At 60.4% G+C, this 57671-nt stretch carries 45 protein-coding genes and 1 pseudogene (1 of these 46 running past the window's edge); 21 read left to right on the top strand and 25 right to left on the bottom strand.

The annotated features are described in order from the left end of the window. The 5 genes from aceK to ACU680_RS19705 all read left to right on the top strand — a co-directional run. On the top strand, positions 1 to 283 hold the 3' end of the coding sequence (gene aceK, locus ACU680_RS19725; RefSeq protein WP_367083700.1) for a bifunctional isocitrate dehydrogenase kinase/phosphatase. Its footprint begins 1439 nt before the window's first position; 283 of the gene's 1722 nt are visible here — the last part of the coding sequence; its start codon lies beyond the left edge, outside the window; its stop codon occupies positions 281 to 283. Between the two features lie 213 nt (positions 284 to 496). Continuing rightward, the gene (gene hrpA, locus ACU680_RS19720; RefSeq protein WP_448180311.1) at positions 497 to 4408 is read left to right on the top strand and encodes an ATP-dependent RNA helicase HrpA; all 3912 of its coding nucleotides are present in this window, start codon (positions 497 to 499) and stop codon (positions 4406 to 4408) included. A 331-nt stretch (positions 4409 to 4739) separates the two neighbouring features. Continuing rightward, positions 4740 to 5861 carry a beta-ketoacyl-ACP synthase III gene (locus ACU680_RS19715; protein ID WP_448180310.1) on the top strand — a complete coding sequence of 374 codons (1122 nt, stop codon included), beginning with the start codon at positions 4740 to 4742 and terminating at the stop codon, positions 5859 to 5861. A gap of 191 nt (positions 5862 to 6052) precedes the next feature. Then, positions 6053 to 6667 carry an RNA polymerase sigma factor gene (locus ACU680_RS19710; RefSeq protein ID WP_400759303.1) on the top strand — a complete coding sequence of 205 codons (615 nt, stop codon included), beginning with the start codon at positions 6053 to 6055 and terminating at the stop codon, positions 6665 to 6667. Continuing rightward, positions 6661 to 6900, top strand: a complete 240-nt coding sequence (locus tag ACU680_RS19705; RefSeq protein ID WP_448180309.1) for an anti-sigma factor family protein — start codon at positions 6661 to 6663, stop codon at positions 6898 to 6900. Before ACU680_RS19710 ends, ACU680_RS19705 begins: the two co-directional genes overlap by 7 nt. Before the next feature lie 170 nt (positions 6901 to 7070). On the opposite strand, the gene ACU680_RS19700 is transcribed toward ACU680_RS19705, so the two are convergent. Beyond that, entirely contained in the window at positions 7071 to 8393 is a 1323-nt protein-coding gene (locus tag ACU680_RS19700) for a putative porin (protein WP_007966005.1), read from the bottom strand. A 278-nt stretch (positions 8394 to 8671) separates the two neighbouring features. Between ACU680_RS19700 and ACU680_RS19695 the strand changes: the two genes are divergently transcribed. Beyond that, positions 8672 to 9796 (top strand): GNAT family N-acetyltransferase, encoded by a 1125-nt coding sequence (locus ACU680_RS19695; protein WP_448180308.1) that lies wholly within the window; start codon positions 8672 to 8674, stop codon positions 9794 to 9796. Between the two features lie 126 nt (positions 9797 to 9922). Here the strand turns inward: ACU680_RS19695 and aqpZ are convergent, their stop codons facing one another. From aqpZ to ACU680_RS19670, 5 genes are all read right to left on the bottom strand, one after another. Next, the gene (gene aqpZ / locus ACU680_RS19690) at positions 9923 to 10618 is read right to left on the bottom strand and encodes an aquaporin Z (RefSeq protein WP_448180307.1); all 696 of its coding nucleotides are present in this window, start codon (positions 10616 to 10618) and stop codon (positions 9923 to 9925) included. A 351-nt stretch (positions 10619 to 10969) separates the two neighbouring features. Next, positions 10970 to 12802 carry an ABC transporter ATP-binding protein gene (locus tag ACU680_RS19685; protein ID WP_007966002.1) on the bottom strand — a complete coding sequence of 611 codons (1833 nt, stop codon included), beginning with the start codon at positions 12800 to 12802 and terminating at the stop codon, positions 10970 to 10972. A gap of 88 nt (positions 12803 to 12890) precedes the next feature. Then, positions 12891 to 13454 carry a peptidylprolyl isomerase gene (locus ACU680_RS19680; RefSeq protein WP_448180306.1) on the bottom strand — a complete coding sequence of 188 codons (564 nt, stop codon included), beginning with the start codon at positions 13452 to 13454 and terminating at the stop codon, positions 12891 to 12893. Between the two features lie 3 nt (positions 13455 to 13457). Then, on the bottom strand, positions 13458 to 14261 hold the full coding sequence (locus ACU680_RS19675; RefSeq protein WP_448180305.1) for an alpha/beta fold hydrolase: 804 nt from the start codon (positions 14259 to 14261) through the stop codon (positions 13458 to 13460). A gap of 14 nt (positions 14262 to 14275) precedes the next feature. Next, a complete protein-coding gene (locus ACU680_RS19670; RefSeq protein WP_007965998.1) occupies positions 14276 to 15199 on the bottom strand; it encodes a PA3225 family LysR-type transcriptional regulator in 924 nt (307 codons plus the stop codon). A gap of 49 nt (positions 15200 to 15248) precedes the next feature. Between ACU680_RS19670 and ACU680_RS19665 the strand changes: the two genes are divergently transcribed. The 3 genes from ACU680_RS19665 (at position 15249) to ACU680_RS19655 (ending at position 17577) form a co-directional block, all read left to right on the top strand. Then, positions 15249 to 15563 carry a 3-phosphoglycerate kinase gene (locus ACU680_RS19665; RefSeq protein ID WP_367083715.1) on the top strand — a complete coding sequence of 105 codons (315 nt, stop codon included), beginning with the start codon at positions 15249 to 15251 and terminating at the stop codon, positions 15561 to 15563. A 232-nt stretch (positions 15564 to 15795) separates the two neighbouring features. Further along, positions 15796 to 16395 (top strand): FMN-dependent NADH-azoreductase, encoded by a 600-nt coding sequence (locus tag ACU680_RS19660; RefSeq protein ID WP_448180304.1) that lies wholly within the window; start codon positions 15796 to 15798, stop codon positions 16393 to 16395. Positions 16396 to 16719: 324 nt separating this feature from the next. Next, a complete protein-coding gene (locus ACU680_RS19655; protein WP_448180303.1) occupies positions 16720 to 17577 on the top strand; it encodes a carboxylate/amino acid/amine transporter in 858 nt (285 codons plus the stop codon). Positions 17578 to 17686: 109 nt separating this feature from the next. On the opposite strand, the gene ACU680_RS19650 is transcribed toward ACU680_RS19655, so the two are convergent. Next, on the bottom strand, positions 17687 to 18985 hold the full coding sequence (locus ACU680_RS19650) for a mechanosensitive ion channel family protein (RefSeq protein ID WP_448180302.1): 1299 nt from the start codon (positions 18983 to 18985) through the stop codon (positions 17687 to 17689). Positions 18986 to 19176: 191 nt separating this feature from the next. Here ACU680_RS19650 and ACU680_RS19645 point away from each other — a divergent pair, with 191 nt between their 5' ends. Next, on the top strand, positions 19177 to 20517 hold the full coding sequence (locus ACU680_RS19645) for a DEAD/DEAH box helicase (RefSeq protein ID WP_448180301.1): 1341 nt from the start codon (positions 19177 to 19179) through the stop codon (positions 20515 to 20517). Positions 20518 to 20580: 63 nt separating this feature from the next. Here the strand turns inward: ACU680_RS19645 and ACU680_RS19640 are convergent, their stop codons facing one another. The 4 genes from ACU680_RS19640 to ACU680_RS19625 form a co-directional block, all read right to left on the bottom strand. Continuing rightward, entirely contained in the window at positions 20581 to 21180 is a 600-nt protein-coding gene (locus ACU680_RS19640; protein ID WP_007962528.1) for a hypothetical protein, read from the bottom strand. A 12-nt stretch (positions 21181 to 21192) separates the two neighbouring features. Beyond that, positions 21193 to 21777, bottom strand: coding sequence for a papain-like cysteine protease family protein (locus tag ACU680_RS19635; RefSeq protein ID WP_448180300.1), 585 nt, complete (start codon positions 21775 to 21777; stop codon positions 21193 to 21195). A 262-nt stretch (positions 21778 to 22039) separates the two neighbouring features. Then, positions 22040 to 22315: a hypothetical protein gene (locus tag ACU680_RS19630; RefSeq protein ID WP_041070242.1), complete on the bottom strand. Its 276-nt coding sequence runs from the start codon at positions 22313 to 22315 to the stop codon at positions 22040 to 22042. Between the two features lie 106 nt (positions 22316 to 22421). Beyond that, positions 22422 to 23156, bottom strand: coding sequence for a DUF899 domain-containing protein (locus ACU680_RS19625; RefSeq protein WP_448180299.1), 735 nt, complete (start codon positions 23154 to 23156; stop codon positions 22422 to 22424). 176 nt (positions 23157 to 23332) lie between these two features. Here ACU680_RS19625 and ACU680_RS19620 point away from each other — a divergent pair, with 176 nt between their 5' ends. Beyond that, the gene (locus ACU680_RS19620) at positions 23333 to 23725 is read left to right on the top strand and encodes a hypothetical protein (protein WP_007962546.1); all 393 of its coding nucleotides are present in this window, start codon (positions 23333 to 23335) and stop codon (positions 23723 to 23725) included. A gap of 78 nt (positions 23726 to 23803) precedes the next feature. Here the strand turns inward: ACU680_RS19620 and ACU680_RS19615 are convergent, their stop codons facing one another. The 3 genes from ACU680_RS19615 to ACU680_RS19605 form a co-directional block, all read right to left on the bottom strand. Next, complete coding sequence (locus ACU680_RS19615) at positions 23804 to 24673, bottom strand: DUF6279 family lipoprotein (protein ID WP_448180298.1); 870 nt, start codon at positions 24671 to 24673, stop codon at positions 23804 to 23806. 71 nt (positions 24674 to 24744) lie between these two features. Beyond that, positions 24745 to 25461, bottom strand: a complete 717-nt coding sequence (locus ACU680_RS19610) for a TorF family putative porin (protein ID WP_448180297.1) — start codon at positions 25459 to 25461, stop codon at positions 24745 to 24747. Between the two features lie 206 nt (positions 25462 to 25667). Then, positions 25668 to 25856 carry a PFL_1563 family small protein gene (locus tag ACU680_RS19605; RefSeq protein WP_016985943.1) on the bottom strand — a complete coding sequence of 63 codons (189 nt, stop codon included), beginning with the start codon at positions 25854 to 25856 and terminating at the stop codon, positions 25668 to 25670. A gap of 351 nt (positions 25857 to 26207) precedes the next feature. On the opposite strand from ACU680_RS19605, the gene ACU680_RS19600 reads away from it, so the two are divergent. The 3 genes from ACU680_RS19600 (at position 26208) to ACU680_RS19590 (ending at position 28752) form a co-directional block, all read left to right on the top strand. Then, on the top strand, positions 26208 to 27044 hold the full coding sequence (locus tag ACU680_RS19600; RefSeq protein ID WP_448180296.1) for a CvfB family protein: 837 nt from the start codon (positions 26208 to 26210) through the stop codon (positions 27042 to 27044). Between the two features lie 102 nt (positions 27045 to 27146). Continuing rightward, entirely contained in the window at positions 27147 to 27551 is a 405-nt protein-coding gene (locus ACU680_RS19595) for a DUF2177 family protein (RefSeq protein WP_448180295.1), read from the top strand. A gap of 268 nt (positions 27552 to 27819) precedes the next feature. Then, positions 27820 to 28752 carry a DMT family transporter gene (locus ACU680_RS19590; protein WP_448180294.1) on the top strand — a complete coding sequence of 311 codons (933 nt, stop codon included), beginning with the start codon at positions 27820 to 27822 and terminating at the stop codon, positions 28750 to 28752. Here ACU680_RS19590 and ACU680_RS19585 read toward each other — a convergent pair. After that, the gene (locus tag ACU680_RS19585; RefSeq protein WP_448180293.1) at positions 28697 to 29878 is read right to left on the bottom strand and encodes an MFS transporter; all 1182 of its coding nucleotides are present in this window, start codon (positions 29876 to 29878) and stop codon (positions 28697 to 28699) included. The genes ACU680_RS19590 and ACU680_RS19585 overlap by 56 nt on opposite strands. Positions 29879 to 29982: 104 nt before the next feature. On the opposite strand from ACU680_RS19585, the gene ptrR reads away from it, so the two are divergent. Together ptrR and ACU680_RS19575 are read left to right on the top strand one after the other, a co-directional pair. Then, positions 29983 to 30876, top strand: coding sequence for a putrescine utilization regulator PtrR (gene ptrR, locus ACU680_RS19580; RefSeq protein ID WP_108589373.1), 894 nt, complete (start codon positions 29983 to 29985; stop codon positions 30874 to 30876). A 142-nt stretch (positions 30877 to 31018) separates the two neighbouring features. Beyond that, the gene (locus tag ACU680_RS19575) at positions 31019 to 31147 is read left to right on the top strand and encodes a PA1414 family protein (protein ID WP_007914492.1); all 129 of its coding nucleotides are present in this window, start codon (positions 31019 to 31021) and stop codon (positions 31145 to 31147) included. 202 nt (positions 31148 to 31349) lie between these two features. Here the strand turns inward: ACU680_RS19575 and ACU680_RS19570 are convergent, their stop codons facing one another. From ACU680_RS19570 to speB, 6 genes are all read right to left on the bottom strand, one after another. Beyond that, complete coding sequence (locus ACU680_RS19570) at positions 31350 to 31598, bottom strand: hypothetical protein (protein ID WP_007962561.1); 249 nt, start codon at positions 31596 to 31598, stop codon at positions 31350 to 31352. 42 nt (positions 31599 to 31640) lie between these two features. After that, entirely contained in the window at positions 31641 to 32366 is a 726-nt protein-coding gene (locus ACU680_RS19565; RefSeq protein WP_448180292.1) for an MBL fold metallo-hydrolase, read from the bottom strand. A gap of 86 nt (positions 32367 to 32452) precedes the next feature. Then, positions 32453 to 33832, bottom strand: coding sequence for a sodium:solute symporter family protein (locus ACU680_RS19560; protein WP_047598203.1), 1380 nt, complete (start codon positions 33830 to 33832; stop codon positions 32453 to 32455). A gap of 185 nt (positions 33833 to 34017) precedes the next feature. Next, the gene (locus ACU680_RS19555) at positions 34018 to 35529 is read right to left on the bottom strand and encodes a purine-cytosine permease family protein (RefSeq protein WP_448180291.1); all 1512 of its coding nucleotides are present in this window, start codon (positions 35527 to 35529) and stop codon (positions 34018 to 34020) included. Positions 35530 to 35584: 55 nt separating this feature from the next. Then, positions 35585 to 36007 carry a YybH family protein gene (locus ACU680_RS19550; protein ID WP_027614575.1) on the bottom strand — a complete coding sequence of 141 codons (423 nt, stop codon included), beginning with the start codon at positions 36005 to 36007 and terminating at the stop codon, positions 35585 to 35587. Between the two features lie 10 nt (positions 36008 to 36017). Next, positions 36018 to 36968 (bottom strand): agmatinase, encoded by a 951-nt coding sequence (gene speB, locus ACU680_RS19545; RefSeq protein WP_003222717.1) that lies wholly within the window; start codon positions 36966 to 36968, stop codon positions 36018 to 36020. Positions 36969 to 37351: 383 nt separating this feature from the next. Here speB and ACU680_RS19540 point away from each other — a divergent pair, with 383 nt between their 5' ends. Continuing rightward, on the top strand, positions 37352 to 38245 hold the full coding sequence (locus ACU680_RS19540) for a LysR family transcriptional regulator (protein WP_007956593.1): 894 nt from the start codon (positions 37352 to 37354) through the stop codon (positions 38243 to 38245). A 5-nt stretch (positions 38246 to 38250) separates the two neighbouring features. Beyond that, entirely contained in the window at positions 38251 to 38847 is a 597-nt protein-coding gene (locus ACU680_RS19535) for a tRNA-uridine aminocarboxypropyltransferase (RefSeq protein ID WP_448180290.1), read from the top strand. Between the two features lie 144 nt (positions 38848 to 38991). Here the strand turns inward: ACU680_RS19535 and ACU680_RS19530 are convergent, their stop codons facing one another. The 3 genes from ACU680_RS19530 to ACU680_RS19520 all read right to left on the bottom strand — a co-directional run bounded on the left by ACU680_RS19530 (position 38992) and on the right by ACU680_RS19520 (position 44206). Then, entirely contained in the window at positions 38992 to 40353 is a 1362-nt protein-coding gene (locus ACU680_RS19530; protein ID WP_367083744.1) for an HlyD family type I secretion periplasmic adaptor subunit, read from the bottom strand. Positions 40354 to 40526: 173 nt separating this feature from the next. Beyond that, positions 40527 to 42689: a type I secretion system permease/ATPase gene (locus ACU680_RS19525; protein ID WP_448180289.1), complete on the bottom strand. Its 2163-nt coding sequence runs from the start codon at positions 42687 to 42689 to the stop codon at positions 40527 to 40529. Positions 42690 to 42847: 158 nt separating this feature from the next. Then, positions 42848 to 44206 carry a TolC family outer membrane protein gene (locus ACU680_RS19520; protein ID WP_007962570.1) on the bottom strand — a complete coding sequence of 453 codons (1359 nt, stop codon included), beginning with the start codon at positions 44204 to 44206 and terminating at the stop codon, positions 42848 to 42850. A 532-nt stretch (positions 44207 to 44738) separates the two neighbouring features. On the opposite strand from ACU680_RS19520, the gene ACU680_RS19515 reads away from it, so the two are divergent. The 3 genes from ACU680_RS19515 to ACU680_RS19505 all read left to right on the top strand — a co-directional run bounded on the left by ACU680_RS19515 (position 44739) and on the right by ACU680_RS19505 (position 55700). Further along, on the top strand, positions 44739 to 54083 hold the full coding sequence (locus ACU680_RS19515) for a retention module-containing protein (RefSeq protein WP_448180288.1): 9345 nt from the start codon (positions 44739 to 44741) through the stop codon (positions 54081 to 54083). A 745-nt stretch (positions 54084 to 54828) separates the two neighbouring features. Beyond that, positions 54829 to 55200, top strand: coding sequence for a DUF6124 family protein (locus ACU680_RS19510; RefSeq protein WP_448180287.1), 372 nt, complete (start codon positions 54829 to 54831; stop codon positions 55198 to 55200). A gap of 140 nt (positions 55201 to 55340) precedes the next feature. Then, positions 55341 to 55700, top strand: a complete 360-nt coding sequence (locus ACU680_RS19505) for a DUF6124 family protein (protein WP_448180286.1) — start codon at positions 55341 to 55343, stop codon at positions 55698 to 55700. 225 nt (positions 55701 to 55925) lie between these two features. On the opposite strand, the pseudogene ACU680_RS19500 reads toward ACU680_RS19505, so the two are convergent. Beyond that, positions 55926 to 57671, bottom strand: a pseudogene (locus tag ACU680_RS19500) (hypothetical protein); the annotation flags it as partial.

Genomic DNA, 57671 nt, shown 5'->3' with positions numbered 1-57671 from the left:
GATCTGCTTCCTGACCGAAGCCAACTTCCGCCACATCCCCGCGCCGCGTACGCCCGAGGACGAAATGGCCTCCGAGCCGTGGTACTCGATCGGGCCGCTGGATGTGTTCCCCGAAGAGTTTCCGCCGTTCCTGTTCGCCGATGCCGGGCAGCGCAAACTGTTCGATCAACTGCATGGCGAGCTGTACAACGCTGATTACTGGAAGGGTTTGCAGGAGGCGATTCGCGCCGGCAAGGTCATCGACGTCTTCCCTTACCGCCGCAAAGGCCTCGACAACGAATAATCCCGGAGCATGACGAATTTGTGGCGAGGGAGCTTGCTCCCGCTGGGCTGCGAAGCGGCCCCGAAACCATCCGCCGCGTCCTGTCAGTGACCTCCCGACAACCGGATTACGATTGCTGCGCAACCGAGCGGGAGCAAGCTCCCTCGCCACAGTAGGAGGCAAATCTGCGACAATCGCCCCCCTGCATAAACAGACGACCGAATTGCGTACCCGATGACCGACGAATCGCCCTCCATCGACAAACTGCTGAAAAACCTCGATCACGCCATGCTCGCCGACCGTCACCGGCTGCGGCGGCAGTTGCTCGAGCTGCGCAAGAAACCCGACGAGGCCAAACTGGCCCAGTGGGTGGCGCGCATGCAGGCGTCCTGTGATCAGGTGCTGGCGCGCAAGGCCAGCCTGCCGGTGATTCGTTACGACGACAGCCTGCCGATTGCCGCCAAGCGCGACGAAATCAAGGCCGCGCTGGAGAAGCATCAGGTGCTGATCATCGCTGGCGAAACCGGCTCGGGTAAAACCACCCAGTTGCCGAAAATCTGCCTGGAAATCGGTCGCGGCCAGCATGGTTTGATCGGTCACACCCAGCCACGCCGAATCGCTGCGCGCAGTGTCGCCAGCCGGGTCGCCGAAGAACTCGGTACGCCGCTCGGTTCGCTGGTTGGCTATCAGGTGCGCTTCGAAGATCAGAGCGATGCCAACACCCTGATCAAGCTGATGACCGACGGCATCCTGCTGGCGGAAACCCAGAACGACCGCTACCTCGAACGCTACGACACGATCATCGTCGACGAAGCCCACGAACGCAGCCTGAACATCGACTTCTTGCTCGGTTACCTGAAAACCCTGCTGCCGCGTCGCCCGGATCTGAAGGTCATCATCACTTCGGCGACCATCGATCTGGAGCGCTTCTCCAAGCATTTCGATGATGCGCCGATCGTCGAGGTCTCCGGGCGGACTTTCCCGGTTGACACCTGGTATCGCCCGCTGACCCTGGAGCAAGACGAAGAGGGCAACCGTGTCGAAGACGACCTGACCGTGGATCAGGCGATACTCGCCACCCTCGATGAAATTGCCGCCTACGAGCGCAGCGAACGCCGCAGTCCCGGCGATGTGCTGGTGTTCCTGCCCGGCGAGCGCGAGATTCGCGATGCTGCCGACATGCTGCGCAAGGCCCAGCTCAAGCACACTGAAATCCTGCCGCTGTACGCGCGCCTGTCGCCGGCCGAACAGCAGCGGATTTTCCAGTCGCACCCGGGGCGCCGCGTGGTGCTGGCGACCAACGTTGCCGAGACCTCGCTGACCGTGCCGGGCATCCGTTACGTGATCGACAGCGGCACCGCGCGCATCAGCCGCTACAGCTACCGCGCCAAGGTTCAGCGCCTGCCGATCGAAGCGATTTCCCAGGCCAGCGCCAATCAGCGTAAAGGTCGCTGCGGCCGGGTCGAGCCGGGGATCTGTGTGCGCCTCTACAGCGAAGAGGATTTCCTCGGTCGCCCGGAATTCACCGATCCGGAAATTCTGCGCACCAACCTTGCCGCCGTGATCTTGCAGATGCTGCACCTGCGCCTCGGCGAAATCACTGCGTTCCCGTTCATCGAACCGCCGGACGGCAAGGCGATCAGCGACGGTTTCAATCTGCTGCAAGAACTCTCGGCGGTGGACCGCAATAGTCAGCTGACCCCGCTCGGGCGCCAGTTGGCGCGCTTGCCGGTCGACCCGCGCATGGGGCGCATGCTGCTCGAAGCGGCAAAACTCGGCAGCCTGCAGGAAGTACTGATCGTCGCCAGCGCCATGTCGATTCAGGACCCGCGCGAGCGTCCGCCGGAGCGTCAGCAAGCAGCCGATCAGGCCCACGCACAATGGAAAGACAGCGATTCGGACTTCGCCGGGCTGGTCAATCTGTGGCGTGGTTTTGAAGAGCAGCGCCAGGCACTGACTGCCAGTCCGCTGCGTAACTGGTGCCGGAAGAATTTCCTGAATTACCTGCGTCTGCGCGAGTGGCGTGACTCTCATCGCCAGTTGAGCCTGATCTGCCGCGACATGCAGTTGAGCCTCAATAAAGAGCCGGCGGATTATCCGAAACTGCACAAAGCGGTATTGGTCGGCCTGCTCAGCCAGATCGGCCAGAAAACCGAAGACGGCGATTACCTCGGCGCCCGTCAGCGGCGCTTCTGGATTCATCCGTCGTCGGGCATCGGCAAGAAACGTCCGCAGTGGCTGATGACCGCCGAACTGGTGGAAACCACCAAGCTCTATGCGCGCATGGTCGCCAAGATCGATGCCGACTGGATCGAGCCGCTGGCCGGGCACCTGATCAAGAAAAACCATTTCGAACCGCACTGGGAGAAGAAGCGCGGCCAGGTCGTGGCCTACGAGCAGATCACGCTGTTCGGGTTGATCGTGGTCGGTCGCCGTCCGGTGCATTACGGCCCGGTGGATCCGGTGGTTTCGCGTGAGCTGTTTATCCGTGAAGGGCTGGTGCGTGGCGAGATTCAGTCGAAAGCCAAGTGCCTGACCGCCAACAAGCAGTTGCTCGAGCAGCTCGACGAACTGGAAGCCAAGGCCCGGCGCCGCGACATTCTCGCCGACGAAGAAACCCTGTACGCGTTCTACGATGCGCGCTTGCCGGCGGAGATTCATCAGACCGCGACGTTCGACAGCTGGTATCGGGTCAACAGTCAGAAAGACTCGCAACTGCTGATCATGCGCGAAGAAGACGTGCTGGCCCGCGAGGCCAGTGAAGTCACCGCCCGGGATTACCCGGACACGCTGCACATTGGTGATCTGGAACTGGCGCTCAGTTATCACTTCGAACCCTATCACCCGCGCGACGGCGTGACCCTGCGCGTGCCCGCGCCGCTGCTGCCGATGCTGCCGCCGGAACGCCTGGAATGGCTGGTGCCGGGGCTGATCGAGGCCAAGTGCATTGCCCTGGTGCGCAATCTGCCGAAAGCCCTGCGCAAGAACTTCGTGCCGGTGCCGGACTTCATCAAGGCGGCGTTGCAGCGCATGATTTTCGCCGAGGGCTCGTTGCCGCAAGCACTCGGTCGCGAGTTGCTGCGCATGACCGGTGCGCGCGTCAGCGATGAAGCATGGGCGGAAGCGGCGCAGCAGGTCGAAAGCCATCTGCGGATGAATCTGGAAATTGTCGACGGCCAGGGCAAGTTCCTCGGCGAGGGCCGCGATCTGGCCGAGCTGACCGCGCGTTTTGCCGAAGCCAGTCAAGCGGCATTGGCCGTGCCGCAGAGTGCGAAAAGTCAGCAGCCGGTGGAGGCCAAGGTCTTCGCCCCGGTGGCGGAAAAGACCCAGCAGAAGATCGCCGGGCTATCGATGACGGTCTATCCGGCGCTGGTGGAAGAGGGCGGCACGGTCAAGGAAGGGCGGTTCTCGACCCCGGCCGAAGCCGAGTTCCAGCATCGCCGCGCCTTGCAGCGGCTGCTGCTGCAGCAACTGGCTGAGCCGGCGAAATTCCTGCGCAGCAAACTGCCGGGCATCACCGAGTTGGGTCTGTTGTATCGCGAGCTGGGCCGAGTGGATGCGCTGGTCGAAGACATTCTGCTGGCCAGCCTCGACAGCTGCATCCTTGAAGGTGAAGACCCGTTACCCCGTGACGGCGCCGGGCTCGCCGCATTAGCTGAACGCAAACGCGGCAGCTGGACCGAACACGCCGAACGCGTGGCGCGGCTGACGCTGGAGATCCTCAAGCTGTGGCACGGCCTGCAAAAACGCTTCAAGGGCAAGATTGATCTGGCGCAGGCTGTGGCGCTTAACGACATCAAGCAGCAGATCAGCAATCTGGTGTATCCGGGGTTCGTCCGGGAAACGCCGATGCAATGGCTCAAGGAACTGCCACGCTATCTGAAGGCGGTCGAGCAGCGTTTCGAGAAACTCGGCGCGCAGGTGCAGAAGGATCGGGTCTGGAGCGGTGAACTGGCCGGCCTCTGGGTGCAATACCAGACCCGTGCCGCCAAGCATGCCCAGGAAGGCAAACGCGATCCGCAGCTTGAGCTGTACCGCTGGTGGCTGGAAGAGTACCGGGTATCGCTGTTCGCCCAGCAATTGGGGACAAAAGTGCCGATCTCGGACAAACGGCTGAGCAAGCAGTGGAGTCAGGTCGAGGCCTGATCCCAACCCCGCATCCCCCTGTAGGAACTGCCGCAGGCTGGGATCTTTTGATTTTGCTTTTAAAAGATAAAGATCAAAAGATCGTCCGATCGCGGCCCGAGCCTGCGGCAGCTCCTACAGGGAGTGCGTTTTGCGGGAGAAGGCGCCAAAAGCCAAGGTTTATGGCAAACTTCGCGACCATAAACGCCGGTTTCGTGACCCAGAGCCTTCGGCCGGGTCACGTGGCGGATAAAGCGATGCCAGGTCAGCGTCCCCCGGACGGGAATAGACCCTTTGTGTGTTGGTACGTCGGTGCCAGCGCTTTCTGCCTGAACAGATTAGAGAAACGACCATGCATAACGTCGTCATCAGCGGCACCGGCCTGTACACCCCGGCCAACAGCATTTCCAACGAAGAGCTGGTGCAGTCTTTCAATACCTACGTCGCGCAGTTCAACGCCGACAACGCCGACGCCATCGCCAGCGGTGAAGTCCAGGCGCTGACCGAATCCAGTGCCGCCTTCATCGAAAAAGCCTCGGGCATCAAGAGCCGCTTTGTCATGGACAAGGACGGCATCCTCGATCCTGCACGCATGGCCCCGCGTCTGCCGGAGCGTTCCAACGACGAATGGTCGGTACTCTGCCAGATGGCCATCGGCGCCGCCGAACAGGCGCTGCAACGCGCCGGCAAGTCAGCCGCCGACATCGACGGCGTGATCGTTGCCTGCTCCAACCTGCAGCGCGCCTACCCGGCGATCGCCATCGAAGTCCAGGAAGCACTGGGCATTCAGGGCTTCGGTTTCGACATGAACGTCGCCTGCTCCTCGGCGACCTTCGGCATTCAGGCCGCGGCCAACAGCGTGCAACTGGGCCAGGCCCGGGCGATCCTGATGGTCAACCCGGAAGTCTGCACCGGTCACCTGAACTTCCGTGACCGCGACAGCCACTTCATCTTCGGTGACGCGGCGACGGCGGTGATCATCGAGCGTGCCGATCTGGCGACTTCCCCGTACCAGTTCGACGTGGTCAGCACCAAACTGCTGACCAAGTTCTCCAACAACATCCGCAACAACTTCGGCTTCCTCAACCGTGCTGCGGAAGAGGGCATCGGTGCCCGTGACAAGCTGTTCGTGCAGGAAGGCCGCAAGGTGTTCAAGGATGTCTGCCCGATGGTTGCCGAGCTGATCGGCGAGCACCTGGAGGAGAACAAACTCAACGTCGGCGACGTCAAGCGCTTCTGGCTGCACCAGGCCAACCTGAGCATGAACCACCTGATCGTGCGCAAGCTGCTGGGCCGCGAAGCCACCGAAGAAGAAGCACCGGTGATCCTCGACACCTACGCCAACACCAGCTCGGCGGGTTCGGTGATTGCCTTCCACAAATATCAGGACGATCTGGCCAGTGGTTCGCTGGCGGTATTGAGCTCGTTCGGCGCCGGTTACTCGATCGGCAGCGTGATCCTGCGCAAACGCTGAGGCACCCGCCCTTGTGGCGAGGGAGCTTGCTCCCGCTGGAGTGCGTAGCGCTCCCAAAACCGGCGATTGCGGTCTTGCTGAAGAACCGCAATCGCCGGTTTTGCGTCTGCTGCGCAGCCGAGCGCGAGCAAGCTCGCTCGCCACAGGGTCGAGTGCGTTAACGTTAATCGGTATTTGCAAACGAGGCGTGCATGGCCGCAATGGACGACACCCAACTGCTCGAACGTCTGCTCGCGGGTGAGCAAAAGGCTTTCAAGGAACTGGTCAGCACCTACCAGAGCGCCATGCGCGCGGTGGCTTACGCGATTGTTGGCCAGCGCCATGTCGAAGAAGTGGTGCAGGACGCCTGGCTCTCTGTGGTGCGCCATATCGCTAGCTTCGAGGGCCGTTCCAGTCTCAAGACCTGGCTGCTGACTATCACCGCCAACTCGGCCAAGAGCCGCTACAAACAAAATCGTCGCGAAGTGTTGATGGATGATCTGCCGTCACCCCACGGCACCATCGATGACGATCGCTTTTCGCCCGGTGACGGTCATTGGCTGGTGGCGCCGTTCGCCTGGCATCAGGACACCCCGGAAGCCTTGCTCACCGAAAGCGAATTGCGTGATTGCCTGGAGCACACCTTGCTCAGCCTGTCGGAACTGCAAAGCAGTGTTCTGCTGCTGCGCGAGCGTCAGGGCCTGGAGCTGGAAGAAATCTGTAATCTTCTGGAGATCTCGCTCTCCAATGTCCGGGTGCTGCTGCATCGGGCGCGGCTGAAAGTCTTCGCCACGGTGGAGCATTTTGAGGAGACCGGCGAATGCTGACCTGCAAGGAACAAGTGGCACGCTCCAGCGATTATCTCGATGGCCAGTTGAGCTTTCGCGAGAAACTGTTGGTGCGCCATCACCTGATGTTCTGCCCCAACTGTCGGCGCTTCATTCGTCAGATGCGTTTGATGCAGGCCACGTTGAAGGCGATGCCGGAGAGGCCCCAAGAGGGTGTTGACGCGTTGGCCGAACGCCTGGCCGAGCAACGCCGAAAAGATAATCTCCTGTAGGAGCTGCCGCAGGCTGCGATCTTTTGATCCTCAGAACAAGATCAAAAGATCGCAGCCTGCGGCAACTCCTACAGGTTTTTTTTTGCATCCTGCAGAAATAGCCCGGCGCGGACGACACGAACGGATGATGGGGATCGTCCCGCCCGCGTCAGGCTAGAGGGTGACGCGTTTTAGAACTTGGCTTCCGCATCCAGTTGCAGGGTATTGGTGTCTGCGTCGCGCTGGGTGCGGCTGGAGAAGTCGGCCTTGGTCAGGAAGTACGTGGCGCCGATGGCGAAGTTCTTGTCGATGTCGTAACCGACCTTGAACTTGTGCCCACGGGAACCGGTGGTGCCGTTGGCGAAGTCGGAGTCGGTAAACGCGCCGACCACGGCATCACGCTGTACGTCACGATAGTTGTAGTCCAGGTTCAGACCGAAGACTTTCGACTTGGCACCGACCAGCCACGCAGTGTCGGCGTCGGTCACGGCGTCGTTGTTCTTCACGTACTGACCGTAGAACGACAGTGGCATTGGCAGACCGCCGATGTCGATCTGGCTGAAACCTTCGTACAGGCGGAACTCGTTGTTCGCCGAGTTGCCGTTGACCGACAGCGCGCACGGTGTGGACGTCCCGGTGCAGCGGCTGTCTTCGTCGTTCTGGTAGGCGTAGACGCTGCCGCCCAGGGTCAGTTTCAGGTTGTCGGTGATCGCAAAACGGCTGCCCAACTGGCCAGCGGTCAGGCGCAGGTCGTGGCGAAATTGCACGCCTTCTCCGTCGACGTTGTCCTTGAGGGTGTAGTTACCCAGGCTGCCGAACAGTTCGGCGCTGCTGCCCAGTGGGTATTTGTAGGTAACGGCCAGACCTTCCGGGTTGATGTCGCTATCCCAGATCACGTCACCCATGCTGACCCACGGTTGCAGCATCTTGCCGCCGATCACGTGCAGGTTCTTGATCGCATCGGGGTGGTAGTCGATGTAGCCCAAGTCGAGCCAGATCTGCTTCTTGTCGAAGTAGTTGTCCATGTCCTGGTTGGTCGAGCGGGCATCGTCGCCGCCGCCGGTGGCGATACGAATACCGGTGTCCACTTGCGGGTTGATCTCGGTGTAGGCACCCAGACGTGCGCGGATACGCTGGCGATCCTTGTCACGGCCACCGTTGTTGGATTCGCCGTCGATCTTGACGGTCTCCTGACGAATACGCACGTCACCCTTGAACTGGGTCTTGGCGGCCCAGGCGAGTTTCTGGTCGAAGGAGCTCAGCTCGTTGGTTTTCTTCGCGGTCGCCGCGATCTGCTCGTTGGTCTCTTGCTGCGCCTGCTGCGCGATTTGCTGGGCCTTCTGATCCTTGGCCAGTTCAGTTTGCAGTTCGATGTACTGCGCCTGGGAAATGGAACCGTTGGCCTTGAGCATGTCGAGCAGTTTGGCGTCGACTGCAGCACTGGCCGGAACGCTCATGGCCAGCAACAGGCCACCGCACAAGGCCGCCGCAGTTTTCGTGGAAGCAAGACGCATAGCAATCTCCGAAGATGAGAGGGATGGCAGAACCATCCGGGGCACACCGACGCGCACGTCGGAAAACAGTGTCCAGGTAGAACCCGGCGCTCTAAAAACAGGAGCGAGTATCGCGATGGTTTATGACAGAGCAGTGGCTAAGTGATGTCATGTCGATGACGATACAAAGTTGCCCTGAACTATTGATCTAGAGCGCTGTCGTCCGATTGCTCGTGTGCAAAGGGCAGCGATAAGCGATACTCGCGGGGCTTTGAAGCCCGGAAGTGGAGAGTCAGTGGATGCCGTTGCAACGCCTGCAAAGCCTGTCAGAAATCGCCCCGGCGACATGGGACGCGTTGGTGCCCGAGAACCAGCCGTTTTTGCGCCATGCGTTCCTCAGTGCACTGGAAGACAGCGGCAGCGTCGGCCCGCATACGGGGTGGCAAGCCGAGCATCTGCTGCACGTCGAAGATGATCAGCTGATCGCGGCGCTGCCCAGTTATCGCAAGTGGCATTCCTACGGTGAGTACGTGTTCGATCACGGTTGGGCCGATGCCTGTGCCCGCGCCGGCATCGATTACTATCCCAAGCTGCTGACGGCGGTGCCGTTCAGCCCGGTCAGCGGCCCACGGCTGTTGGCGGCAAAGGTCGAGGACGGTTTCGAACTGCTCAAGAGCTTGCCGGGTTATCTGGAAATTGAAGAACTTTCCAGCGCGCACATCAACTTCACCGATCCGTTCACCGATGCCGCCATGGCCGAGCAGCCGGGCTGGCTGCAACGTATCGGCTGTCAGTATCACTGGCAGAATCGCGGTTATCGGGACTTCCAGGATTTTCTCGACGCGCTCAGTTCGCGCAAGCGCAAGCAAATGCGTAAAGAGCGCGAGCAAGTGGCGGGGCAGGGCTTCGAATTCGAATGGCTGGTGGGGCGTGAGCTGGATGAATCGCAATGGGATTTTGTCTACGCCTGCTATGCCAACACCTACGCCGTGCGCCGCCAGGCGCCGTACCTGACGCGCGAGTTTTTCAGTCTGCTGGCTGCGCGGATGCCGGAGGCGATTCGGGTGGTGCTGGCCAAACAGGGTTCACGTCCGGTGGCGATGGCCTTCAGTCTGGTCGGAGGCGACAGCTTCTACGGACGTTATTGGGGCTGTCTGGCCGAGTTTGATCGGCTGCATTTCGAGACATGTTTCTATCAGGGCATGGACTATGCGATTGCCCAAGGGTATCAGCGCTTTGATGCCGGTGCTCAGGGCGAGCACAAGCTTATTCGCGGTTTTGAGCCGGTGATCACCCACTCTTGGCACTACCTGCGCCATCCGGGCCTGAAGGCCGCCGTCAAAGACTTCCTGCAACAGGAACGCGCCGGCGTTCTTGCGTACGCCGAGGAAGCCAGAACAGCCTTGCCCTATCGCCAAACCTAGATCCCTGTAGGAGCTGCCGCAGGCTCGGGCCGCGATCGGACGATCTTTTGATGTTGTTTTTAAGATCAAAAGATCGTCCGATCGCGGCCCGAGCCTCCGGCAGCTCCTACAGGGGAGGTGGTGGTTTCAGGTTTCCTCTTTGCCCAGCCAGCGATAAATCGTCCCGCCCACTACCGCTCCCAGCAGCGGCGCGACCCAGAACATCCACAACTGCGCGATCGCCCAGCCGCCGACCATCAGCGCCGGCCCGGTGCTGCGTGCCGGGTTGACCGAGGTGTTGGTGACCGGAATCGAGATCAGGTGAATCAGCGTCAGGCCCAGGCCGATGGCAATCGGTGCGAGGCCCGCCGGGGCGCGTTTGTCGGTGGCGCCGAGGATGATGATCACGAACATCCCGGTCATCACCAGCTCGGTGACAAAGCCTGCCGCCATGGAGTATTTGCCCGGTGAATGCTCACCGTAACCGTTGGAGGCCAGGCCGGCGGCGATGTCGAAGCCTTCCTTGCCGCTGGCGATGTAATAGAGCAGCGCGGCGGCGAGTATCCCGCCGAGCACCTGGGCGATGACGTAGGCCGGTAGCTCCCTGGCCGGAAACCGCCCGCCAACCACCAAACCGACTGACACTGCGGGATTGAGGTGACAACCGCTGATGTGGCCAATGGCAAACGCCATGGTCAGCACCGTCAGACCAAACGCCAGGGCCACCCCCAGCACCCCAATGCCCAGCGGCGAAGACGCCGCAAGCACCGCACTGCCACAACCACCCAGAACCAGCCAGAACGTACCCAACAACTCAGTGACTGAACGTTTGAACAGAGACATGAGAGAGTCCTTGATAGGCGTGCTATCGAGACTGTGTTGCGTTGTGCTTCCTTGCCGATTTACGACAGGTTCCGCGCTGGAACCTTGGCTGAGTACAGCAGGCTTTGGATGGATTTCCAGCAGGCGCAAAAAAACCGCCAGAGCCTGTGTTTGGCGGGCTGGGGCGGTTTTCTGGCGGGCAGGCATTGTGTGGCGAGGGAGCTTGCTCCCGCTGGACAGCGAAGCTGTCCCAACACTATCTGCACCGGTAGTGTCAGACTCGCACAGTTGGCGGGCTTTGCGTCTGCTGCGCAGCCGAGCGGGAGCAAGCTCCCTCGCCACAAAAGTTCACAAAGTCAGACTTTTTTGTGATCAATCGATGCCGACAAACCCCCCGGTCTGATGCGCCCACAACCGCGCATACAATCCGCGATGCGCCAGCAGTTCGGCGTGGGTGCCGCTCTCGGCGATCTTGCCGTTTTCCAATACTACCAGCCGATCCATGCGAGCGATGGTCGAGAGACGGTGAGCAATGGCAATCACGGTTTTGCCCTGCATCAGGGTTTCCAGGCTTTCCTGAATCGCCGCTTCGACCTCGGAGTCGAGTGCCGAGGTCGCTTCGTCCATGATCAGGATCGGCGCGTCCTTGAGTAGCACCCGGGCAATCGCGATGCGCTGACGCTGGCCGCCGGACAGCTTCACCCCGCGCTCGCCGACGTGCGCGTCGAAACCGGTGCGGCCCTCTGCGTCCGACAGCAACGGAATGAACTCGTCGGCGCGGGCCTTGTGCACCGCGTCCCAGAGTTCGGCGTCGGTGGCGTCAGGCTTGCCGTAGAGCAGGTTGTCGCGGATCGAGCGGTGCAGCAGGGAGGTGTCCTGCGTAATCATGCCGATGCGTGCGCGCAGGCTTTCCTGGCCGACTTCGGCGATGTTCTGCCCATCGATCAGGATGCGCCCACCCTCGACGTCATACAGGCGCAGCAGCAGGTTGACCAGGGTCGATTTGCCGGCACCGGACGGCCCGATCAGGCCGATTTTCTCTCCGGGTTTGATGGTCAGGTTGAGGTCGCCGATGATGCCTTTCTTCTTGCCGTAGTGAAAATCCACGTGCTCGAAACGCACTTCGCCGCGGGCCACGGCCAGCGGTTTGGCCTGCTCGTGATCGGTGACGCTGACCGGTTGCGAGATGGTCTGCAGACCGTCCTGGACCATGCCGATGTTTTCGAAAATGCCGGTGACCACCCACATGATCCAGCCGGACATGTTAACGATGCGGATCACCAGACCGGTGGCCAGGGCGATCGCGCCGACGGTGATCAGCGACTGCGTCCACAGCCACAGCGCCAGCGCAGTGGTGCCGACGATCAGCAGGCCGTTCATGGTGGTGATTGCCACGTCCATGCTGGTCACCACGCGGCCGGCCATCTGTGCCTTGACCGTCTGCTCTTCGATGGCTTCCTTGGCGTAGTGCTGTTCGAAATTGGTGTGGGCGAACAGCTTGAGGGTGGCGATGTTGGTGTAGCCGTCGACGATCCGCCCCATGAGTTTCGAGCGCGCGTCGGAGGCCTCCACCGAACGCTCTTTCACCCGTGGCACGAAGTAATACAGCGCGCCGATGTAGGCGGCGATCCACGTCAGCAGCGGAATCATCAGGCGCCAGTCGGCTTCGGCGAACAGCACCAGCGAACTGATCGCGTAGATCACCACGTGCCACAGCGCATCCACCGCCTGCACTGCCGAGTCACGCAGCGAGTTGCCGGTCTGCATGATGCGTTGGGCGATGCGCCCGGCGAAGTCGTTCTGGAAAAAATTCAGGCTCTGCTTGAGCACGTAGCTGTGGTTCTGCCAGCGGATCATGCTGGTCATGCCGGGGCTCAGGGTCTGGTGCACCAGCAGGTCGTGCAGGCCGAAAAAGATCGGCCGCAGTACCAGGGCGACCACCACCATCCACGTCAGTTCGAGGGCATGGTCGCTGAAGAAATTCGGGTTGGGTGTGCCCTGGGCCAGGTCGATGATGCGGCTCAGGTAACTGAACAGCGCGACTTCGATCAACGCGGCAAACAGGCCGACCACCAGCAGGGCGGCGAAACTCGGCCAGACCTGCTTGAGGTAATAGGTGTAGAAGGGCCAGACACGATCCGGCGGGGAGGCTGTGGGAGCGTCACGGAATATGTCGATCAGTTGTTCGAAACGGCGATAGAGCATCAGATAACCGCCCGGATGCCGGGCTCTCCTTTTATCGGTGTGAGCGGCGTGGCGTCAGGCCAGCGCCGCTCGAAACGCCCTGTACAGCTTAGTCGATGACTTTGGCCGACTTGATGATCACAGGGTCGACAGGCACGTTTTGCATGTTGCTTTTAGTGGTGGTTTGCGAGTTGACAATGATGTCGACCACGTCCATGCCCTTGACCACTTTGGCGAATACCGCGTAACCGGCGTCACGGCCCGGGTCGAGGAAAGCGTTGTCCGCCACGTTGATGAAGAACTGGCTGGTGGCCGAATCCGGGTTGGAGGTGCGTGCCATCGACAAGGTACCGCGAACGTTGTGCAGGCCATTGCTGGCTTCGTTTTTGATCGGTGCCTTGGTGTCTTTTTGCTGCATCTGTGGGGTGAAGCCGCCGCCCTGCGCCATGAAGCCCGGGATCACCCGGTGGAAAATGGTGTTGGTGTAAAAACCGCTGTTGACGTAATCCAGAAAGTTTTTGGTACTGATCGGCGCCTTGACCGGATCCAGTTCGATTTCGATCTGGCCGTTGGTGGTGTCCAGCAGCACGTGCGGTGCTTTTACAGGCGTGGCAGCCATCAGGTTGGCAGCAAACAGCACGGTGCCGGCGGCGAGGGCAAGTTTTTTCAGCATGGGTCAGTGTTCCTGAGATTGAGTATCGGCTGTGGCAAGGAACTCCAGCAGCGTTTGGTTGAAGCGTTCGGGTTGATCGAGCGGGGTGGCGTGGCGCGAATCGGCGATGACCACCAGCCGCGCATCGGGCAGCAGTTTTACATAGGTTTCTTTCAGTGCCACCGGTGTGTAGTCACGGTCGGCGCTGACGATGAGGGTTGGACAGGTCACCCGGGAAAGTCGTTCCTGAACGCCCCAGCCAACAATCGCATCGAAGCTGGCGAGATAAGCACGTTTGTCGTTTTTTGCCCAGCGTTCGGCCATTTTCTGCCGCAGATCAGCTTGTTCAGGCTTGGGAAAAAGTTTGCCGCCCAGCGCCTTGCCGATGGTCGCCAGACTCAGCACGCGCATCAGGCTCCAGCGCTTGAACCACTGCCAGTAATCGTCGCGGCTGCGGATCTTCACCTCGGGGGCGCTGTTGACGATGGTCAGGCTTTTCAGCATGTGCGGCTGATCGACGCCGAACTGAAAGCCGATCATCCCGCCCATCGACAGCCCGACGTAATGCAGCGGGCCGAGGTTCAAGTGCTCGATCAGTGCCAGCAGATCGGCGCTGAACCCGGCGATGCTGTAGCGCTCGCGGGGTTTGTCCGAGCGACCGTGGCCGCGTATGTCCGGGACGATCACCCGGTAGTGCGCCGACAGCGCCGGGATCTGCATTTCCCAGTCCAGGGTGCTCGAACCGAGTCCGTGAACCAGTAGCAACGGTGTGCCGTGGCCATATTCCTCGTAGTGCAGGTTGCAACCTTCGTGCTCGAAATAGGCCATCGGTGAACTCCGTGTCAGGCTTGCTCAGGGGCGGCGAACGGTGCGTCCAGCGGCAAGGTGTCGAAGGTACGCAACAGTTCGATGAGGATTTGCGTTGCCGGGCCCAGCGGTTTGTCCTTGTTCGAATACAGATAGAAGCTCGGGTTGCGGCTGCCGCCCTGATCCAACGGTAGCAGCTTGAGCGTGCCTTCCTTCAATTCCCGTTCGATCATGTGTCGTGGCAGCCAGGCAAAGCCCAGGCCGCTGCTGACGAACGTGGCAGCCGTGGCGAGGCTGCCGACGGTCCAGCGCTGTTCGGCGCCGAGCCAGCCGACGTCGCGTGGTTGCTGGCGGCCGGAGTCGCGAATCACCACCTGCATCTGGGTTTCCAGGTCCTGGAAGTTCAGTTCGCGATTGAGGCGATGCAGCGCGTGATCCGGGTGGGCGACCGCGACAAATTCGACGTCGCTCAATTCCGCGCCGAGGTAACCGGGAATGCTCAGACCGGTGATCGCCAGATCGGCCACGCCCTCGAGCAATACCTCTTCGACCCCCGACAACACCTCCTCGCGCAGACGCACGCGGCAGCCGCGACTCTGCGGCATGAACGCGGTCAGCGCCCGCACGATGCGTGCGCTGGGGTAAGCCGCATCGACCACCAGCCGCACCTCGGCCTCCCAACCTTGCTCCATGTGATGGGCGAGGTCTTCCAGTTGGCTGGCCTGTTTCACCAGTTGTCGCGAGCGGCGCAGCAGTACGCCGCCGGCCTCGGTGAGCACCGCTTTGCGCCCGTCGATGCGCAGCAATGGCACGCCGAGCTGGTCCTGCATGCGGGCGACGGTGTAACTCACCGACGATTGCGAACGGTGCAGAACCTCGGCGGCCTGGGCGAATCCGCCGTGGTCGACCACGGCCTGCAATGTTCGCCATTGATCAAGGGTCACGCGGGGCGCTTTCATCAATAGCTCCTCTTGTCCTAAGCTGGCCGTCCCTCATGGAGACTGGCGAATGAAAAAATTCTGTTGTGTGGTGCTCGCATTGCTGCCGCTGAGTGCGTTTGCTTACCCGATCGATGTGCAGAAGAACCTCAATGGCTTGAAGATCGACTACGAGACCTTCGACACCGACAAAGACATCGGCTCCATAAAAGTCGTCAACTTCGGTGATGTCGATGCAATCTGCAAAGTCGTTTTCAACAATGGCCCGGAAGCACCGCGTACGCGCAACATCGAAGTCCCGGCCCGCAAGCATACGAATGCCACGGCCAAGTTCTCCCGCGAGATCATCAGACTGCGCATCGATTTGAGCTGCAGCCCGAAATAACACCGTCAATCCCTTGTGGGAGCGAGCTTGCTCGCGAATTGGCCGTTTCAGTCGACATCATTGTTGAATGACACACCGCTTTCGCGAGCAAGCTCGCTCCCACAGGGGTGCCAGTGCATCTAAACGAATTATTCGATACTTTGCAGCAATTATTTGCGCTTTTTCATCGATACAACCCTGTTTAACCTTCACTCCATCGACCTACAACATTCTCGGATGGAGACTACACACCATGTCCCGCGTTCTGATCATCGAAAGCAGCGCCCGTCAGCAAGATTCGGTTTCCCGTCAACTGACCCAGACCTTCATCGGTCAGTGGAAAGCGGCGCATCCCAACGATCAGATCACCGTGCGTGACCTCGCCGTGAATCCCGTTCCACACCTGGACGCCAACCTGTTGGGCGGCTGGATGAAGCCTGCCGAGCAGCGCAGCGCCAACGAACAATCGTCACTGGAGCGCTCCAACGAATTGACCGACGAACTGCTCGCTGCCGACGTACTGGTGATGGCTGCGCCGATGTACAACTTCGCGATCCCGAGCACCCTCAAAGCCTGGCTCGACCACGTGCTGCGTGCCGGCGTGACCTTCAAGTACACCGAAACCGGCCCGCAAGGCCTGCTCAGCGGCAAACGTGCCTACGTGCTCACCGCTCGTGGCGGGATCTACGCCGGCGGCCCGGCCGACCATCAGGAACCGTACCTGCGTCAGGTCATGGGCTTCATCGGCATCCATGACGTGACCTTCATTCACGCTGAAGGCATGAACCTGGGCGGCGACTTCCAGGAGAAGGGCCTGAATCAGGCCAACGCCAAACTGTCCCAGGTCGCTTGATATGTTAATCGCCAGATAATCGCCGCTTGTTTAAGTGACCTGGCGCAACCCTTCAAGGCTCTACGCGCATCGAACCTCCCTTTGCACTTGTTGCTCCTGAGTGCTGTAGCCCGATTGAACGCTTTAGCGAGATCGGGCTTTTTTTTGCCTGGGATTTCTCTGACTCACTGCTTCCCTGTAGGAGCTGCCGCAGGCTGCGATCTTTTGACCGTGTTTTTTACAATCAAAAGATCGCAGCCTGCGGCAGCTCCTACAGTGGGATTTTGTGTTGGTTGCGGAATGTAAAACCGGCTATCGTCGCCGCCATTCGAAACAGAGGCGAGCATGGGCTATCTACTTTTTGTCACGCTGATCCAGGCGTTTTCCTTCAGTCTGATCGGCGAATACCTGGCCGGACACGTCGACAGCTACTTCGCGGTGCTGGTGCGCGTGGTGCTGGCGGGGCTGGTGTTCATTCCGCTGACCCGCTGGCGTTCGGTGGAGCCGGCGTTCATGCGCGGCATGCTGCTGATCGGCGCGTTGCAGTTCGGCATCACCTACGTTTGCCTGTACCTGAGCTTCCGGGTGCTGACGGTGCCGGAGGTATTGCTGTTCACCATCCTCACGCCGCTGCACGTGACGCTGATCGAAGATGCGCTGAACCGACGCTTCAATCCATGGGCGCTGGTCGCAGCACTGGTCGCGGTGGGTGGCGCAGCAGTGATTCGCTTCGACCGGATCAACCCGGACTTCTTCATGGGCTTTTTGCTGCTGCAACTGGCCAACTTCACCTACGCCGCAGGCCAGGTGCTGTACAAGCATCTGGTGGCGAAACACCCGAGCGATCTGCCGCATTACCGGCGTTTCGGCTTTTTCTACCTCGGCGCACTGGCGGTGGTATTGCCGGCATTTCTGCTGTTCGGCAAAGCCAACTTCCTGCCCGAAGCACCATTGCAGTGGAGCGTGTTGCTGTTCCTCGGACTGGTCTCGACGGCGCTGGGGATGTACTGGTGGAACAAGGGCGCGTGCATGGTCAACGGCGGCACGCTGGCGGTGATGAACAACCTGCATGTGCCGGTGGGGCTGCTGCTGAACCTGCTGATCTGGAATCAGCACGAAGAGCTGGGGCGATTGTTGCTCGGCGGCAGCGTCATCCTCGCCGCAGTATGGATCAGCCGTTTGGGTATCAGACGCACCGCGTAACCCTTGTAGGAGTGAGCCTGCTCGCGATAGCGGTGTGACAGTCAACTTTGATTTGACGGATACACCGCTATCGCGAGCAGGCTCACTCCTACAGTTTTGATCTGTGGGGTTACATCAGGTGTTTCTGCGGCTCGGGAATGCTGGCCGCCCCCAACACCGCCGGCAGCAACCCGGTCCGCAAATCCCCGCCACTCGGCTGCTGATACAGGCTCAAGCCAAACTCCGGCAGCACCGCCAGCAGATAGTCGAAAATATCCCCCTGAATCCGCTCGTAGTCGGCCCACACCGTGGTGGTCGTGAAGCAGTAGATTTCCAGTGGAATGCCCTGCGCCGTGGTCTGCATCTGGCGAACCATGCAGGTCATGTTCGGCTGAACCTCCGGGTGACTTTTCAAATACGCCAGCGCATAGGCGCGGAAGGTACCGATGTTGGTCATGCGCCGACGGTTGGCTGACATCGCAGCGACGTTACCCTGCGCCTCGTTCCACGCCTTGAGCTCGGCTTTCTTGCGGCCCATGTAGCCGGTCAGCAGGTGCACCTGGGAGAGTTTTTCCTCCTCATCGTCGCGGATGAAGCGCACTCCGCTGGCGTCGATGAACAGGCTGCGCTTGATCCGCCGCCCGCCGGACTGCTGCATGCCGCGCCAGTTGCGGAACGACTCAGACATCAAGCGCCAGGTCGGGATCGAGACGATGGTCTTGTCGAAATTCTGCACCTTGACCGTGTGCAGGGTGATGTCGACCACGTCACCATCGGCGCCGACTTGCGGCATTTCGATCCAGTCGCCGACCCGCAGCATGTCGTTGCTGGTCAGTTGCACACTGGCGACGAACGACAGCAACGTGTCCTTGTAGACCAACAGAATCACCGCTGACATCGCACCCAGACCGGAGAGCAGCAACAGCGGCGAACGGTCGATCAAGGTGGCGACGATGATGATCGCGCCAAACACGTACAGAACCATTTTCGCCAGTTGCACATAGCCTTTGATCGAGCGGGTGCGGGCGTGTTCGGTGCGGGCGTAGATGTCCAGCAGCGCATTGAGCAGGGCGCTGACCGACAACAGCAGGAACAGGATGGTGAAGGACAGCGCCACGTTGCCGAGAAAGGTCATCGCGGTTTTGCTCAGTTCCGGCACCAGGTGCAGGCCGAACTGGATCACCAGCGACGGGGTCATCTGCGCCAGACGTTGAAACACCTTGTTGTGGCGAAAGTCGTTGATCCAGTGCAGCGCCGGCTGGCGCCCGAGCATGCGGCTGGCGTGCAGGATCAGATAGCGCGCCACTCGTCCGAGGACCAGCGCGATCACCAATAGCAGCATCAGCGCCAGGCCGGATTGCAGGAACGGGTGCTGTTCGAGGGCACCCCAGAGGTCTTGGGCGTTGAGCCAGAGCTGTTTGAAATCCATGTGGGCAACGATTCTTCTGTAAGACGCGATGGGCGATTAGAGCATTTAAGACGCTGTGTATTACCGTTGGAGACAAATCGAGCAACAAAAAAGCCACTGATTACGCCCGTTTGTATAAAGAAACTCGGCCTGAGCGCTCGAAACCGGTAACCTATGCAGCTGTTTTTTTGCATATCTTCGAGGTAGCACCCGTGTTTTCCCAATTCGCCCTGAACGAACGCCTGCTCAAAGCCGTGGCCGAGCTGAAATTTGTCGAGCCAACGCCTGTGCAAGCAGCGGCCATTCCGCTGGCGCTCCAGGGGCGTGACCTGCGGGTGACGGCGCAAACCGGTAGCGGCAAGACCGCCGCTTTTGTCCTGCCGATCCTCAATCGCCTGATCGGCCCGGCGAAGATCCGCGTCAGTATCAAGACCCTGATCCTGCTGCCGACCCGCGAACTGGCCCAGCAGACCCTGAAGGAAGTCGAACGCTTTTCGCAGTTCACTTTCATCAAGTCCGGCCTGATCACCGGCGGCGAAGATTTCAAGGTCCAGGCGGCCATGCTGCGCAAGGTGCCGGACATCCTCATCGGCACACCGGGCCGGATGATCGAGCAACTCAACGCCGGCAACCTCGACCTCAAAGAAGTTGAAGTGCTGGTGCTCGACGAAGCCGACCGCATGCTCGACATGGGGTTCGCCGAAGACGTGCAACGTCTGGTCGACGAATGCCCGAACCGTCAGCAAACCATGTTGTTCTCCGCCACCACCGGCGGTTCCGGCCTGCGCGAGATGATCGCCAAGGTGCTGAACAACCCTGAGCACCTGCAGCTCAACGCGGTCAGCCAGCTGAACTCGACCACCCGTCAGCAGATCATCACTGCCGACCACAATCAGCACAAAGAACAGATCGTCAACTGGCTGCTGGCCAACGAGACCTACCAGAAGGCCATCGTCTTCACCAACACCCGCGCCATGGCCGACCGCATCTACGGCCGCCTCGTGGCCCAGGAATACAAGGCGTTCGTGCTGCACGGCGAGAAAGACCAGAAGGATCGCAAACTGGCGATCGACCGTCTGAAGCAGGGCGGCGTAAAGATTCTGGTAGCGACCGACGTCGCGGCCCGTGGTCTGGACGTTGATGGCCTGGATCTGGTGATCAACTTCGACATGCCACGCAGCGGCGACGAATACGTGCACCGCATCGGTCGTACTGGCCGTGCCGGTAACGACGGTCTGGCGATCTCGCTGATCTGCCACGGCGACTGGAACCTGATGTCGAGCATCGAGCGCTACCTGAAGCAGAGCTTCGAGCGCCGCACCATCAAGGAAGTCAAAGGCACCTACGGCGGGCCGAAGAAGGTCAAGGCCTCGGGTAAAGCCGTTGGCGTGAAGAAGAAAAAGACCGACGCCAAGAGCGACAAGAAGAAAACCGCCGCCAAGACCCCGACCAAGCGCAAGAGCGCCAACCGGCCGAAGCCGGATTCTCTGGTGAGCAGCGACGGCATGGCCCCGCTCAAGCGCCGCAAGCCGGCAGAGCCTGCGGCTGAATAAGTCGTTTCAAGCGGCCAATAAAAAACCCGGACAGTGTCCGGGTTTTTTTATGCGCGGGGTTTGTCAGTTGCCCAACTGTCCGCTGGTGTCGGCGTCAAAGCGCTGTTTGGCGCGATCTGCCGCTGGTTTGAGCAGCGCGAGCAGCGCGGCTTCGCTGTACAGCCGCGAGTCCCCAAGCTCTTTCGGCGTTGGCTCGATCGGGATCAGCACATCTTCACCGTCAGCGTGCAGCCAGATCGCCACGACGTGCAGTGCCGAGACAAACAACACGCGCAATTCAACGCTTTTGCCCTGCAGTTGCGGCGCCTGTTCCGCCAGTTTCAACGCGCCCACGGTGTCGGCGGCCCGGGTGCCGTGGTTCAGCGAAGCGAACTCGACATGGCCACGTACCTCGGCCAGTTGCGCATCGGCAATACTCACGCCGTCGGCAAACACCAGGTAATGCCAGTCGCCGATGCGTGCGTCTTTCAGACCTTTGCCCAGGCTCAGGTCATCCAGCGTCAGCGAGTAGCCGCGATAGGCTTCGCTGAGGCTGACTTTGGCCGGTGCCGCGTTGGCGAACTGGCGGTTGATGCCGAAGCCCTGGTTTTGCAGCGCGGCTTGCAGCACTGGACGCAAAGTCTGTACGCCGTTGGAAGGCGCCTTTGGATAAGTCAGTTGCATGATGTCGCCCTCCTAGTTTTTCGCGGTGAAGTAAGTGTGAGTCCAGTTGCCGCCGCCGTTGTACGAACCCGGGAAGGAGTTCAGCGCGCGGGTCGAGTAACCGTAGATCGAGTCGGCAACCAGCACATAGTTGCCGTTGGTGCCGTAGATCGCCAGGAAGTGCGCCCCACCGCCATACCAGGCACAGCGCAGGCCGACCGGACGGCCCATGTTGATCTGATTCTGAATGGCCGACATCTGCAGCGAACCCTGATTCATGCCGTTGTAGCTGCGGGTGGTCTGCAGGGCCGAATCCAGGTAGCCATAGACGTTGCACGGGCCAGGCTGGCTGCAGCAATTGCGGTCCAGTTGGGTGCTGGCGACGCCGCACTGAGTCCAGGATCCGGTGCCATAGTAGTTGCCGACCGATGCGGAAACGGCGGCCCAGCACCAGTTGGTCTGGGTCTGTTTCTGCATGCTGAAGTTGAGGTTGGCAGCGGCCAGTGCCGCCGTTTGCGCAGTGGCTTCAACCTCGACCAGTTGCGGGTCCAGCAGGTGGCCAATGAGGCACCTTGGCAGGCTCTCGCCGGTGAATGATGTTGCTTGAGTGGTTAACATTTTTTCAGTCCTCCATGAATGAAAACAAGCGTCCAGCTTGTGGTTGTGTTGCGGTAATGCCGAGCGATCGGTGGTTAACGGTTTTCATCTGCGATGAACGGTGCCGATCTCCTTGCTCGAGGTAACCTTAGTCTGCATATGCGTTTATGCAAGAAAATAAATGCATAAATGCATTTTTGGCGGCAAAAGATCGCAGCCTTCGGCAGCTCCTACAGAGTTCGGTGTAGGAGCTGCCGAAGGCTGCGATCTTTTGATCTTGCTTTTAGCCCTCGGCTTTTTTCTCAGCCGTCCCCAATTCCTTCAAGCGCTGATCAATCAACTGGCACTTGTCCGGCAGATCCGCACTGGCCGTCCCCAGGTCCATTTTCTGCAACTCGGCGTTGATCTCCTTGGCCTTGGCCGGATTCTGTTCGGTGAGCTTGGCCACTTCCTTGGCCAGTTGTTCACGTTTGGCGGTGGCCTCTTCCGGCGTGCAGGCCCAGACGGGCAGGGCGCAGGCGAGGGTGGCGGCGAGGGTGAGCTTGAGCAGGGTTTTCATGGGGGCGGGCCTCCGTTCCGGTTAAGGCGGGTTAACCGGTGGAGGGCCGGATGACGTAAAAAGTTCAGAGTTGTGGCAGCCAGCAAGGTTTGCTGCCACAGGTTTATCAACTGCCATGACAGCAACTGGATTTTGTTTCTCCCTCATATCGGTCGTGGTGCCGCACCCATTCCATGATTTCGTCCTCATTGCGGCCCTTGGGCGTGAGGTCGAGATAGTTGTAAGCCCCTACCAACATATCCAGCCCACGGGCATAAGTTGAGTAGGTATGAAAAATCTCCCCGGATGCATTGCGATAAAACACACTCAGCCCCGGCATTTCTTCCTCGGCGCCGTCAGTCTTTTCGTAGTTGTAGGTAGCCTTTCCGGCTTCGTCGTCCTCGGCTCTGGCGCAAACACCAAAGTCGTAGTTGAAATCGGAACCGTCTGACGAGACCCAGTCGAATTTCCAGCCCATGCGCTGTCTGAAGGCCTGAAACTGTTCGAACGGTGCGTGGGAGACCGCCACCACCGCAATATCGTGATGCGCCAGATGCAGGTTCGCGCCGTCGATGTGGTCGGACAGGAACGAGCAGCCCTGACAGCCTTCTTCCCAGTCCTTGGCGAACATGAAGTGGTAAACGATCAATTGACTGTGTTGGCCGAACAGCTCGGCCAGTTTCAGCTCGCCGTTCGGGCCGTGGAAGCGGTAGTCCTTGTCGACTTTGACCCAGGGCAATGCGCGGCGTTTGGCGCTCAAGCGGTCGCGCTCGCGGGTGAAGGCCTTTTCGTCGGCCAGATGCTGTTTGCGCGCAGCGAGCCATTCTTCGCGCGACACTACCGGATGATTCTCGACGTTCATGATGATTTCTCCTGCGGGGGTTGAAACCGTCTTTGTCAGACTAGTCGTTTAACCCACGATCAATTCGACAGACCGCCGGTCGGTCGCGGCGTGAAATGCGGCTGAACGGCGGCGACAGGCACCGGTCACAACCTATGACAGCGCCCCAAATCACGCGCACCGGAGGTTGAATCAGGATGACGACTTATAACTGGGATTTGATTGAACGTTTGCTGCATGAAGTGCAGAACAGTGCAGGCGAAAGTTTCGCGCCGCGAAAATATGCCGAGGATTATGCTGCGGCGAAAGCCAGCGCCGGTGAGCCGATCGAGAATCTGGATCACCTGAAAACGGTGGCTTGCGAATACGAAGGCTTGTTGCTTGATCGTGGATTTATCGAACCGCGTCCGGATCATATGGGCAGCACCGGCAACAATTTCATTCTGACCCCGCGTGGGTCGAGCCTGTTGAGCCTTATCGACAGCAGCATTCCCGGCAATGATCATCCACGGCAGGTGCTGGATGAGCAGGACGATGCGCTGGATGAAGCGACATTCGATGAAGTGGCTTCAAAGGCGCAGATTGCCTGAAAGTAAAAGATCGCAGCCTCCGGCAGCGCCTGCACATAACCCTGTAGGCGCTGCCGAAGGCTGCGATCTTTTGATCTTCTATTCCTGCTTTGCTGCCTTCAGACACTTCAAATCATTGAAGTCCTTACGCACACCCTCGATCTTCTTCAACAGCCGCTGACGCTGCTGCGGCGTACTCTCGGCCATCAGATCCACCGCCAGCGAGCGCGCCTGTGCTTCGGTGTTGGCGTAGGCTTTCTGGTAATCCGCTGTCCATAAACGCTCGCGGTTGACCAGAAGTGTCTCGATTCGCTGTGGGAATTCCGGACTTTTGCGCTGGGCAACGGCGTTACTGAACTGTTGCTGCCAGTGCGCGCGGTTGGCGATCCATTGAGTGTTCTGATCGCCCAGTGCGGTTGACCAGGCCATCACTCGTTGTTCCTGAGTAACGCTCAACGGGCCGAGCCAGTCGGTCAGGCGCTTGTCCATGCGTGCAGCGCGTTCAGCAATCTGCTGCGCCAGCGGCGGTTTGACGAATTCCTTTTCCCGTTTGCGCAGGTCCTTGGCGAACGCGTCGTTCATCTCCGCCACTTGCTTGTCGTCCAGCCCTTGCAGCAATTCGATGGCCGAGGGCGTGATCTGGCGTGCGGTTTCGGCGATGGCTTTTTTCGCTTCCAGAGTTCGCGCTTGCAACGCCGCGTCCGTCACCTGATTGGTTTCGACCATCGCCTGCAAGCGATCCAGCCAGTCGAGATAGCCCGGCAACTGCGTGGTGCAGTGCCAGTTCAGGTGTTCCTTGAGCCGTTCGTTGAACCAGTCCTTCTGCTCGCCGTTCATGTCCAGGTAGTCGCCAAGCGTCCACGGAATGATCACGTCGAGATTGCGGTAGGCCAGGCCGACACGGCTGCAGGCGCCGAGGGCGAGGGTGAAGATCAGCAGGGTGGCGATGTACTTGAACCAGCGAGACATGAGCGAGTCCTTGCGAGAGCCTGACGTCTGATTCCTATGTGAACGCAGGAGGCTCCCGGCAGTTCAGCCGATCAATAGAAAGCGCGTTCGGCCTTGAGCGTGACCAGGCCGTCGCACTCGCTGTTTTGCCCGGAGTAAGCCGAGCAATCGCTGCCACTGAGGTTGGAATTGCTATAGATCAGGTCGAGGTCGACGCCCATGAATGGCCGGGAAAATTTCACCGACCAATCGGTAAAACTGCTGACGTAACCACCGTCCACCGACACCGGCGTGTTCAGTTGATGGGTGGTGTATTTCATGCTGATCCCGATGCCGAACGGCTGATTGCCGCCAAGGTCGGCGAACAGCGTGTTGTTCTGTTTGTCCGGGTCGTTGCTGAAGGCCACGCCGAAACGACTGCCGAGCAGGGTCAGGCCGCCGAACAGTTCCTGGCTGTCGAGGGTGTCCACTTTGGGGTAGCTGTAGTGGATCATCCCGACTTCATAGCCGAGCGACTGATCGAAAGGTTGTTTGAAGCCGACGTAGGAGTCGATTTCGAGGTTCTTGCCCGGGGTAAGGCCCATGCTCGGTGCGTACTGGCCGACATACAGGCCGCTGTCGTGACTCAGATCGAGGCCACCGTGGAAAGAACCGACTGCGGCAGGTTTGACCAGCCCCTGAGCCATGCTGCGGCTGGGCGTGGTGCCGAGTTTGAGGTCGAAGTCGCCGAGTTCGCGCTGGAAAATCTGCGCCTGCGCGGACGAGCAGACCAGCAGGCCTACAAGCAATAAACGGAAAGATTTGAGCATGCGTCACTCCATGAACAGCGAGGGCAGGGCTTGAACCTGCTGAAACGCTTAATCCAGACGCGTGCAAGGATACCGGCGAATGCTCGGCAATGATGGCCGTTCGTCGATTTTCAAAGATTGATTAAACAGATTGGAGGGAATTGCGCGGGTGCCAGTCCAGACGCTTCGAAGCTCAAAGCGTCTCAGGACGGGTGTATTACCGGGTGTTACTTCTTGCCCAGGCTGATCTGCTTGGACGGACCGAATGTCTGGCCGCTGACGCCTTTGGCAATTTGCTGGATTTCGCCGCCGGACTTGAGGAACGCTGCGATCTGATCGTTAATCGATTCGCTGGTTTCAACGGCTGGAGCTGGCTTTGCTTTGCTGGTGGATGCTTTTACACGCATGGCGGCCATTAACCTGTAGAAAAGTAACTCGGCCAGGCATCGTACAGGAATAACTTGACAATTGCTTGATAAATATCCCCCGGAATAACTGAGCGCCTGGGTGGAGTATTCTCGATCAATTATTCGAAATATCATCCTAAGCTGCTGTTTTAAATACGAACGTTTATTCGCCACGAGTGAGATTGTCTGCGGTGAAAAGGCGCGGCAATGCCTGCGATGGTCTGACGAATGGCGCCCCAGTCGCGTCAGATACAGGAAAATCAAGGCGTTCCGCCGATTTTTCCGAGACGGCCGTTCAGCCAGCGAACGAGACGGGCAAAACCGGGTAGAATGCCGCCCACGCAATGAGGGTTCTGGAAAATGGCTTTAGTCGGGCGTTACAACAGTTTGCAAGTGGTTAAACACACTAACTTCGGTTTATATCTGGACGGCGGTGCCGACGGCGAAATTCTTTTGCCCAACCGTTATATCCCTAAAGATATTCCCAGCGAAGATGAAGACTGGCTCAACGTTTTTATTTATCTGGACAGTGAAGACAAACTTCTCGCTACCACTGAAAAACCAAAAGTTCAGGTCGGCGAATTTGCCAGTCTGAAAGTTGTTGAAATCAACAGCATCGGCGTGTTCCTCGATTGGGGTCTGCCGAAGGATCTGTTGTTGCCGTATTCCGAAGAAAAGCGGCAGATGACCGCTGGTGAGTACTGCGTGGTGCACGTCTACCTCGACAAACACACCCGCCGCATCACCGCGACCGCGCGACTGGATCGCTACCTCGACAAGACCCCGGCCAACTACAGCGCCGGGCAGGAAGTTGATCTGCTGGTGGCCGAAGCCACCGACATGGGCTTCAAGGCGATCATCAACAACAAGCACTGGGGCTTGATTCACAAGAATGAAATCTTCAAGTTCATGCGTTCCGGTATGCGCGAGAAGGGCTTCATCAAGGAAGTGCGCGCCGACGGCAAGATCAGCCTCAGCCTGCAACCGGTTGGCCAGGAAGCGGCAAGCAGCCTGAGTTCGAAGATTCTTGCCAAATTGCGTGAAAGCAACGGCACGCTGGCCATCAGTGACAAGAGCGATCCGGCGCTGATCAGCAGCATGTTCGGTGTCAGCAAGGGCAACTTCAAGAAGGCCATCGGTTCGCTGTACAAGGAAGGCAAGATCGTCATTCACGCCGATCGCATTGAACTAACCTGAGCCACCGCCGGCCCCATGTAGGAGCTGCCGCAGGCTGCGATCTTTTGATTTTCAAAGGCAAAAGATCGCAGCCTTCGGCAGCTCCTACATGAGGGTTCGCAGATGAAAAATGCGTTGATTGCCTATGGCGCCACCTTGCTGGCGTTTCTGTTGCTCGACGGTATCTGGCTCGGCGTGCTGATGGCGCCAACCTATCGCGAACTGCTCGGTTCGCTGATGCTCGAAAAACCGCTGCTGGTTCCGGCAGCGGTTTTTTATTGCCTGTATGTTTTGGGTTGCGTGCAGTTTGTGGTGTTGCCGGCGCTGAACTGGCAACGGGCGGCAAAGATGGGGGCGTTGTTGGGGCTGGTGGCGTATGGCACGTATGACCTGACCAATTGGGCGACATTGCGCGGGTGGTCGGTGCAGGTGAGTTTGATGGATTGGGCGTGGGGGGGCTTTGCGACGGCTGTTGCCTGCTCGGTCGGATTTTTGGTGACGAAACGACTACTGAGTTCACCACCCTGATCTGCGTTGTTCAAACTGACGCCATCGCTGGCAAGCCAGACTCCCACAGAGTTTTGTGTCGAACAAAGAGTCAATGAGCAAACCGGTCATTGTGGGAGCTGGCTTGCCAGCGAATGGCGGCGCAGCCGACGGCCATTCACCGCTGACGTTCCTGACGCAGACAAAGTCTTTTTCAGACGGCTTTTTTTACCCGAGTGATTGATAATCCCTGACACAGATTTTTTGACCAGTGGATGGCTGCCATGTTGTGTGTATTCGAGGTGTTGCGGTGAGTGTCGAGCGGCGCAATGCCGACGGTTTTGCCTTGCAGGTGATGATCGGCCTCTGCCTGATCTGGGGCGTGCAGCAAGTGATGATCAAGTGGGCCGCGCCGGACATCGCGCCGGTGATGCAGGCCGCCGGGCGTTCGGGGATCTCTGCATTACTGGTGGGCCTGCTGCTGTGCTGGAAGGGTGGCTGGGATCAGGTCGGCAACACCTGGCGCGGCGGCCTGCTGGCCGGTGCGCTGTTTGGCCTGGAGTTCTTCTTCATCGCCGAAGGCCTGCAACTGACCACCGCCGCGCACATGTCGGTGTTCCTTTACACCGCGCCGATTTTCACCGCGCTCGGCGTACATTTTCTGTTGGCCAGTGAACGCTTGCGGCCGTTGCAATGGCTGGGGATTCTGCTCGCGTTCGTCGGTATCGCCATCGCCTTCGCCGGCGGCGTGTCGTGGGACAACCTCGACCGGCGCATGCTGTTGGGCGATGCGTTCGGGGTCATTGCCGGCGCCTGCTGGGGCGCGACCACCGTGGTGGTGCGCGCCTCGCGTCTGTCAGAGGCGCCAGTGACGCTGACCCTGTTCTATCAGCTGATCGTCGGCTTCGTCGGTCTGCTGTTGATCGCACTGTTCAGCGGCCAGATCACTCACGTCAGCCTGACCACCGTGGCGGTCGCCAGCGTGTTGTTTCAGGGCCTGGTGGTGTCGTTCTTCAGTTACCTGACGTGGTTCTGGCTGCTGCGCCGCTATCTGGCGGCCAATCTGGCGGTGTTTTCGTTCATGACGCCGCTGTTCGGCGTCACCTTCGGCGTGGTGCTGCTCGGTGAAGAATTGAGCGTGAACTTCGTCATCGGCGCGGTGCTGGTGTTGCTGGGCATCACCTTTGTCAGCGCTGAGCAGTGGGTGCGTCGGCGTTTGCGCAAAGCCCTCGGCCAGCACTGACCGATTGTAGCGCCAGCCCGCCGGCAATCAGCAGACCGCTGCCGGCAATGATCAGCGCCGGTTGCAGACCACCGCTGAAATGGCTGCTGAGCGCCGCCAGCAACGGCCCGCTGAGCTGGCCGACGGCGAAGCATGCGGTCAGCAGTCCGGCGTTGCGCTGAGTTGTATGCGGCGCCAGTTCTCGCGAGCGTTGCATCACCAGTTGCATGCAAGCGAGGAACGGCATGCCGCATAACACCACCCCCAGCGCCAGGCCATAACCGCTGCCCAACAAGCACGCAAAGACTCCCAGCGCCTGCAGCCACAGCGTGGCCGTCAGCCAGTGACGCGTGGTGTTCGGATCGTGGCGACGCAGACTCACCAGCAGCACGCCAATCGCCGCGCCGAGGCCGAAGCACGGCCAGAACAGATCAGCCTGCCATTGCCCGTGAAACTGCGCGTTGGCCATTTGCGAAAGAAACGTGGCGGGGATGATGTAACCCACGCCATACAGCGCATACACCACTGCCAGTCGCGGGATGCCGCGATTCGAATGGCTGACATTGAGCGTGGCGACCGGCGTGTGCACACCCGGTTGCGGCAGGATTCGCACGATGGCGAGCAACATCACCAGCGCCACGGCGGCATAGATCAGCCACAGCGTGGCGGAAGTCTGGTTCAGCAGATGTGAGAACAGTGCCAGCAACCCGGTCAGAAAAATCCCCAGCCCCGGACCGGCGAATACCAGCGCCCCCAAGCGTGGCCGACCCGCTGCCGCTGCCAGTGGCTGACTCAGCGCGGTAATCATCACCAGCACCCAGGCACTCGCCACGCCGGTGCCGAAGCGCAACAGCAAATGCGCCCAGAAACCGTTAGCCCAGAACGACGCCAGGGTCAGCAGCACGCACAGCCACAAACCACCATGCAAACGGCGCTGCACTTGCTGCGGACGGTGGGCGAACATCGCATCCACCGCACCCAGCAGGTAGCCGAGGTAGTTGGCCGCAGCAATCAGACCGGCGGCCGTCAGGTCGACCTGGCCCTCACTGAGCAGGTGCGGCATTTGTGGCGTGAGGGCGAAACGCCCGATGCCCATGGCCATCATCAGGGCGACGAAGCAGGCGGATAAGTGAATCAGTGGCGACATGGTCGGGATTCCTTTGAAGGAGCAATGACCGTCAGGCTAGAACCGTTTGACTTTCTTTAAAATTGAATAATAGTGAGCAACTTGTTCTGTTATGGAGAAGGCTCGTGGAGTTCAGCCAATTGCGGATCTTTCAGGCAGTCGCCGAGGAAGGTTCGATCACCCGCGCTGCAGAACGCCTGCACCGAGTGCCGTCCAACCTGTCGACCCGGCTCAAGCAGCTTGAAGAGCAATTGGGCGTCGAACTGTTCGTCCGTGAGCGTCAGCGTTTGCAGTTATCGCCTGCGGGAAAAGTCCTGCTGGACTACACCGGCAAGCTGTTCGCCCTGCGTGATCAGGCCAGTGCGGCAGTGATGGGCGGGCAGCCGGCGGGGGATTTTGTTCTCGGTACGCTTTACAGCACGGCGGCAATCCACTTGCCGGCGTTGCTCGCGCGCTATCACAAGCAATACCCGGCGGTGAACCTGCAAGTGCAGTCCGGGCCCAGCGGCGAATTACTCGAAGGCCTGGTCTCCGGGCGTCTCGATGCGGCGTTGGTGGACGGCCCGCCACAACTGGCCGGTATCGACGGCGTGCCGCTGTGCGACGAGCGTCTGGTGCTGATCAGCGAAGCCGATCACCCGCCGATCCGCAGCGCCAAAGAGGTCGAGGGCAGGGCGGTGTTCACCTTCCGTCATGGCTGCGCCTATCGCGCACGGCTGGAGGCGTGGTTTGTCCACTATCAGGCGGCGATGGGCCGGGCGATGGAGATCGAGTCCTATCAGGGCATGCTTGCCTGCGTGATTGCCGGCAGCGGTGTGGCGCTGATGTCGGAGTCGATGCTCGCGAGTCTGCCGGGGCGCGAAAGCGTCGCGGTGCACCCTTTGGCCGAGCCGTTCGCCAGTGCGACAACGTGGCTCATGTGGCGCAAGGGCATGGTCGGGGCCAACCTCAATGCCTGGATTGAACAGCAGCAAGCGCTCTATCCCGTGGCTGCGAACGAAACCCGGCAAACGGCGTGAACCAACCGATAGTAATTCTGTTCAATTCAGTAACAGATCATTGCGGATTTGGCCGAGCATTGCGTAGGACTTCGGACTATTATCAGTGCGAAGCGGCCTCAGAATTCCGGTCGCTCAGCACTACCCTGAAGGGGGCATGACGATGAAAGAGAAAATTCAGAACTGGCTGCACGATTTGGGTGTTGCCCTCGGCTTGATCGAACCGCCTCTGCAACCCGTACCTATCCGCACCGATGACGAACAGCGCCGGCGTCAACAACGGCGCCGGTAAGCACGACTCCAAGTGAGTGACGCTTGTTGTGGCGAGGGAGCTTGCTCCCGCCCGGCTGCGCAGCAGTCATAAGGTCACTGAACAAGGTCCGTCTGGCACAACCGGGCTGAATGGTTTTGGGGCTGCTTCGCAGCCCAGCGGGAGCAAGCTCCCTCGCCACAGGGTTTCATCTCACCCTGATGGTTGTATTTGGCAAACCCTCTCAATGCCGTCCAATCTCCAGTAAAAACCGGCTCAAGTCATTCGCGGTCTTCGCGGTCTTGAGCATGTGATCCTCTTCGGCAGTGAATGCCGTCAGTCCGAATTCATCTTCCAGATGGAAGATCAGATCCTCGATATCCGCCTTCTCCAGCCCCAGTTGCACCAGGCTGGTGTTGTCGTTGAAGTCGCGATTTTCCAGCAGGCGCTTGATGAACCGATGTACGGCGGCACGCACGGCAGCTCTTCTCATGGCAGACAGTTTCGTTGTTGTTTTGACTGATTACAGCAGGCCTCAAGCGTGTCGGCGCAGCCATTCGTCAATCATCGAACGCAAATGCGCGCCGGAAAAACTGCCGAAATGTCCGCCGTGTACGGTGCGGATCGGCAACGCCTGTAAGCGCCGCAGACTGGCGGCGTAGTCATCGAGATTGGAGTGGTAGGCGTCTTCGATCAGCGGCCCGTCGTAGATGATGTCGCCGCTGAACAGGGTTTCGGTGGCCGCTTCATACAGGCTGATCCCGCCCGGTGAATGCCCCGGCGTGTGCAGCACCTGCAAGGTGCGGTTGCCCAGATCCAGCACGTCGCCATCCTCGACAAACCCGGTGGCCGGCGCGGCCTTGACCCGGTATTCGGCGTAGCACAGCGGGCAGTCCGGGTGCGCCTCGAACATGTCGTCGCCGACGAAGGCCCGGCTCAAGTCGTTTTCGCCATCCGGCGCGGCCAGAATGTCTGCTTCGGCCGGATGCACCAGCCGTTCAGCAAATTCGTGATGCCCGGCGATATGGTCGAAGTGGCAATGACTGGCCACTGCCACCAGTGGCCGCTCGGTAATCCACGGCAACTGTTCGCGCAGGCTGACCAGTCCTGAGCCGCTGTCCAGCAGCAGGTCTTTGTCACGGCCCTGCACATGCCAGAGGTTGCAGCGGTAGAACGGGCGGATATACGGCTCGTGAATCAACCGAATGCCATCGCTCAGGTGCTGCACTTCAAACCACTGATCACGAGAAACGATCTTCATCGGTACTTTTCTCCAAGCGTAAAAAAACGGGTGTGGCAACCGACGCCACACCCGTCGAAGAAAGCATCAAGTCGTTACATCAAAGCTTAGATCGCACTCGCCACCGTCGCCGGGCGCGGGGAGACTAGGCTGACCACCACAAAACTCACCAGACCTACTGCGAGGCTGTAGTAGATCGGTGTGTTGGCATCCAGACCGTCCTTGAACATGAACAGCAGCGCGGTGGCGAAACCCAGGCCCATGCTGGCGATGGCGCCGGCGGTGGTCGCGCGTTTCCAGAAAATCGCACCGATCAGCGGAATCAGCATGCCGCCGACCAACAGGTTGTACGCCAGGGTCAGGGCGCTGATCACGTCATTCACCACCAGCGCGATGCCCAGGACCACGACACCGGTCAGCAGGGTGAACAGGCGGTTGATCGCCAGGCTCGACTGTTTGCCGCCGCGCAATTTCGGCAGCAGGTCTTCAGTCAGGGTGGTGGCAGCAGCGAGCAGGCCGGCGCTGGCGGTGGACATCATCGCCGCCAGTGCCGCAGCGATTACCAGACCACGGATGCCGTCCGGCAGCGACAGTTTGACGATGGCGGCGAAGGCGTTGTTGACGTTGTCCAGATCCGGGATCAGTACGTGAGCGGCCATGCCGATCAGCGCGCAGGCCAGACCGTAGAGAATGCAGTAGATACCGGCGATGCTGCCGGCGTACTGGGCGACTTTGGCGGTCTTGACGGTGAACACCCGTTGCCAGATGTCCTGACCGATGAGGATGCCGAAGAAGTAGATCATGAAGTAGGTGATGATCGTGTCCCAGCCGATGGTGGTGAAGTTGAACGCCGCTGCCGGCAGCTTCAGCACCAGTTCGTCCCAGCCGCCGACGCGGTACAGGCAGATCGGCAACAGGATGAACATCAGGCCCACGGTCTTGATGATGAACTGCACGATGTCGGTCAGGGTCAGCGACCACATGCCGCCGATCGCCGAGTAGATCACCACCACGCCACCGCCGAGCAATACCGAGATCCAGAACGGCAGACCGAACAGCACTTGCAGCACGGTGCCGATCGCCAGGATCGAGGTCACGCCGATCATCAGCGCATAGGCCAGCATGATCGCCGCGCTCGCCGAGCGGGCCATCGGGTTGTAGCGTTTTTCCAGCACCTGGGTAACGGTGTAGATCTTCAGTTTCAACAGTGGTTTGGCGAGGAACAGGTTCAGCGCGACGATGCCGCAACCCAGTGCCGCGCACAACCAGAAGCCGGAAATGCCATGCACGTAGCCCAGACGCACGGTGCCGACGGTGGACGCGCCACCGAGTACGGTCGCGGCCATGGTGCCCATGTACAGGCTCGGGCCCAGGTTACGCCCGGCGACCAGAAAGTCCTCGTTGGTCTTGGCTTTGCGCATGCCGTAGTAGCCGAGCAACAGCATGCCGGCGGCGTAGATGAGGACGACGAATAAATCCAAAGCCATGATGGCGTGTCTCCGATTGTCTTTTTTATGTGGAACGCTGAATCGAATGCCTCTCTGTGGCGAGGGAGCTTGCTCCCGCTGGGCTGCGAAGCGGCCCCAACAGCTTCATTGCGACTGCTGCGCAGTCGAGCGGGAGCAAGCTCCCTCGCCACAAGAACTCCAATCCTTCAAATTTTCTGTGTGAATCAGGCCGCCTGGCGCAGTGCCGATTTAGCTGGCGACTTCGCGCCTTGGCTGCGCGCATCCTGCGGTCCAAACACCTCCCGCGGTTCCGGGAACAGGCTCAGCAGCGTCAGGTACACCACCGAGGCCAGGCCCAGCGTCACCGGCAGGCTGATGTCGATACCACCGGCCATCTCGCCCAGCGGGCCGACGAACTGCCCCGGCAGGTTGACGAAACACAGGCCGACCGCCGCGCTCGGGATCCATGCACCCAGGCCACGCCAGTTCCAGCCGTGGTTGAACCAGTAGCGTCCGCCTTGCTCGCCGCGAGTGAACACTTGCAGGTCATCCGGGCAGTAGAAGCCGCGACGCACCAACAGGCCGATGATCATGATCACCATCCACGGGGTGGTGCAGGTGATGATCAGCACGGCGAAGGTCGACACGCTCTGCACCAGGTTCGCCGCAAAGCGCCCGATGAAGATGAAGGCAATCGACAGCACGCCGATCAGCAACGTCGCTTTCACACGTGACAGCACCCGTGGGAACACGCTGGACATGTCCAGCCCGGTGCCATACAGCGAGGTGGTGCCGGTGGACATGCCGCCGATCACCGCAATCAGGCACACCGGCAGGAAGAACCAGCTCGGCGATACCGCCAGCAGGCCGCCCACATAGTTGTTCGCCGCGATGTAGTCCGGCGCCTTGATCGCGACGATGGTCGCGGTGCTCAGGCCGAACAGGAACGGGATGAACGTGGCGATCTGCGACAGCACCACGGCGGCCATGATCCGCTGCTTGGACGTGTCACGCGGGATGTAGCGCGACCAGTCGCCGAGGAACGCACCGAAGGAAATCGGGTTGCTCATCGCCACCAGCGCCGCGCCGATGAACGCCGCCCAGAAGCCCGGTTGCCCGAGGTTCACCGTGCCGGCGTAGTTGACGTCGAAAGGACCGGCGAAGGCGAAGATGCCCAGCAGAAACAACAGGCTGGCGCTCCACACCGCGATCTTGTTCACCCACAGCAGAAAGCGGAAGCCGTAGATGCACACGGTCAGCACCAGAATCGCGAACAGGCCGTAGGCCAGGCCCAGGGTCAGGTCGGTTTCCGGCAGACCGATCAGACGTTTCGCCCCACCGATCAACGCATCGCCCGAACTCCACACCGAGAGCGAGAAAAACGCGATGGCGGTCAACAGCGACAGGAACGAGCCGACGATCCGCCCGTGCACGCCGAAGTGGGCACCCGAGGACACGGCATTGTTGGTGCCGTTGATCGGGCCGAACAGGCCCATCGGTGCGAGGATCAGCGAGCCGAGCAGCACGCCCAGCACAATTGCCCAGACGCCGGCCTGAAACGACAGACCGAACAGCACCGGGAAACTGCCGAGCACGGCGGTGGCAAAGGTGTTTGAACCACCGAAGATCATCCGGAACAAGTCCGTCGGGCCTGCGGTGCGTTCGTGGTCCGGGATCTGTTCGACCCCGTGGGTTTCAATTTGCGTAAGGCTTTGGTCGTTGTTGTTGTTATTCATGATCTGCTCCGATCATAAAGGTGCGCTCATCGTGCGTGAGCGTCACCTGTCTTGGCTAAGGGGATGGCAGCCCTTCCGGCATTGCGGACAAATGTTCGTGGCAGGCCAGCCAATGGCCTTGTTGTTCTAGGCTCGACGCTTGTTTCTTGAAAACAATCGTCTCGCGCTCCTGGCTGAAGTGTTGCTCCCCTTGCATGCGCAGCTCGGTGGCCACGTCATGGATAAACACCGCCACGTCACCTTGCAGGCTGACGAAGGCGTTGCTCGAAGTGCACGACAGCACTTCAAAGCCGTCCTCGGCGCGCCAGCTGTCCCACAAGGCCTGATAGGCATCGCGCGACAGCAGCGGCTGTTCGAGGGTGTAAAACACGAAACTTGCATCGGCGCTGAACGCGCCGAAATAAGCCTCGCGATCGTTACGAGCGAAGGCGGACACCAGATCGGCAGCCGCTTTCAACACTTGATCACGTTCGTTCATGGCCGAACCCTCAGCGGTGGACCACGCCAGGCAGTACGCAGAGCATTTCGTACAGCAGGTTGGCGGCCAGCAGCGAGGTGTTGCCGGTGGTGTCGTAGGCGGGCGAGACTTCTACCAGATCGCAGCCGATCAGGTCGAGGCCCTGGCAGCCGCGAACGATTTCAATCGCCTGAATGGTCGTCAGACCACCGATTTCCGGGGTGCCGGTGCCGGGCGCCCAGGCCGGGTCGATACCGTCGATGTCGAAGCTCAGGTACACCGGGCCGCCGCCGACTTTCTCGCGCACTTCGGCCATCAGCGGCGCCAGCGACTTGTGCCAGCACTCTTCGGCTTGTACGACACGGAAGCCCTGATCGCGGCTCCAGTTGAAGTCGTCAGCGGTGTAGCCCTGTGCGCGCAGACCAATCTGCACCACGCGGTCGCAGTCCAGAAGACCTTCTTCGACGGCGCGACGGAAGGTCGTGCCGTGGGCGATCTTCTCGCCGAACATGTGATCGTTGACGTCAGCGTGCGCATCGATGTGCACCAGACCGACCTTGCCGTGCTTCTTATGAATCGCCCGCAGGATCGGCAGGGTGATGGTGTGGTCGCCACCCAGGGTCATCGGGATCACGTTGTGCTCGAGGATGTTGTCGTAGGCTTCTTCGATGATGCGCACGGCGTCGAGCAGGTTGAAGGTGTTGATCGCCACGTCACCGATGTCGGCCACCGACAGCGAGTCGAACGGCGCGGCGCCGGTGGCCATGTTGTACGGGCGGATCATCACCGATTCGGTGCGGATGTCGCGCGGCCCGAAGCGGGTACCGGGGCGCAGCGAAGTACCGATATCCAGGGGCACGCCAACGAAGGCAGCGTCCAGGCCGGCAGCGGTCGGTACATGGGGGAGTCGGAGCATGGTGGCGATGCCGCCGAAGCGCGGCATTTCGTTGCCGCCCAGTGGTTGGTGAAGAATCTTGTCCACGGGTAGGGCCTCATCGTCTTTGTTTTATTTATGTCGGCGCACCGTTGAGCACAGGTTCGGACGCCGCTGTGGGGCCGATTCTGCGAAATGTAGTGGCGGGGAAGAATCGCTACGGGCAAAAACTTAGTTCAGATTTTTCTAAACTAATGGAGAGGCGCGGGATAGACTTCCCGAACCCGTACCGATACCCCTGTGGCGAGGGAGCTTGCTCCCGCTGGGCGGCGCAGCCGCCCCAAAACCACACGACTCGGTACACCTGATCAACTGTATTTGCCGGGTTTGCGACTGCTTCGCAGCCGAGCGGGAGCAAGCTCCCTCGCCACAAGGGATGTGGTGTGGTGCAGCGTTCTACGCACCTGTGATCCTTGTTTGTGGAGTACCTGATGGCCAACGCTTTACCCGACCTGAAACTATTGCGCATCTTCGTCAGCGTGGTCCGGCATCAGGGCTTTGCCAATGCGCAGCAGGAACTCAACCTGTCGACCTCGGCGATCAGCACTTACATGAGCCAGCTCGAAGCGGCGCTCGGTCTGGTGCTGTGTCATCGCGGGCGCGGCGGGTTCAGCCTGACCAGCAAGGGCGAGCTGTTCCATCAGGAAACCCTGCGCCTGCTCGCCGAACTCGAAGGTTTCGAGCAATACGCCGCCGCGCTCAAGGGCGAACTGCGTGGCACGCTCAACCTCGGGGTGATCGACTCCACCGTCAGCGACAAGGCCTTGCCGTTCGCCGAAGCCATTGGCGCCTACAGTCAGGAACACCCGGCGGTGCATTTGCACCTGTCGGTGATGAGCCCCTACGAACTGCAACTCGGTGTGCAGGACAACCGTCTCGACTTGGCGATCGGCGCGTTTTCCACGCGCATGAGCGGTCTGGTGTACATGCCGCTGTACCGCGAGCAGCACTGGCTGTATTGCAGCAGCCGGCATCCGCTGTTCAACGAGCGGCGGATCCCCGAGCAGGTCATCACACAGCAACGCATGGTCGGCCGTGGTTACTGGAGCCAGGCGGAACTGGCGCGCCATGGTTTCAAGCACAGCGCGGCGACTGTGGAAAGTATGGAGGCGCAACTGATTCTGGTGCTGTCCGGCGCCTACATCGGTTACCTGCCGGAGCACTACGCCCAGGCCTGGGCTGACAAGGGCGACTTGCGCGTGTTGCTGCCGGCAACTTTCGGTTATCAGGCACCGTTCTCGATGATCATGCGTCGTGGCCGCAGCCGCGAACCGCTGATCCAGACCTTCCGTGATCTGCTCAAAGCTCAGCTCAATCAGGCCTGAAGAATATGTCCAGACCCCAATGCCCGCGCTGCCTGCGCCCACAAACCCATTGCCTGTGCCCGCTGATCCCGCGCCTCGACAGCCGCACCCGCATCCTGCTGCTGCAGCATCCGAGCGAGGTCAATCACGCGCTCAACACCGCAAGGTTGGCGGCGCTGGGTTTGGCCAATGCCGAGCTGATTGTGGGGGAGGTGTTCGAGGATTTGCCGGCGTTGTTGAACCGACCCGGTTATCAGGCGCGGTTGCTGTTTCCCGCTGACGATGCGCAGCCGATGCAGGCTTACCGCGAATCCGATGAGCCGCTGCTGTTGGTGGTGCCGGACGGCACCTGGCGCAAGGCGCGCAAGATGCTCCACCTCAATCCGCTGCTGGCGGCGTTGCCGCGGGTGACGCTGGCGCAGGGCGGGGTGTCGCGTTACCGGTTGCGCAAGGCGCCGGGGCCGGGGGCGTTGTCGACGATTGAGGCGATTGTGCAGGCGCTGGAAACCCTTGAGGCGCCGACGACTTTTTCGCCGTTACTGAAGCCGTTCGAGGCGTTGATCGAGGGGCAGATTGCGGCGATGGGGGCGGAGGTTTTTCAGCGTAATCATGGCGACAGATAAGTGTTGGCAGTACTGGCCTCATCGCTGGCAAGCCAGCTCCCACAGGTTCTGAGGTGTTCGCAGATTTTGTGTTCGACACGGACACTGTGGGAGCTGGCTTGCCAGCGATGAGGCCAGCCAATTCACCACAAAATCCAGACATTTCTACCGCTCCCGCATCGCCTCAGTCCGGGCTTTCAGCACCGGTTTAAGCAGGTAATCCAGCACACTTTTCTCCCCGGTAATAATGTCCACCGTCGCCACCATCCCCGGGATGATCAGCAGCGGTTTCACATCGCCGCCCAAGTGGTTTTTATCGGTGCGCACCTGAATCAGGTAGAAGCTGTTGCCCTTGTCATCGGTGATGGTGTCGGCGCCGATCAACTCCAGTTTCGCGCTCAGGCCGCCATAGATCGTGTAGTCATAGGCACTGAACTTGACCATGGCTTTCTGGCCCGGATGGAGGAACGCGACGTCTTGCGGACGGACCTTGGCTTCGATCAGCAGGTTGTCTTCCAGCGGCACGATTTCCACCATGTCGCTGCCTGGCTGCACCACGCCGCCGATGGTGTTGACCTTGAGTTGCTTGATCACTCCGTGCACCGGCGAAGTCACGGTGGTGCGGCTGACGCGGTCGTCGATGGCGATGCTCGACGCGGTGATTTTCGACAGGTCGGTTCGCTTCTGATTGAGGTCCTTGGCGGCGTCGGAACGGAAAGTCTGTTCCGATTCGTCGATCTTGCTCTTGATCTCGTTGATTGCCGATTCCGCCCGTGGGATCGCCAGGGTCGTTGCGTTCAGTGAGCCGCGAATTTCCACCGCGCTGCGTTTCAGTCGCAGGATCTCCACCGGCGACACCGCGCCAGTGCCGACCAGCGGCGCCGACATGTTCATCTCTTGCTGCAGCAGCGCCAGGCTGGAGCTGTACTGGCCTTGCTTGGAGCGAAACTCCGCCAGCTCCTGAGTCTTCTGCCGCAGTTGTTCGGTGAGGGTGCGTTGCTCACTGGCCAGACGGCGTTGGCGCTGGTCATACAGCGCGCGCTCGTCTTCGGCGACCTGTGGCGCCTTGGCGATCACTTCGTCAGACAGCTTGAACGGACGGCCCTCGGCTTCGGCGGAAAGGCGTTCGACTTGCGCGGTCAGAGCGTAACGGTCTGCCTCGCTCTCACCCTTGTTCGACAGAAACCGCGTGTCATCCAGGCGCAACAGCTTGTCACCCTTGTTCACCATCTGTCCTTCACGGACAAAGATCTCGGTGACGATCCCGCCCTCAAGGTTCTGGATCACCTGGACCTTGCTCGACGGAATCGCCTTGCCTTCGCCCATGGTCACTTCTTCGAGCACGGCGAACTTGGCCCAGACCAGCGCACTGATCAACAGCGCTGCCGCCAGCCACACGGTGATTCGCGACCAGCGCGGCGAATCCTGCAATGCCGCGCCGGCGGTTTCCGGCATGAACTCGGCTTCGGCGCTTTTGCCGAAACTGTCGAAGTAGCCGCGTGATTTGCTATCTGAAGCTGCAGACATGGGGCGATACCCCTCACTCAAGAGAAACAGGTCAACACAATCCTTGTGGCGAGGGAGCTTGCTCCCGCTTGGGTGCGCAGCGCCCACAAGATCTTTGGGGCTGCTTCGCAACCCAGCGGGAGCAAGCTCCCTCGCCACAGACAGTAGGTGGCCGCAGGTTTATGTTGCATCGACTAAACCGCCGCCGAGCCAACGCGGCCCTTGCGCAGTGCATCGATGACCGCTTCTTTCGGGCCGTCGGCGACGACCCGGCCGTTGTCCAGTACCAGCAGCCGGTCCACCAGGCTCAGCATCGAGGTGCGGTGGGTGACCAGCAGCAGCGTCTTGCCTTGCACCCAGCCGTGGAGCTTCTGGCGCAGCAGGTCTTCGCTGCTGTTGTCCATGGCGCTGGTGGGTTCGTCGAGCAGCATGATCGGTGGGTCGAGCAGCAACGCCCGAGCGAGTAAAACGGCCTGGCGCTGGCCGCCGGAAAGTAGCTGGCCGCGCTCGCCTACCGGCCGGTCGAAGCCTTGCGGATGCTGGCGGGCCAGTTCAGTGACGCCGGTCAGTTCGGCGACTTCGAGCATGCGTGAATCGCTGATGTAGCGGGCGCCGAGGGTCAGGTTGTCGCGCAGGCTGCCGGCCAAAAGCGGCAGGTCGTGGGCGACATACCCGATCTGCTGGCGCAGGTCGGCGACATCCAGTTGCCGCAGGTCGAGACCGTCGAGCAGCAACTGGCCTTCCTCGGGTTCATAGAAGCCCATCACCAGCCGCGCCAGGGTGCTTTTGCCGGAGCCGCTGCGGCCGATGATGCCGATCCGCTCGCCGGGTTGCATGCTGAAGCTGACGTTGCTCAGCGCCGGCGCGTTCTGGCCGTTGTAGTGGAAGGTCACGCCACTGACGTCCAGCGCACCTTGCAGTTGCGTGCGTTCCAGTGGCCGCTGCTTACCGTCGCGTTCCTGGGGCAGGCCCATCAGCGCGTCGGTGCTTTTCATGGTCAGTTGCGCTTGCTGGTAGCGGGTGATCAGCCCGGCGATTTGTCCCAATGGCGCGAGCACCCGGCTGCCGAGCATGTAGCTGGCGACCAGCGCACCGACGCTGAGGTTGCCGGCGATGATGCTGTAGACCCCGGCGACAATCGTCGCCATCCCGGAAAACTGCTGGATGAACAGCGTGCCGTTGGTCGCCAGCGCCGAAAGATTGCGCGCATGGCTGTCGAGGCGGGTGAGGGCGCCGTGGGTGCTTTCCCATTTGTGCTGGCGCTCGCTTTCGGCGCTGCAGGCCTTGAGGGTTTCCAGGCCGCCGAGGGTTTCGATCAGCAGCGCCTGCCGTTCGGCACCCAGGCTCAGGCTCTTCTGCACGGTGTCGCGCAGGCGCACCTGAATCGCCAGGGCAAAAATGATCGTGAGCGGAAACGCCAGCAGCGGAATCACCACCAGCCAGCCGCCCAGCAGGCCGATCACCACCAGCATCAACACCACAAAGGGCAGGTCGATCAGGCTGGTCAGGGTCACGGCGGTGAGGAATTCGCGCAGGCCCTGAAAGTCATGAATGCTCTGGGCGAAACCGCCGATGGTCGCCGGCCGCGCTTTCATTGCCATGCCGGTGATGCGCTCGAATAAAGTCGCGGAAAGGATCACATCGGTTTTCTTGCCGGCGGTGTCCAGCAGGTGCGCGCGCACCACCCGCAACACCAGTTCGAAACCGGTGCCGATCAGCAGGCCGATCGCCAACACCCACAGGGTCGAGGTGGCCTGATTCGGCACCACGCGGTCGTAGGTCTGCATGACGAACAGCGGCACCATCAGGCCCAGCAGGTTGATCAGGAAACTGGCAAGGATCGCGTCGCTGTACAGCCATTTCGACAGCTTCAGCGTGTCGCGAAACCAGGCGTGCACCCGCGGCACCAGCGGTGAACGCAAGTCTTCGAGTTCGTGGCGCGGACGGGCGAACAAGGCCTGGCCGCTGTAGTGTTCGGCGAGTTCTTCGCGCTCGACCCATTGCTCGCCACCATCGGCTTCGCTGGGCAGGATCAGCGCCTTGCCGTCATCGGCAAAACGCCGCAGGACGGCGGTGCGCCCATCCTTGAGCAGCAACAGGATCGGCAGATTCAGCGTAGAAATATCCTTCAGCTCGCGGCGCAACAAACGCGCCTGCAAACCGGCCCGGGCCGCTGCGCGGGGCAGCAGGTCCAGACTCAGGCGTTGCTTGTTCAGGGGCAGCCCGGCACTCAGGCTGGCACGACTGACCGTCGCGCCATGCAGTTTGCAGAGGATCAACAGACCGTCGAGCAACGGGTCATCGAAGCTCAGCCGCGGATCGATCCCGGTGTGTCCGCCTTCGGCCATGCTGGTCATATTGATCGCCCCTGTAATGACTGGTCCAACCTTGTGGCGAGGGGATTTATCCCCGATGGCTGCGCAGCAGCCCCATGGAACTCATTGCTGCTCAAATCTTTGGGGTCACTGCGCAACCCAGCGGGAGCAAGCTCCCTCGCCACAATGGATCGTGGGACTTACTTCAGCTCAGGCAGGCGTGCTTCGTTTTTGACTTCGGTCGCTGCGATCGCATCCGCCGGCAGAACCACCCGTTGCTTGCTCAGCAACTGGCCCATGTTCGCCAGCACGCGGTACATCGAATATTCCTCGGTGTAGCGGATTTCGGTGTAGCGGCGGTTAGCGTTGTAGAGCTCGTTTTCACTGTCGAGCAAGTCGAGCAGGGTGCGTTGTCCGAGGCCGAACTGATCCTGATACGCCGCGCGTACACGCTTGGTGGTCTCGGCGTATTCGCGGGCGGTCGGGGTCTGCTTGTTCGCGTTGACCATGGCGTTCCACGCCAGGTGAATGTTCTCGTTCAACTGGCGCAGGGCGTTGTTGCGAATGTCCATCGCCTGGTTGATCTGGTGCGCATCGGACGCCAGACGGGCCTTGTCGCTGCCGCCGCGGAACAGGTTGTAATTCATGATCACGCCGACGCGCCATTCGTTGTCGTGGCCTTCATCGCCTTGCACGTTGTTGTTCGCACCCACCGCCGCTTCGGCGTCGAAACGCGGGTAGAACGGCGATTTGGCGACTTCGTACTGGCTCTCGGCTGACTGCACGTCCGCCTGCGCGGATTTCAGGTACGGGTTGTTCTCGACCATGCTCTGCTGGGCTTCCGGCAGGCTGGTGGGGATTTCGCCGCGAGTCGACGGTGGCGCTTCCAGCTCATCGGGCATGCGTCCGACCACGGCGTAGAAGTTCGATTCGGCATCCGCCAGATCGACCTCGGCAGTGTCGAGGTTGTTTTGCGCCAGCGCCTTACGGGCCACCGATTGATCGGAGTCGGCGGTGCTGCCGATGCCGCGCTGGGTGCGCAGGCCGATCTGGTCATTCACGCGCAAGTGCGCTTGCAGGTTGTTCCTGGCCAGGGTCACCAGTTCACGGCGCTTGAGCACTTCGAGGTAGACCTCGATCGTGCGCAGGGCCAGATCCTGAGCGGTGCCCTGTGCGTAATAGGCGCGCGAGTTGGACACGCCCTTGGTGCGCTCGACCTCGTTGGCGGTGTTGAAGCCGTCGAAGATCATCTGCCGCAGGCGCAGTTCCGACTGGGTGTAATTGAGGATTTCGGTGTGGTGATTACCGAAAGCCCGGGTATTGGTGTTGTCGCTGTAACCGCGCCCGTAAGCGGCATTCAAATCGACGGACGGATAGAAGCCACCCTTGGCCACTTTCACCTGTTCATCGGCGGACAGTTTGGCGTCCACGCGCGAGGCGAGATCCGGGTGGGTGGCGATGGTGCTTTGAATCGCTTCGGTCAGGTTCATGGCCTGGGCTTGGGAAGTGCAAGCCATGGCCAGCAAAACCGCGCTGCAGAGGGGGGTTAAAACGCGCATGGGGTGCATCTCCCTGGTCCTGATGGTGCGTTACTGTCGCCAAATATTTGACGATAATTTGAGGTGTAAGCGTTTCACTCTTGTAACAACAGAGCTAAGAACATCCTGAAGCGTAGCTAAGAAAAAATTTTCATAAGGCTTATGCCGAAAAAAACTTATGCGCTTGGCCAAAACCGGCACATTGTTCAGAGCGAAAGCCTTTGTTTTATGCGCTTTAGGGAGCACAAAAAGGCTTGAGGAAAGTTCCACTCACTTTGCGACATACGGCGAAGTACTGCTGAAGGGGAGGGACGCGTAGCGGCAAACGAGCGACAGATTTTTGTCACTCAGGTGATTCACCACCGTTACGTAGCGTTAGTGGGCCAACCGCATCGATCAGGACTCCGAAGTGCTTGAAAGCACTGAAGTTTCCTTTTTTGCGCAACCTGCGAAACGAACTGTCGAGGTGCGAGCGTCACCCCGGCAACCCGCTTGAGCCATGGGCTGCTTCGCGAACCAGTGCCGACGGTGGTCGGCAGCGGAGGAATTTCACATGGCAACGCTCATCGGGATCGTCACTAAAGTCATTGGTCAGGTTTTTGCGCAGGGCACCGACGGCACTCGCCGCGCCCTGGTCGAGGGCGACCGCTTGTTTGCCGGCGATCAAGTGATCACCGGGGCAGAAGGTGCCGTCGCCATTCATCTGCAAAATGGTCACGAGTTGACCTTGGGCCGCGACAGCAGCATGACCCTGTCCGGGCAACTGCTGGCCAATCAGGCGGTGCATGTCGATTCCCCTGAAGCGCTGACCCCCAGCGAAGCACAACTGACGGACGTCGAGCAGATTCAGAAAGCCATCGCTGCCGGCGAAGACCCGACCAAAGCGGCAGAGGCCACCGCCGCCGGCCCGAATGCACCGGGCGGCGTGCCGGGTGAGTTGGGTGGCGGTCACAGTTTTGTGCTGCTGACGGAAGTCGGTGGGCGTGTGGACCCGGTGATCGGCTTCCCGACTGCCGGTTTCAACGGTATTCCCGAGTTTCCCGAAGAGCGCCATAACGTCGTCATCGACAATGGCGACAACACGCCAATCGTGCCGCCGCCGGTCAACAATCCGGTGACCCTCAGTGGCCTTGCCGTGCCTGGCGGTGAGCTGACCCTCAACGAAGCCAACCTGCCTGCCGGCTCCTCCGCCAACCCCGGCGCGCTGACCCAGAGCGGCAGCTTTACGGTGTCGGCGCCGGATGGCCTGAGCAGCCTGAACATCGGCGGCATCAACGTGATCAGCGGTGGCGTGGCGGCGGGTTTTCCGCAGTCGATCACCACACAACTGGGCAACACCCTGACCATCACCGGCTACAACGCCGCGACCGGAGTCGTCAGCTACAGCTACACCCTCAACGGCAACGACGCCCATCCGGCCGGTGACGGTGCCAACAGCCTCAGCGAACATTTCACCGTCACTGCTGGCGACAGCAATGGCGACAGCGCCACCGGCTCGCTCGACGTCAACATCATCGACGACGTGCCCAAAGCGGTGAATGACAGTAACGCCAACACCGCCTCGGAAACCCTGCTGACCCTGACCGGCAACGTGCTGACCAACGACGTGCAAGGCGCCGACCGTGTACCCACCGGCCCGGTCACCGCCGGTACGTTCACCGGCACCTACGGCACCCTGGAACTGCACACTGACGGCACTTACACCTACACGCTCAACACCACCGACGCAGACTTCAAAAACCTGCACGGCGGTGGCAATGGCACCGAAACCTTCACCTACACCATCACCGATTCGGACGGCGATACCAGCACTGCGAATCTGGTTTTGCAGATTCACAACAACGACGATCCGGTGCTGATCAATGGCTTGAACGTCGATGGTGGCGAGCTGACGGTCTATGAGAAAAACCTCGGCACTGGCAGCGAGCCGGATTCCAACGCACTGACCCAAAGCGGCACGTTCACCATTACTGCACTGGACGGCGTCACTACGCTGACCGTCGGCGGTATTGCCGTGGTGACCAACGGCGTGGCCGCAGGCTTCCCGCAATCGGTTACCACGCCATTGGGCAGCACGCTGACCATCACCGGTTTCAATGCGACCACCGGGGTAGTGAGTTACAGCTACACCCTCGATCACAATGACGCGCATCCGACCGGCAACGGTGCCAATACCCTGCCTGAGCAATTTGCTGTCACCGTGGTGGACGACAACGGCACGACTGCCAATGCGACCCTTGACGTCAATGTGGTCGATGACCTGCCTAAAGCCGTGAACGACAGCAACACCGGCACTGCCTCGGAAACCAATCTGACCCTGACCGGCAACGTCCTGACCAACGACGTACAAGGCGCCGACCGCGTACCGACCGGCCCGGTTACCGCCGGTACGTTCACCGGCACCTACGGCACGCTGGAACTGCACACTGACGGCACTTACACCTACACGCTCAACCCGACCGACGCAGACTTCAAAAACCTGCACGGCGGCGGTAATGGCACCGAAACCTTCACCTACACCATCACCGATTCGGACGGTGATACCAGCACTGCGAATCTGGTGTTGCAGATCCATAACAACGACGATCCAGTGATCATCAGCGGCCTGGATGTGAACGGCGGCGAACTGACTGTCTACGAGAAAAACCTCGGTACCGGTAGTGCGCCTGATGCCAATGCACTGACCCAAAGCGGCACGTTCACCATTACTGCACTGGACGGCGTTACTACGCTGACCGTCGGCGGTATTGCCGTGGTGACCAACGGCGTGGCCGCAGGCTTCCCGCAATCGGTTACCACGCCATTGGGCAGCACGCTGACCATCACCGGTTTCAATGCGACCACCGGGGTAGTGAGTTACAGCTACACCCTCGATCACAATGACGCGCATCCGACCGGCAACGGTGCCAATACCCTGCCTGAGCAATTTGCTGTCACCGTGGTGGACGACAACGGCACGACTGCCAATGCGACCCTTGACGTCAATGTGGTCGATGACCTGCCTAAAGCCGTGAACGACAGCAACACCGGCACTGCCTCGGAAACCAATCTGACCCTGACCGGCAACGTCCTGACCAACGACGTACAAGGCGCCGACCGCGTACCGACCGGCCCGGTTACCGCCGGTACGTTCACCGGCACCTACGGCACCCTCGAACTTCATACCGACGGCACCTATACCTACACGCTGAACACCACCGACGCCGACTTCAAGAACCTGCACGGCGGCGGCAACGGCACTGAAAATTTCACCTACACCATCACCGATTCGGACGGCGATACCAGCACCGCCAATCTGGTGCTGCAGATCCACAACAACGACGATCCGGTGATCATCAGTGGCCTCGACGTAAACGGCGGCGAGCTGACGGTTTACGAAAAAAACCTCAGCACCGGTAGCGCGCCTGATGCCAGTGCGCTGACTCAAAGTGGCACGTTTACGATCACCGCTCTGGACGGCGTCACCACGCTGACCGTCGGCGGCATTGCGGTGGTCACCAACGGCGTAGCCGCAGGCTTCCCGCAATCGGTCACCACACCGCTCGGCAGCACGCTGACCATCACCGGTTTCAACGCCACTACGGGTGTTGTGAGTTACAGCTACACGTTGGATCACAACGACGCCCACCCAACCGCCAACGGCGCCAACAACCTGCCCGAGCAGTTCGCCGTCACCGTAGTGGACGACAACGGCACCACCGCTAACGCAACCCTCGATGTGAACATCATCGACGACCTGCCAAAAGCCGTGAACGACAGCAACGCCAATACCGCGTCAGAGACCAATCTGACCCTCACCGGCAATGTGCTGACCAACGATGTTCAGGGCGCCGACCGCGTGCCCACCGGCCCGGTTACCGCCGGTACGTTCACCGGCACCTACGGCACCCTCGAACTTCATACCGACGGCACCTATACCTACACGCTGAACACCACCGACGCCGACTTCAAGAACCTGCACGGCGGCGGCAACGGCACTGAAAATTTCACCTACACCATCACCGATTCGGACGGCGATACCAGCACCGCCAACCTCGTCCTGCAGATCCACAACAACAACGATCCGGTGATCATCAGCGGCCTGGATGTAAACGGCGGCGAACTCACCGTCTACGAGAAAAATCTCAGCGACGGCAGTGCGCCTGATGCTAACGCGCTGACCCAGAGCGGCACCTTCACCATCACCGCTCTGGACGGCGTCACCACGCTCACGGTCGGTGGCATCGCGGTCGTCACGAACGGCGTCGCAGCAGGTTTCCCGCAATCCGTCACCACACCGCTCGGCAGTACGCTGACCATCACCGGTTTCAACACCACCACCGGTGTCGTCAGCTACAGCTACACCCTGGTCGACAACGAAGCACACCCAACCGCCAACGGCGCCAACAACCTGCCCGAGCAGTTCGCCGTCACCGTAGTGGACGACAACGGCACCACTGCCAACGCCACCCTCGACGTCAACATCATCGACGACCTGCCAAAAGCAGTGAACGACAGCAACGCCACCACCGCGTCGGAAAGCCAGTTGACCCTGACCGGCAACGTCCTGACCAACGACGTGCAAGGCGCCGACCGCGTACCGACAGGCCCGGTCACCGCCGGCACGTTCACCGGCACCTACGGCACCCTGGAACTGCACACTGACGGCACTTACACCTACACGCTCAATACCAACGACGCCGACTTCAAAAACCTGCACGGCGGCGGCAACGGCACTGAAAATTTCACCTACACCCTCACCGATTCGGACGGCGATACCAGCACCGCGAATCTGGTTCTGCAGATCCACAACAACGACGATCCGGTGATCCTTAACGGTCTCGACGTCAATGGCGGCGAACTCACTGTCTACGAGAAAAACCTCAGCGACGGCACCAGTCCCGATGTACCGGCGCTGACTCAGAGCGGCACCTTCACGGTAACGGCCCTCGACGGCTTGCAAACCCTGACCGTGGGCGGCATTAATGTCGTCACTGGTGGCGTGGCCGCAGGCTTCCCGCAATCGGTCGTCACGCCGCTGGGCAGCACGCTGACCATTACCGGCTACAACGCGGCGACCGGCGTGGTCAGCTACAGCTACACCCTGGTCGAAAACGAAACCCATCCCAACGGCAACGGCGCCAACAGCATCACCGAGAACTTCAACGTGGTGGCGACTGACACCGATGGCAGCACCGCCAGCGGCCAGATCAACGTCAACATCATCGATGACCTGCCGAGCGCGCATGCCGATTCCGCCTCGGTGGCGGAGGGCGGTACCGTCAGCGGCAACGTGCTCGACAATGACATCGGCGGCGCCGACGGCCCGGCGGTGACCGGCGCGGTGGTCGGTGTGCGGGCAGGTTCCGACACCTCGACCTCGGCCATCGGCGGCCTCAACAGCAACATCAATGGCACCTACGGTTACCTGACGCTGGACGCCAACGGCAACGCGGTCTATCACAGCAACCCCAATGCCGTGAACGGCCCCGGTGCGGTGGATGTGTTCACCTACACCGTGCGCGATTCCGATGGCGATGAAAGCACCACCACCATCACCATCGATGTCGCCAACAGCAAGCTGAATGCGACCAGCGATACCGACGTCACCGTCTACGAAAAAGCCCTCGACCTGACCAAGGACGGCGCCGATCTGGCCCCCGGTACGGTCATCGGCAGCGATCCGACCAGCACCGGTGAAACCGCCTCCGGCACGCTGGTCGGTTCGGTCACCGGTGCGGTCGGCGCCATCAGCTATGCGCTGGTCGGCAGTGCCACCGGCAACTACGGACAGATCGTGCTCAACCCCAACGGCACTTACACCTACACCCTGACCTCACCCGCGACCACCACGCCGCATGCCGACGACGGGGCCAATACCCTGACTGAAACCTTCACCTATCAGGCCACCGATTCGCTGGGCAATGTGGTCACCAGCACCATCGTCGTCAGCATCGTCGATGACGTGCCCAAGGCGATGAACGACAGTAACGCCACCAGCGCCTCGGAAACCCAGCTGACCCTGACCGGCAACGTGCTGACTAACGACGTGCAAGGCGCCGATGTGGTCGCCACCGGTCCGAATGCCGGGCCGATCACTGCCGGTACGTTCACCGGGACTTACGGCACGCTGGTGCTCAATGCCAACGGCACTTACACCTACACGCTCAACCCGGCTGATGCCGATTTCAAGGCACTGCACGGCGGTGGAAACGGCACCGAGACATTCACCTACACGCTCACCGATGCCGATGGTGATACCAGCACCGCCAACCTGGTGCTGAACATCCACAACAATGACGATCCGGTGGTGCTCAACGGCCTCGACGTCAATGGCGGCGAACTCACCGTCTACGAGAAAAACCTCAGTGACGGCACCAGCCCCAACACCCCGGCGCTGACCCAGAGCGGTACGTTCACCGTCACGGCCCTGGATGGCCTGCAAACCCTCACCGTCGGTGGCATTGCCGTCGTGACCAACGGGGTCGCCGCAGGCTTCCCGCAATCGGTGGTGTCGCCGCTGGGCAGCACGTTCACCATCACCGGTTACAACCCGGCGACCGGCGTGGTCAGCTACAGCTACACCCTGGTGGACAACGAAAACCACCCGACCGGTAACGGCGCCAACAGCCTCACCGAAAACTTCAACGTGGTCGCGACTGACACCGATGGCAGTACCGCCAGCGGCCAGATCAACGTCAACATCATCGATGACCTGCCGACCGCCAAGGCCGACACCGGCTCGGTGGCGGAGGGCGGCACGGTCAATATCAGCGTGCTCGGCAACGACGTCACCGGCGCCGATGGCGCAGCGGCAGGCGGGGCAGTGGTCGGCGTGCGCGCCGGCAGCAACACCGCGACCTCGGCGATCGGCGGCCTCAACAGCAACATCAATGGCACCTACGGTTACCTGACCCTCGACGCGGCAGGCAACGCCATCTACCACAGCAACCCGAACTCGGTGAGCCCGCCGGGCGCCACCGACACCTTCACCTACACCATCCGCGACGGTGATGGCGACGAAAGCACCACCACCATCACCATCAATGTCGCCGACAGCAAACTGGTGGCGTCGGTGGATCAGGACGTCACGGTCTACGAAAAAGCCCTCGACCTGACCAAGGACGGCCAGGATCTGGCCCCCGGCACGGTCACCGGCAGCGACCCGAGCAACACCGGCGAAACCGCCAGCGGCACCCTGGTCGGCGCGGTCACCGGCGGCAGCGGGGCGCTCACCTACACCCTGGTCGGCAGTGCCACTGGCACTTACGGGCAGATCCAGCTCAACGCCGACGGTACCTACACTTACACCCTGACCTCGGCACCGAAAACCACACCGAACGCCAACGACGGCGCCAACACCCTGAGCGAAAGCTTCACCTACAAAGCCACCGATGCGCTGGGTAACAGCACCACCAGCACGATCGTGGTCAATATCGTCGACGACGTGCCCAAAGCCGTGGCGTCGGATCGCTCGGTGGCGGCGGTGGAGATCGATTCCAACCTGCTGATCGTCCTCGACATCTCCGGCAGTATGGCCGACGCCTCCGGTGTGCCGGGGCTGTCACGGCTGGCGCTGGCCAAGCAGGCCATCAGTGCCTTGCTCGATAAATACGATGACCTCGGTGATGTGAAGGTGCAGCTCGTCACCTTCAGCAGTAATGCCACTGACCGGACTTCGGTGTGGGTCGATGTGGCGACGGCCAAGTCCATACTCGCCGGCCTCACCGCCGGTGGCGGTACCAACTACGACGCCGCCGTGGCGGTGATGCAGACCGCGTTCAACACCTCGGGGAAACTCACCGGGGCGCAGAACGTCGGCTACTTCTTCTCCGACGGCAAACCCAACGAGGGCGACATCAACGCTGCTGACGAAGCCGCGCTGAAAAACTTCCTCGATGCCAACAACATCAAGAACTACGCGATCGGTCTGGGCAGCGGCGTGAGTAACGCCAACCTCGACCCGCTGGCCTATGACGGCATCAGCCACACCAACACCAACGCGGTGGTGGTCACCGATCTCAATCAGCTCAACTCGGTGCTGTCGGGCACCGTCGAAGGCGCCCCGGTCACCGGTTCGCTGCTGGGCGAGGGCGGTACGTTCGGCGCCGATGGCGGTTTCATCAAATCCATCGTGGTCGACGGCACCACCTACACCTATGACCCGAGCGCCAACAGCGGTCAGGGTTCGTTGATTGCATCCGGCGGCACCAACCACGGCACGTTCAACACCGTGAACAACACGATCAGCATCGCCACCAACAACAGCGGCACGCTGGTGATCAACCTCGACACCGGTGACTACAGCTACACCTCGCAGAAAACCACGACCACGGTGATCACCGAGAACATCGGCTTCACCCTCAGCGACAACGACGGCGACCTCGCCAGCTCGACGTTGACCGTGAAAGTCATCCCCAACTCGCCACCGGTGGCGACGGACGACCACGTCATCACCAACGTGCTGTCGAGCAACATCACCGTGCCAGGCGAACTGTTGCTGGTCAACGACACCGATCCGGACGGTGACCCGCTCAACGCTTCGCCGACCAGCTTCAACACCGGTTGGGTGGCCAAGGGCGCGGACTTTACCGGTACCGGTGCGATCAACTTCGCCGGCACCGGCAACACCGCGGCCAACCAGGCCCTGGCCGACGTGCGCAACGCGTTCGCCGCCAACACCGCCGCGATGACCGCCGTGCTGGTGGTCAGCGGTTACCTCGGTGCGGTGACCAACGCCAATGCCAACGATGAAGACCTGATCACCGTCAAACTGAAACAGGGCGAGACGCTGAACCTGGATCACAACCTCGCGGCCGGCCACGTCACGATGGAGTACTCGGTCAACGGCGGCGCGTTCGTCAGCATCGCCGATGGCGGCACCATCACCGCCAGTGCCGATGGCACCTACCAGATTCACGTGACCAACATCAGCAACACCAGCGGCAGCAATCCGACGGCCGCGGAAAACTACCAACTGACCATGACGGTCAACTACGCCGGCGCCCACGACGTGACGCCGGACTTCCACGGCACCTATACCGCCAATGACAACCATGGCGGCAGCGACACCGCCAACGTCAGCATCACCTATCAGGATGGCCACACCCTCACCGGCACGGCCGGGGATGACATTCTGGTGGCCGGCACCGGCAATAACATCCTCAATGGCGGCGACGGCAACGACGTACTGACCGCCGGTTCCGGCAACAACGAGATGCACGGCGGTGCGGGCAACGACTTGCTCTACAGCGGCCCAGGCAACGACATTCTCGACGGCGGCACCGGCATCGACACGGTCAGCTATGCCCACGCCACCGCCGGGGTCACGGTCAACCTCGGCCTGCTCGGTGCGCAAAACACCCTCGGCGCCGGCACCGACACGATCAGCAACATCGAAAATCTGGTCGGCTCGAACTTCAACGACACCCTGACCGGCGACAACAATAACAACGTGATCAACGGCGGCCTGGGCAACGACATCCTCAACGGTGGCGGTGGCGATGACCTGCTGATCGGTGGTATGGGCAACAACACCCTGACCGGCGGGCCGGGCGCGGACACCTTCCAGTACCTCAAGGGCAACAGCGGCCACGACACCATCACCGATTTCACTCCCGGCACCGACAAGCTCGACCTGTCGCAACTGCTGCAAGGTGAAAACGGCACCACGGCGTCGCTCGACGACTACCTGCACTTCACCGTCACCGGCAGCGGCGCTTCTGTCCTTACCAGCATCGACGTCAGCGCCCTGGCCGGCGCCACGCCGAACCAGACCATCGACCTGGCCGGCGTCAACCTTGCCAGCCACTACGGCGTGACGCCGGGGGCGGGTGGGGTGGTGGCCGGCGGGCACGACACGGCGACGATCATCAGCGGGATGCTCAATGATCATTCACTGAAGGTGGACACGGTGTGATCAAGGCCTGAAACGACAAAACCCGCCGCTCCGGTTGATCGGGGCGGCGGGTTTTTTCTGTCTGACGCAATGTGTTGCCGGCGAATCAGCCTTCGCGAGCAAGCCCGCTCCACATCTGAATGCACCCAATCTCCCTGTAGGAGCTGCCGCAGGCTGCGATCTTTTGCCATTGCTGTTTTCGTCATCAAACAAGATCAAAAGATCGCAGCCTCGTTGCACTCGACAGCTCCTACAGAGGAGGGGGGCCAGCCTGCGAGCCGACCAATACCCGACTGGATGCACCCATTCCAACTGTGGGAGCCAGCCTGCTGGCGATAGCGGCCTGGCAAACAACATCAACATCGCGGGTGAATTATTCGGCCACTGTCTGCACGTAAACGTAACTAGCATGAGCATGTTTAAAGTACACGAACCGTTACGCCATAACGGCTACAACGCCTTGCGCCGTTACCTACGCGTACGCCAGAATCCGCCGGCTTACACGGCTATGGGCCGGGCTATATCGTTTGCCTGTCACTGAAAATCAGTGATCGGGTTTGGTAGCCCGTCTTGAATTGTCGTTCTTGCGACACCTCCAAATGCTGCCTCTTATTGAGAACGGCTTTGTATGGTGGTCATGCGTGGGGCTCATTCGTGAGCGCCGGGTTTTGCCAATTCGACCGGTCTACCAACCCGCGCATGGCCGCCACCCATCGTTTGGTAGCGAGGGGTGATGGCTCCCATTTTTCAAATTGGAGCTTCATCTATGTTCAAAGCCACACCCACCCCCCCAAACACCTCGATCCCGTACGACCCAGCGCTCGACCCGCAGAAGATAAAAGCGGCAACCGACCGCGCCATCAACTTCTACCTCAACCCCGGCGCACTGAAGATTTCGATCCCTACAGCCTCGTCACGCCAGTCGAGCAGAATCTTCCTCATCGACCCCACCGTGGACGAAGAAACCTTGCTCGTCGAAGCCTGCGAATCTCTGGCCGCCGCCAGCGACATGGCCCGCGATATCGGCGACACCGTCGACCACTCACAGCGCCGGGCCATGCTGATGCTGCATCAGGTGATCATGCTCAGTGAACTGATGGTCAACCGGGTACTGGACGGCCGCCGCGTGCCGAACTAACTGCCCGGTCCCCTGTAGGAGCTGCCGAAGGCTGCGATCTTTTGATCTTGATCTTTAAAAGCAACATCAAAAGATCGCAGCCTGCGGCAGCTCCTACAGGCCATCATTCTTCCAAAGTGCCTTGATCGGAGTTCCAGCTGATGCCCGAAACCCCACCCAAACCGCCGGCCACAGACCCGCTATCACCCTACGAATCCCTCAACTCCAGAAAACTCCACGAAGCCGCCGAACGCGCCCTCGACCACTACCTCGCACCCGCGCAAATCATGGCAACGCCCTACACCCCCAGCAGCATGTTCATGGTCAACCCGCAAACCGACACCGAATCCCTACTGGCCAACGCCTGCGAATCCCTGGCCTCGGCCACGGTCATGCTCGGTGATTTCGCCGGGACGCTGGAAGGGTCCAGTCGCAATACGGCGCTGGGCATTGCGCAGGTGGTGATGCTGGGGGAGTTGGCCGTGAATCAGGCGCTGGATAACGTGGTGCCCAAGGAATAGCCGACAGCAGTTCTGGCCTCATCGCGAGCAGGCTCACTCCTACATGGGATTTGCGTTAGTCACTGCTTAAGTGCCCGGCAAAGATCCCTTCTAGGCGTCGCGATTGCCATTAAATAAATCTGTCCCTTATCTGCTGTTGGAACAGTGATTTCCTCTGACTTCAAGTTCTGAGGGCACCAGCTGTTCACCGGCGCCCCTTCATCGGTGTGAGTGTTAGATAAGTTCTTAGCTTTTGAATGTGACTCTGGAGAAGCTAAAATTATAAGCACCCTCGTTCCCGAAATACCCAGTCAACACGAACTTGAGTGTATTGAATGCTTGGCCGTTATCTGGGGTGACGTCTCTCTCATAAAATTCTTCTTTCGGAGTACCTTCGAAATACACAGTTGAGTCCACCTTAATATCGTCTTGCAGAAACTCAAGCTCGATGCGGACGGGAAGAAGTATGCCAATGTAACCGTTGATTTTCGCACTCTTGGCACTCCCTTTTTTCAGTGTTAAAGAGTACGCAAGTTTGTATGAAGCATCCCACGCATGGACAGTGGCAAAAAGGCCCCATATCGGCTCAGAAGGTACATTAAAGCCCTGGTAACCCCCCCCGATGTTTGTATTCAACGTTGCTTTGGTGTGCGTCCCCTCGAGGGAATCCCCTGGGTTGACGATGTGTATGTTTTTTGGATATGACTGAAAGTCTTCAACGAGGTCAACGAGGGCGGCCACAGTCAACTTCCACTCCCCCGACTCCGTCCCGCTGCCATACAACGCCTTGGCCTTGAACACATGCTCCGTAGTTGTCAGCCCGGTCAGTTCAACCGACCAGTCACCTTTGTTATCAGCCCTGACCTTTTTGCCAGTGGAGATGGCACCGTCGTAAATCTCCACCTCAAGAAAGGTGTTCGCCGTCCCCGTCAGGCGGATACGGGTGTCAGGAGTGCTTCCACCATTGCTGATTGGCTGCCCTTTGGAGTCCTGCGCGGCGGTGATGGCCGGCGTCACGCCATTCAACGCCGTCAAACGCCAGAGGTTAGACGTCGGGTTGTTCGCGTATTGGCCAACGGCCTTTAAGGTGTGCAGCACGTTCAGTGCTAACCCGCTGACGGTACGGGTCCAGATCCCGTCGGGTCCAGCTTCCGCGAGGCCCTTGGAGATCGTGCCGAGGAAAACTTCCACCTTCTGACCGATAGGTGCGGAGCCGGTGAGTGTGACGCTGGTGTGCACGGTATGACCGTTATCGGGAATGTTCCAGTTGCTCTGATCTTTTACTGAGGTGATGGTCAGTGTGGTATTGGCCGTCACCGTCAACGTCCACGGCGTGGATACCTGCCCAGCGCCATACAGCGCGGTGGCGGTGAAGCTGTGAGCTGCCACGCTCAAGCCTGTCATGGTCAGTTCCCACAGGCCGGTCGTCAGGTTAACCGTGGCTTCACCTTTGACGGTGTCGCCATCCTTGATCTGGACTTTCTGCCCTTTGGCGCCGGCCCCTGACGCCGTGACCGTGGTATCGACGGTGGTCCCACCTTTGGCAATCGCTGCCCCTTTGGAGTCTAGGGTCTTGGTAATGGTCGGTGCGGTATTGGCCGTCACCGTCAACGTCCACGGCGTGGATACCTGGCCAGCGCCATACAGCCCGGTGGCGGTGAAACTGTGAGCGGTCACGCTCAAGCCTGTCATGGTCAGTTCCCACAGGCCGGTCGTCAGGTTAACCGTGGCTTCACCTTTGACGGTGGTGCCATCCTTGATCTGGACTTTCTGACCTTTGGCGCCGGCCCCTGACAGCTTGACCGTGGTATCGACGGTGCTTCCGCCTTTGGCAATCGGTACCCCTTTGGAGTCTACGGCCTGGGTAATGGTCGGTGCGGTATTGGCCGTCACCGTCAACGTCCACGGCGTGGATACCTGGCCAGCGCCATACAGCCCGGTGGCGGTGAAACTGTGAGCGGTCACGCTCAAGCCTGTCATGGTCAGTTCCCA

The sequence above is a fragment of the Pseudomonas sp. LF020 genome (assembly GCF_053456425.1).
This window is presented reverse-complemented; position numbering and strand designations above follow the sequence as displayed.

What these genes read in the sequence shown, in the direction of transcription:
- ACU680_RS19585 (WP_448180293.1), bottom strand. Translation starts at nt 29,878, where the DNA reads ATGTCGCCACTGATTCACTTATCCGCCTGCTTCGTCGCCCTGATGATG.
- ACU680_RS19650 (WP_448180302.1), bottom strand. Translation starts at nt 18,985, where the DNA reads ATGGATTTCAAACAGCTCTGGCTCAACGCCCAAGACCTCTGGGGTGCC.
- ACU680_RS19700 (WP_007966005.1), bottom strand. Translation starts at nt 8,393, where the DNA reads ATGCGTCTTGCTTCCACGAAAACTGCGGCGGCCTTGTGCGGTGGCCTG.
- ACU680_RS19550 (WP_027614575.1), bottom strand. Translation starts at nt 36,007, where the DNA reads ATGAACGAACGTGATCAAGTGTTGAAAGCGGCTGCCGATCTGGTGTCC.
- ACU680_RS19530 (WP_367083744.1), bottom strand. Translation starts at nt 40,353, where the DNA reads ATGTCTGCAGCTTCAGATAGCAAATCACGCGGCTACTTCGACAGTTTC.
- ACU680_RS19610 (WP_448180297.1), bottom strand. Translation starts at nt 25,461, where the DNA reads ATGCTCAAATCTTTCCGTTTATTGCTTGTAGGCCTGCTGGTCTGCTCG.
- ACU680_RS19695 (WP_448180308.1), top strand. Translation starts at nt 8,672, where the DNA reads ATGCCGTTGCAACGCCTGCAAAGCCTGTCAGAAATCGCCCCGGCGACA.
- ACU680_RS19540 (WP_007956593.1), top strand. Translation starts at nt 37,352, where the DNA reads ATGGCCAACGCTTTACCCGACCTGAAACTATTGCGCATCTTCGTCAGC.
- ACU680_RS19705 (WP_448180309.1), top strand. Translation starts at nt 6,661, where the DNA reads ATGCTGACCTGCAAGGAACAAGTGGCACGCTCCAGCGATTATCTCGAT.
- ACU680_RS19685 (WP_007966002.1), bottom strand. Translation starts at nt 12,802, where the DNA reads ATGCTCTATCGCCGTTTCGAACAACTGATCGACATATTCCGTGACGCT.
- ACU680_RS19715 (WP_448180310.1), top strand. Translation starts at nt 4,740, where the DNA reads ATGCATAACGTCGTCATCAGCGGCACCGGCCTGTACACCCCGGCCAAC.
- ACU680_RS19670 (WP_007965998.1), bottom strand. Translation starts at nt 15,199, where the DNA reads ATGAAAGCGCCCCGCGTGACCCTTGATCAATGGCGAACATTGCAGGCC.
- ACU680_RS19615 (WP_448180298.1), bottom strand. Translation starts at nt 24,673, where the DNA reads ATGTCTCGCTGGTTCAAGTACATCGCCACCCTGCTGATCTTCACCCTC.
- ACU680_RS19620 (WP_007962546.1), top strand. Translation starts at nt 23,333, where the DNA reads ATGACGACTTATAACTGGGATTTGATTGAACGTTTGCTGCATGAAGTG.
- ACU680_RS19510 (WP_448180287.1), top strand. Translation starts at nt 54,829, where the DNA reads ATGTTCAAAGCCACACCCACCCCCCCAAACACCTCGATCCCGTACGAC.
- ACU680_RS19505 (WP_448180286.1), top strand. Translation starts at nt 55,341, where the DNA reads ATGCCCGAAACCCCACCCAAACCGCCGGCCACAGACCCGCTATCACCC.
- ACU680_RS19640 (WP_007962528.1), bottom strand. Translation starts at nt 21,180, where the DNA reads ATGCAACTGACTTATCCAAAGGCGCCTTCCAACGGCGTACAGACTTTG.
- ACU680_RS19555 (WP_448180291.1), bottom strand. Translation starts at nt 35,529, where the DNA reads ATGAATAACAACAACAACGACCAAAGCCTTACGCAAATTGAAACCCAC.
- ACU680_RS19630 (WP_041070242.1), bottom strand. Translation starts at nt 22,315, where the DNA reads ATGAAAACCCTGCTCAAGCTCACCCTCGCCGCCACCCTCGCCTGCGCC.
- ACU680_RS19625 (WP_448180299.1), bottom strand. Translation starts at nt 23,156, where the DNA reads ATGAACGTCGAGAATCATCCGGTAGTGTCGCGCGAAGAATGGCTCGCT.
- ACU680_RS19525 (WP_448180289.1), bottom strand. Translation starts at nt 42,689, where the DNA reads ATGACCAGCATGGCCGAAGGCGGACACACCGGGATCGATCCGCGGCTG.
- ACU680_RS19560 (WP_047598203.1), bottom strand. Translation starts at nt 33,832, where the DNA reads ATGGCTTTGGATTTATTCGTCGTCCTCATCTACGCCGCCGGCATGCTG.
- ACU680_RS19535 (WP_448180290.1), top strand. Translation starts at nt 38,251, where the DNA reads ATGTCCAGACCCCAATGCCCGCGCTGCCTGCGCCCACAAACCCATTGC.
- ACU680_RS19655 (WP_448180303.1), top strand. Translation starts at nt 16,720, where the DNA reads ATGGGCTATCTACTTTTTGTCACGCTGATCCAGGCGTTTTCCTTCAGT.
- ACU680_RS19595 (WP_448180295.1), top strand. Translation starts at nt 27,147, where the DNA reads ATGAAAAATGCGTTGATTGCCTATGGCGCCACCTTGCTGGCGTTTCTG.
- ACU680_RS19680 (WP_448180306.1), bottom strand. Translation starts at nt 13,454, where the DNA reads ATGCTGAAAAAACTTGCCCTCGCCGCCGGCACCGTGCTGTTTGCTGCC.
- aqpZ (WP_448180307.1), bottom strand. Translation starts at nt 10,618, where the DNA reads ATGTCTCTGTTCAAACGTTCAGTCACTGAGTTGTTGGGTACGTTCTGG.
- ACU680_RS19600 (WP_448180296.1), top strand. Translation starts at nt 26,208, where the DNA reads ATGGCTTTAGTCGGGCGTTACAACAGTTTGCAAGTGGTTAAACACACT.
- ACU680_RS19675 (WP_448180305.1), bottom strand. Translation starts at nt 14,261, where the DNA reads ATGGCCTATTTCGAGCACGAAGGTTGCAACCTGCACTACGAGGAATAT.
- ACU680_RS19570 (WP_007962561.1), bottom strand. Translation starts at nt 31,598, where the DNA reads ATGAGAAGAGCTGCCGTGCGTGCCGCCGTACATCGGTTCATCAAGCGC.
- ACU680_RS19520 (WP_007962570.1), bottom strand. Translation starts at nt 44,206, where the DNA reads ATGCGCGTTTTAACCCCCCTCTGCAGCGCGGTTTTGCTGGCCATGGCT.
- hrpA (WP_448180311.1), top strand. Translation starts at nt 497, where the DNA reads ATGACCGACGAATCGCCCTCCATCGACAAACTGCTGAAAAACCTCGAT.
- ACU680_RS19605 (WP_016985943.1), bottom strand. Translation starts at nt 25,856, where the DNA reads ATGGCCGCCATGCGTGTAAAAGCATCCACCAGCAAAGCAAAGCCAGCT.
- ACU680_RS19710 (WP_400759303.1), top strand. Translation starts at nt 6,053, where the DNA reads ATGGCCGCAATGGACGACACCCAACTGCTCGAACGTCTGCTCGCGGGT.
- ACU680_RS19635 (WP_448180300.1), bottom strand. Translation starts at nt 21,777, where the DNA reads ATGTTAACCACTCAAGCAACATCATTCACCGGCGAGAGCCTGCCAAGG.
- ACU680_RS19660 (WP_448180304.1), top strand. Translation starts at nt 15,796, where the DNA reads ATGTCCCGCGTTCTGATCATCGAAAGCAGCGCCCGTCAGCAAGATTCG.
- ACU680_RS19665 (WP_367083715.1), top strand. Translation starts at nt 15,249, where the DNA reads ATGAAAAAATTCTGTTGTGTGGTGCTCGCATTGCTGCCGCTGAGTGCG.
- ACU680_RS19565 (WP_448180292.1), bottom strand. Translation starts at nt 32,366, where the DNA reads ATGAAGATCGTTTCTCGTGATCAGTGGTTTGAAGTGCAGCACCTGAGC.
- ACU680_RS19515 (WP_448180288.1), top strand. Translation starts at nt 44,739, where the DNA reads ATGGCAACGCTCATCGGGATCGTCACTAAAGTCATTGGTCAGGTTTTT.
- ACU680_RS19575 (WP_007914492.1), top strand. Translation starts at nt 31,019, where the DNA reads ATGAAAGAGAAAATTCAGAACTGGCTGCACGATTTGGGTGTTGCCCTC.